The organism is Bdellovibrio bacteriovorus (assembly GCF_001592735.1).
GTDB classification, from domain to species: Bacteria; Bdellovibrionota; Bdellovibrionia; order Bdellovibrionales; family Bdellovibrionaceae; genus Bdellovibrio; species Bdellovibrio bacteriovorus_D.
The window spans coordinates 1-57,671 of sequence record NZ_LUKE01000001.1; the positions used below are offsets into that span (position 1 = coordinate 1).

53 protein-coding genes (1 of these 53 running past the window's edge) are annotated in these 57,671 nt (G+C 46.0%); 29 read left to right on the forward strand and 24 right to left on the reverse strand.

All coding sequences use genetic code 11. The annotated features are described in order from the left end of the window. Positions 1-158: 158 nt before the first annotated feature. A complete protein-coding gene (locus tag AZI86_RS00005) occupies positions 159-1,625 on the reverse strand; it encodes a di-heme oxidoredictase family protein (protein ID WP_061833043.1) in 1,467 nt (488 codons plus the stop codon). Positions 1,626-1,628: 3 nt separating this feature from the next. Next, complete coding sequence (locus AZI86_RS00010) at positions 1,629-2,711, reverse strand: imelysin family protein (protein ID WP_061833044.1); 1,083 nt, start codon at positions 2,709-2,711, stop codon at positions 1,629-1,631. 313 nt (positions 2,712-3,024) lie between these two features. On the opposite strand from AZI86_RS00010, the gene AZI86_RS00015 reads away from it, so the two are divergent. Beyond that, positions 3,025-3,276: a hypothetical protein gene (locus AZI86_RS00015; protein ID WP_061833045.1), complete on the forward strand. Its 252-nt coding sequence runs from the start codon at positions 3,025-3,027 to the stop codon at positions 3,274-3,276. Here the strand turns inward: AZI86_RS00015 and pdxH are convergent. The 3 genes from pdxH to AZI86_RS00030 form a co-directional block, all read right to left on the reverse strand. After that, positions 3,273-3,860: a pyridoxamine 5'-phosphate oxidase gene (gene pdxH / locus AZI86_RS00020; protein ID WP_061833046.1), complete on the reverse strand. Its 588-nt coding sequence runs from the start codon at positions 3,858-3,860 to the stop codon at positions 3,273-3,275. The genes AZI86_RS00015 and pdxH overlap by 4 nt on opposite strands. Further along, positions 3,860-4,555: an FKBP-type peptidyl-prolyl cis-trans isomerase gene (locus AZI86_RS00025; protein WP_061833047.1), complete on the reverse strand. Its 696-nt coding sequence runs from the start codon at positions 4,553-4,555 to the stop codon at positions 3,860-3,862. Before AZI86_RS00025 ends, pdxH begins: the two co-directional genes overlap by 1 nt. 215 nt (positions 4,556-4,770) lie before the next feature. Continuing rightward, positions 4,771-5,016 (reverse strand): twin-arginine translocase TatA/TatE family subunit, encoded by a 246-nt coding sequence (locus AZI86_RS00030; protein WP_061833048.1) that lies wholly within the window; start codon positions 5,014-5,016, stop codon positions 4,771-4,773. Positions 5,017-5,112: 96 nt separating this feature from the next. On the opposite strand from AZI86_RS00030, the gene AZI86_RS00035 reads away from it, so the two are divergent. The 4 genes from AZI86_RS00035 to AZI86_RS00050 all read left to right on the forward strand — a co-directional run bounded on the left by AZI86_RS00035 (position 5,113) and on the right by AZI86_RS00050 (position 8,042). After that, positions 5,113-5,592, forward strand: a complete 480-nt coding sequence (locus tag AZI86_RS00035; RefSeq protein ID WP_061833049.1) for a hypothetical protein — start codon at positions 5,113-5,115, stop codon at positions 5,590-5,592. A gap of 44 nt (positions 5,593-5,636) precedes the next feature. Beyond that, on the forward strand, positions 5,637-6,323 hold the full coding sequence (locus AZI86_RS00040) for a response regulator transcription factor (RefSeq protein WP_061833050.1): 687 nt from the start codon (positions 5,637-5,639) through the stop codon (positions 6,321-6,323). Next, a complete protein-coding gene (locus tag AZI86_RS00045) occupies positions 6,301-7,758 on the forward strand; it encodes a sensor histidine kinase (protein WP_061833051.1) in 1,458 nt (485 codons plus the stop codon). The genes AZI86_RS00040 and AZI86_RS00045 overlap by 23 nt, the downstream gene beginning before the upstream one ends. An 86-nt stretch (positions 7,759-7,844) precedes the next feature. Further along, complete coding sequence (locus AZI86_RS00050) at positions 7,845-8,042, forward strand: hypothetical protein (protein ID WP_061833052.1); 198 nt, start codon at positions 7,845-7,847, stop codon at positions 8,040-8,042. A gap of 88 nt (positions 8,043-8,130) precedes the next feature. On the opposite strand, the gene AZI86_RS00055 is transcribed toward AZI86_RS00050, so the two are convergent. The 4 genes from AZI86_RS00055 to AZI86_RS00070 form a co-directional block, all read right to left on the reverse strand. Further along, on the reverse strand, positions 8,131-8,523 hold the full coding sequence (locus AZI86_RS00055) for a hypothetical protein (protein ID WP_061833053.1): 393 nt from the start codon (positions 8,521-8,523) through the stop codon (positions 8,131-8,133). Beyond that, the gene (locus tag AZI86_RS00060; RefSeq protein WP_157684576.1) at positions 8,520-9,563 is read right to left on the reverse strand and encodes a hypothetical protein; all 1,044 of its coding nucleotides are present in this window, start codon (positions 9,561-9,563) and stop codon (positions 8,520-8,522) included. The genes AZI86_RS00055 and AZI86_RS00060 overlap by 4 nt, the downstream gene beginning before the upstream one ends. Before the next feature lie 60 nt (positions 9,564-9,623). After that, the gene (locus tag AZI86_RS00065) at positions 9,624-10,160 is read right to left on the reverse strand and encodes an NADPH-dependent FMN reductase (RefSeq protein WP_061833055.1); all 537 of its coding nucleotides are present in this window, start codon (positions 10,158-10,160) and stop codon (positions 9,624-9,626) included. 611 nt (positions 10,161-10,771) lie between these two features. Further along, a complete protein-coding gene (locus tag AZI86_RS00070; RefSeq protein WP_061833056.1) occupies positions 10,772-11,416 on the reverse strand; it encodes a hypothetical protein in 645 nt (214 codons plus the stop codon). A 244-nt stretch (positions 11,417-11,660) separates the two neighbouring features. On the opposite strand from AZI86_RS00070, the gene AZI86_RS19125 reads away from it, so the two are divergent. From AZI86_RS19125 to AZI86_RS00075, 3 genes are all read left to right on the forward strand, one after another. Beyond that, on the forward strand, positions 11,661-11,822 hold the full coding sequence (locus tag AZI86_RS19125; protein ID WP_157684577.1) for a hypothetical protein: 162 nt from the start codon (positions 11,661-11,663) through the stop codon (positions 11,820-11,822). Between the two features lie 191 nt (positions 11,823-12,013). Continuing rightward, the gene (locus AZI86_RS19475; RefSeq protein WP_081111724.1) at positions 12,014-12,166 is read left to right on the forward strand and encodes a BrnT family toxin; all 153 of its coding nucleotides are present in this window, start codon (positions 12,014-12,016) and stop codon (positions 12,164-12,166) included. Between the two features lie 18 nt (positions 12,167-12,184). Next, on the forward strand, positions 12,185-12,445 hold the full coding sequence (locus tag AZI86_RS00075; RefSeq protein WP_081111725.1) for a BrnA antitoxin family protein: 261 nt from the start codon (positions 12,185-12,187) through the stop codon (positions 12,443-12,445). A 33-nt stretch (positions 12,446-12,478) separates the two neighbouring features. Here AZI86_RS00075 and AZI86_RS00080 read toward each other — a convergent pair whose 3' ends face one another. The 4 genes from AZI86_RS00080 to AZI86_RS00095 all read right to left on the reverse strand — a co-directional run bounded on the left by AZI86_RS00080 (position 12,479) and on the right by AZI86_RS00095 (position 20,385). Then, entirely contained in the window at positions 12,479-16,165 is a 3,687-nt protein-coding gene (locus AZI86_RS00080; RefSeq protein WP_061833057.1) for an ABC transporter transmembrane domain-containing protein, read from the reverse strand. Between the two features lie 228 nt (positions 16,166-16,393). Beyond that, complete coding sequence (locus AZI86_RS00085; protein ID WP_081111726.1) at positions 16,394-18,211, reverse strand: PAS domain-containing hybrid sensor histidine kinase/response regulator; 1,818 nt, start codon at positions 18,209-18,211, stop codon at positions 16,394-16,396. 46 nt (positions 18,212-18,257) lie between these two features. Next, positions 18,258-19,541 (reverse strand): putative Na+/H+ antiporter, encoded by a 1,284-nt coding sequence (locus AZI86_RS00090; RefSeq protein ID WP_061833059.1) that lies wholly within the window; start codon positions 19,539-19,541, stop codon positions 18,258-18,260. Between the two features lie 10 nt (positions 19,542-19,551). After that, positions 19,552-20,385, reverse strand: a complete 834-nt coding sequence (locus AZI86_RS00095; protein ID WP_061833060.1) for an HNH endonuclease family protein — start codon at positions 20,383-20,385, stop codon at positions 19,552-19,554. Positions 20,386-20,646: 261 nt separating this feature from the next. On the opposite strand from AZI86_RS00095, the gene AZI86_RS00100 reads away from it, so the two are divergent. The 5 genes from AZI86_RS00100 (at position 20,647) to gltS (ending at position 25,049) form a co-directional block, all read left to right on the forward strand. Then, positions 20,647-21,996 carry an OmpA family protein gene (locus tag AZI86_RS00100; RefSeq protein WP_061833061.1) on the forward strand — a complete coding sequence of 450 codons (1,350 nt, stop codon included), beginning with the start codon at positions 20,647-20,649 and terminating at the stop codon, positions 21,994-21,996. 9 nt (positions 21,997-22,005) lie between these two features. Further along, the gene (locus AZI86_RS00105; protein ID WP_061833062.1) at positions 22,006-22,329 is read left to right on the forward strand and encodes a hypothetical protein; all 324 of its coding nucleotides are present in this window, start codon (positions 22,006-22,008) and stop codon (positions 22,327-22,329) included. A 209-nt stretch (positions 22,330-22,538) separates the two neighbouring features. Next, the gene (locus tag AZI86_RS00110) at positions 22,539-23,051 is read left to right on the forward strand and encodes a Dps family protein (protein WP_061833063.1); all 513 of its coding nucleotides are present in this window, start codon (positions 22,539-22,541) and stop codon (positions 23,049-23,051) included. 33 nt (positions 23,052-23,084) lie between these two features. Further along, positions 23,085-23,828, forward strand: coding sequence for a ZIP family metal transporter (locus AZI86_RS00115; protein ID WP_061833064.1), 744 nt, complete (start codon positions 23,085-23,087; stop codon positions 23,826-23,828). A 39-nt stretch (positions 23,829-23,867) separates the two neighbouring features. Then, positions 23,868-25,049, forward strand: coding sequence for a sodium/glutamate symporter (gene gltS / locus AZI86_RS00120; protein WP_061833065.1), 1,182 nt, complete (start codon positions 23,868-23,870; stop codon positions 25,047-25,049). Positions 25,050-25,091: 42 nt separating this feature from the next. On the opposite strand, the gene AZI86_RS00125 is transcribed toward gltS, so the two are convergent. Next, positions 25,092-25,427, reverse strand: a complete 336-nt coding sequence (locus AZI86_RS00125; protein ID WP_253715486.1) for a KH domain-containing protein — start codon at positions 25,425-25,427, stop codon at positions 25,092-25,094. A 54-nt stretch (positions 25,428-25,481) separates the two neighbouring features. Between AZI86_RS00125 and AZI86_RS00130 the strand changes: the two genes are divergently transcribed. Beyond that, a complete protein-coding gene (locus AZI86_RS00130) occupies positions 25,482-26,285 on the forward strand; it encodes a protein-glutamine glutaminase family protein (protein WP_061833066.1) in 804 nt (267 codons plus the stop codon). A 113-nt stretch (positions 26,286-26,398) separates the two neighbouring features. Next, the gene (locus tag AZI86_RS00135) at positions 26,399-28,933 is read left to right on the forward strand and encodes an ATP-binding protein (protein ID WP_061833067.1); all 2,535 of its coding nucleotides are present in this window, start codon (positions 26,399-26,401) and stop codon (positions 28,931-28,933) included. A gap of 1 nt (position 28,934) precedes the next feature. Here the strand turns inward: AZI86_RS00135 and AZI86_RS00140 are convergent, their stop codons facing one another. Both AZI86_RS00140 and AZI86_RS00145 read right to left on the reverse strand, forming a co-directional pair. After that, complete coding sequence (locus tag AZI86_RS00140; protein WP_061833068.1) at positions 28,935-29,327, reverse strand: group II truncated hemoglobin; 393 nt, start codon at positions 29,325-29,327, stop codon at positions 28,935-28,937. Between the two features lie 26 nt (positions 29,328-29,353). Beyond that, positions 29,354-29,602: a cysteine rich repeat-containing protein gene (locus AZI86_RS00145; RefSeq protein WP_061833069.1), complete on the reverse strand. Its 249-nt coding sequence runs from the start codon at positions 29,600-29,602 to the stop codon at positions 29,354-29,356. 144 nt (positions 29,603-29,746) lie between these two features. On the opposite strand from AZI86_RS00145, the gene AZI86_RS00150 reads away from it, so the two are divergent. From AZI86_RS00150 to AZI86_RS00190, 9 genes are all read left to right on the forward strand, one after another. Then, positions 29,747-31,450, forward strand: a complete 1,704-nt coding sequence (locus tag AZI86_RS00150) for an ABC transporter ATP-binding protein (RefSeq protein WP_061833070.1) — start codon at positions 29,747-29,749, stop codon at positions 31,448-31,450. A 153-nt stretch (positions 31,451-31,603) separates the two neighbouring features. Then, positions 31,604-34,417, forward strand: coding sequence for a hypothetical protein (locus tag AZI86_RS00155; protein WP_061833071.1), 2,814 nt, complete (start codon positions 31,604-31,606; stop codon positions 34,415-34,417). 177 nt (positions 34,418-34,594) lie between these two features. Further along, entirely contained in the window at positions 34,595-35,323 is a 729-nt protein-coding gene (locus AZI86_RS00160) for an outer membrane beta-barrel domain-containing protein (protein ID WP_172797986.1), read from the forward strand. A gap of 21 nt (positions 35,324-35,344) precedes the next feature. Then, a complete protein-coding gene (locus tag AZI86_RS00165; protein WP_061833073.1) occupies positions 35,345-36,835 on the forward strand; it encodes a hypothetical protein in 1,491 nt (496 codons plus the stop codon). Continuing rightward, a complete protein-coding gene (locus AZI86_RS00170; protein ID WP_061833074.1) occupies positions 36,825-37,130 on the forward strand; it encodes a hypothetical protein in 306 nt (101 codons plus the stop codon). The genes AZI86_RS00165 and AZI86_RS00170 overlap by 11 nt, the downstream gene beginning before the upstream one ends. Continuing rightward, on the forward strand, positions 37,111-37,818 hold the full coding sequence (locus AZI86_RS00175; protein ID WP_061833075.1) for a hypothetical protein: 708 nt from the start codon (positions 37,111-37,113) through the stop codon (positions 37,816-37,818). Before AZI86_RS00170 ends, AZI86_RS00175 begins: the two co-directional genes overlap by 20 nt. 73 nt (positions 37,819-37,891) lie before the next feature. Next, a complete protein-coding gene (locus AZI86_RS00180; protein ID WP_061833076.1) occupies positions 37,892-39,226 on the forward strand; it encodes an OmpA family protein in 1,335 nt (444 codons plus the stop codon). A gap of 139 nt (positions 39,227-39,365) precedes the next feature. Next, a complete protein-coding gene (locus AZI86_RS00185) occupies positions 39,366-39,950 on the forward strand; it encodes a hypothetical protein (protein ID WP_061833077.1) in 585 nt (194 codons plus the stop codon). A 12-nt stretch (positions 39,951-39,962) separates the two neighbouring features. Further along, positions 39,963-42,968, forward strand: a complete 3,006-nt coding sequence (locus AZI86_RS00190) for a beta strand repeat-containing protein (protein WP_061833078.1) — start codon at positions 39,963-39,965, stop codon at positions 42,966-42,968. On the opposite strand, the gene AZI86_RS00195 is transcribed toward AZI86_RS00190, so the two are convergent. Further along, complete coding sequence (locus AZI86_RS00195) at positions 42,940-43,707, reverse strand: response regulator transcription factor (protein WP_061833079.1); 768 nt, start codon at positions 43,705-43,707, stop codon at positions 42,940-42,942. The genes AZI86_RS00190 and AZI86_RS00195 overlap by 29 nt on opposite strands. A gap of 122 nt (positions 43,708-43,829) precedes the next feature. Between AZI86_RS00195 and AZI86_RS00200 the strand changes: the two genes are divergently transcribed. The 4 genes from AZI86_RS00200 to AZI86_RS00215 all read left to right on the forward strand — a co-directional run bounded on the left by AZI86_RS00200 (position 43,830) and on the right by AZI86_RS00215 (position 49,415). Then, positions 43,830-46,040 (forward strand): ATP-binding protein, encoded by a 2,211-nt coding sequence (locus AZI86_RS00200; RefSeq protein WP_061833080.1) that lies wholly within the window; start codon positions 43,830-43,832, stop codon positions 46,038-46,040. Continuing rightward, positions 46,037-47,107: a flavodoxin family protein gene (locus AZI86_RS00205; RefSeq protein WP_061833081.1), complete on the forward strand. Its 1,071-nt coding sequence runs from the start codon at positions 46,037-46,039 to the stop codon at positions 47,105-47,107. The genes AZI86_RS00200 and AZI86_RS00205 overlap by 4 nt, the downstream gene beginning before the upstream one ends. Positions 47,108-47,175: 68 nt before the next feature. Continuing rightward, on the forward strand, positions 47,176-48,291 hold the full coding sequence (locus tag AZI86_RS00210; protein ID WP_061833082.1) for a hypothetical protein: 1,116 nt from the start codon (positions 47,176-47,178) through the stop codon (positions 48,289-48,291). Positions 48,292-48,380: 89 nt separating this feature from the next. Then, positions 48,381-49,415, forward strand: coding sequence for an LLM class flavin-dependent oxidoreductase (locus AZI86_RS00215; RefSeq protein WP_061833083.1), 1,035 nt, complete (start codon positions 48,381-48,383; stop codon positions 49,413-49,415). On the opposite strand, the gene AZI86_RS00220 is transcribed toward AZI86_RS00215, so the two are convergent. The 5 genes from AZI86_RS00220 to AZI86_RS00240 all read right to left on the reverse strand — a co-directional run bounded on the left by AZI86_RS00220 (position 49,408) and on the right by AZI86_RS00240 (position 54,172). After that, positions 49,408-49,899, reverse strand: a complete 492-nt coding sequence (locus AZI86_RS00220) for a hypothetical protein (protein WP_061833084.1) — start codon at positions 49,897-49,899, stop codon at positions 49,408-49,410. The two genes, AZI86_RS00215 and AZI86_RS00220, sit on opposite strands and share 8 nt — an antisense overlap. 3 nt (positions 49,900-49,902) lie before the next feature. Beyond that, positions 49,903-50,409, reverse strand: coding sequence for a hypothetical protein (locus AZI86_RS00225; protein WP_061833085.1), 507 nt, complete (start codon positions 50,407-50,409; stop codon positions 49,903-49,905). Positions 50,410-50,513: 104 nt separating this feature from the next. Further along, a complete protein-coding gene (locus AZI86_RS00230) occupies positions 50,514-51,635 on the reverse strand; it encodes a sensor histidine kinase (RefSeq protein WP_061833086.1) in 1,122 nt (373 codons plus the stop codon). A gap of 145 nt (positions 51,636-51,780) precedes the next feature. Further along, positions 51,781-52,467, reverse strand: a complete 687-nt coding sequence (locus tag AZI86_RS00235) for a hypothetical protein (protein WP_061833087.1) — start codon at positions 52,465-52,467, stop codon at positions 51,781-51,783. Positions 52,468-52,801: 334 nt separating this feature from the next. Then, positions 52,802-54,172, reverse strand: a complete 1,371-nt coding sequence (locus AZI86_RS00240; RefSeq protein ID WP_061833088.1) for a PP2C family protein-serine/threonine phosphatase — start codon at positions 54,170-54,172, stop codon at positions 52,802-52,804. Between the two features lie 271 nt (positions 54,173-54,443). On the opposite strand from AZI86_RS00240, the gene AZI86_RS00245 reads away from it, so the two are divergent. Continuing rightward, complete coding sequence (locus AZI86_RS00245) at positions 54,444-55,937, forward strand: sensor histidine kinase (protein WP_061833089.1); 1,494 nt, start codon at positions 54,444-54,446, stop codon at positions 55,935-55,937. A gap of 19 nt (positions 55,938-55,956) precedes the next feature. Here the strand turns inward: AZI86_RS00245 and AZI86_RS00250 are convergent, their stop codons facing one another. Both AZI86_RS00250 and AZI86_RS00255 read right to left on the reverse strand, forming a co-directional pair. Next, a complete protein-coding gene (locus AZI86_RS00250) occupies positions 55,957-56,379 on the reverse strand; it encodes an Hpt domain-containing protein (protein WP_061833090.1) in 423 nt (140 codons plus the stop codon). An 8-nt stretch (positions 56,380-56,387) separates the two neighbouring features. Then, positions 56,388-57,671: the 3' portion of a glycosyltransferase family 2 protein gene (locus tag AZI86_RS00255; protein ID WP_061833091.1), read on the reverse strand. 117 nt of this gene lie beyond the right edge of the window; only the last 1,284 of its 1,401 coding nucleotides appear in the window; its start codon lies off the right edge, out of view; its stop codon occupies positions 56,388-56,390.

The window sequence follows — 57,671 nt, forward strand, 5'->3', positions numbered from 1 at the left end:
GTTTGGGATTTTCAAAGGCCCTCTGTGGGCCCTTGAAATACGATATAAAAGAACGAAATCCAGGTCAAAGGATTATGTAAATTATGTGTAAATTTATAATAAAAGGTCTAGGCGTTTAGTCGCAACGCCCCGGATGTCCCACCGACACCAGGAGTTTTTTATAGGGATCTTAAAAACTTAATCAAAGCTTCACGATCCGCCAACGGCAACTGCGTGAATTTTGTTTTTGAATAACGAGCTTCCCCGTCATGCCACAAAATAGCTTCTTCCAAGGTGCGCGCGCGTCCATCATGTAAAAAGCCCGCGCGAGGATTGATGGTTTGAGTGTGACCAAGGCCCCATAAAGGACGGGTCTTCCACTGCCTGCCATTGGCTTCAAAGTCTTGACGACCATCGGCTAAGCCGTCACCCATGTCATGCAAAAGCATATCGGTGAACGGATAAATCTTTTGATTTGAAAAGGCCGGGTTCTTTGCTACACCGGTGGTGAAACTGGGTTGATGACAGCTGGTGCAGTTGACTTGATGAAAAACTTCAGCGCCTTTAATCACAATAGGATCATCAATATGACGACGTTCCGGCACGCCCAAAGTTTCTGAATAAAAAACCAAATCATCGGCGACTTGATCTTTTGCTTCGACCGCCGCGGGCGCTTTATCTAGCCCCAAAGATTCATATAAAGCCGTGCCAAAAATACTTTCAATCGGGAAGGCATAGTTCGTAACTCCAAGATCCCCGTTTAAAGCCCCCAAGGATTGGTGAAAGACCGACGGCGTATTGGCCTTTAAACCAAATCGCCCCAAGGACACCGGATAAGCATCCCCCCGCATTTTCTTTTGCACATCAAAAACGTAATTCGGTTTTCCGTGAACGCCTTCTTCAGAAAGATCCCGAGCCGCTAAAGCTAAAATATCTTCTTCGCGAATCGCTTCAAGTAAGCCTAGACCAATCATGGGAGTTCCCATGCGCGGGCTTGTTTTTACGTCGCTAGAATAAATTCTTGGATCATAGGCATCGGTGATTTTAAAAATCGGTTTTCTTAAAACAACTTTCTTGCCATCAGGATAAGTGAATTCAGAAAACTCATGCTTCATCCAAACACGGGCTTGCCCCACACCGGGAAAATCTTTGCGCACGCCAAAACTGCCCAGATGAAACAACTGGGTTGAAAATCCCGGAACCGCGATCGGCCCCCCCCACCCGTGCGGTTCATCGCGGGGTGTTTTTGTTCCATCTTCCACACTGATACGCAAGAAAATGGATTCGTTTTGACGAAGCATCACCCATTCCTGCCCCGGAGGAACCAGCGGCAAAGCACCGCGCCCATCGCGAGCATGACAAGCCGTACAGCTGTTATTATTAAACACCGGCCCCAGCCCCGTCAGATCACTGTCAGGGCCTGAGGAAAATCCACGACCAAAAAGGATGTCGCCTTTAAGATGTCGAGCGATCTCACTTTCAGTGAGTGCGGGTGACGGCTGTTGAAAAGCAAGCGCGGACTCTCCGGGCACTGATGTTGTAGAGTCACCCCCACTGCGGGTGGCGTAAACATAGTCCATGGAAACAGGTGCGCCCCATGACTGAGGCGCGGTGAAAACTAAAATAAGCCCGGCAATAAATTTCATAAATTACAGAAGCGGATTTACTTGGTTTGTAAACATGTCTTCTAATTTTTTAAGCTCGGCAATCGCCGCAAAAATTCTTACGCGACCGTCTGGAGTTTTAATCGCACGCCCAAAAGAAATCCCTTGAGGACCGGCGATGTCGGCAATTTTTTGACGGCACAAAAGAATTTGAACTTCAACTTGTTCTGCAAGCACCGGATTTTGTTGCGCGACTAAAGCTTTTAAACCTGGACCGTTACCAATGCCACCGAAAGTTCCCGTGTAAACATTGTAGATAGAATCCACGTTGCTCATGTAATCATTTAAAGAATTCCATGAAAACGGGGATTCTTCTAAACGAGCATTCGCATCTTCAGGTGTTTCACCGGTGGCGTCCGGAAGTTTGGCACCGCTCGCTTCAGCCAAGATACCGACAATGCCGTTACCAAATTCCGCCATCACCGCTTCTTCGCTGGTGTAGAAAGGATTGCTCGCACCGGGCTGGCTGATAAGATAATAGTACCCCACAGAGCTTGTGTCTTCTGGATCATGGTGAGTGGTCCAAGAGTAAATCAAAAGAGCTACTTGTTCGTTTAATAGTTCCGTTGCGGCTTGAAGGTAAGCAAATTCACGAGGCTTGATCGTCCCCACACTGCGAGTGTTGGAAGTGATTCCTTCACCAAAAAGGAAGTATTCAATCGCGTGGAAACCTTGAACTTCAGAAGGCAAACCACGCACGAATTCAGTGTTGATTTCATAATTAGAAGAAAGAATTTTTTTAAGATCCGTTAAAGCCAAAGGCCAAGTATCGATCATCGGATCAATACCCAAGCTGTCCATCGGACCAAACAAAAAGCCTTCTGAAACTTCGTAAGAATAGCGAGCCGCTCTCCACGCGCTTTGGGCGGCCTCAAGATTTTTTTGCGTGGGCTGCGCGATCAGCGTATCGACAGAGGCTTTCAGCTCTTGAGATTTTTGTTGGAAATCCGCATAGGTTTTTAAGATCACGTTGTAAGAAACGTTCTGGATAACTTCCGCACGAGTCACGGCCTGCGCCGACACGGCAAAACCCAGCACCGCAAATAAACTGACAAAAAGGCTTTTCATAGATCCTCCGAATGAGAGTCTATGTAGTTGAGAACCAATTTCAGGTCAAAATCCTTGGTCAATTGAAAGCTAGTTGAAGAGCCGAATCCCGAATCAAGTTCCGGCCTCAAAACCCAAACGCCACGCTCATCTTAACTTTCTCCTGGCTAACCCATTGAAACTAAGAGGTTTTCACCGATCTTGACAAAGTATATACAACAGCATACACTAAGGAAGTCGACTTGGACTTTGATAGTCATCTTTTGCGAGCGCACGCCAAATAAAATTCGAATCATAGGCGCTAGACGAGTTACAAATAATGAAAGGGTACAATATGAAGAAGGAATATGATTTAAAAAAATTAACAAAAAGACCCAATCCCGTGAAGGCCGACAAAGAAGCAGCAAAGACCCCGATCAGCATACGTATTGATGGCGGAGAGCTTGCAGAAATCCGGACAGAAGCAGAACGCATGGGCATTCCCTATCAAACACTGATTAGTAGCATTCTTCATAGGTATGTTTCCGGAGAGCTCATAGACAGGTCAGCGCCGGAATTAAAGAAAATTTTTAAAGGAGTTTCTTAAGGACTGCGCTGGAAGGTCTTCCAGGACTTTCCTTCACGTTTATAGATGTAGCGCTCATGCAAACGGCCATTGAGGCCAAACCAGAATTCAATTTCTTCAGGGATCACGCGCCATCCCCCCCAATTCTGGGGACGCGGAACAGGCTGCCCTTCAAACTGTTTTTCATACTCTTGCACCCGACGCGAAAGCCATTCTTGATCCGGGATTTCAGAACTTTGTTTACTGGCCCAAGCACCTAATTGGCTTAACCGAGCGCGCGTGGCAAAGTACTTATCACTTTCTTCCGCGGAAATTTTAGAAGCTTTTCCCGTGATGCGGATTTGGTGCCACAGAACAGGCCAATGAAAATTCAAACACACTTGTGGGTTGGCGTCGATGTCTTTGCCTTTATGACTTTCATAGTTGCCATAAAAAACAAAACCTTCCTGTGAGACCTCTTTAAGATAGACGATTCTCACGGAAGGAGTTCCCTTTTCATCCACGGTGGCCAGCGACATCGCGTTTGCTTCCGGGACTTGTTTTGCGATCGCCTCTTTTAAGAGGCGATCAAACTGCACAAAAGGGTCAATGCTTGTATCGAACATTATTTCTTAGCTTTTGGTGGAGCTTTAACGATCTCGATCAACTCAACATCGAAAACTAGAACTGAGTTCGGTGGGATGCCTGGACGACCAGAAGGACCGTAAGCAAGTTCTGGTGGGATGAAAAGTTTAGCTTTGCCGCCCACTTTCATCAATTGAAGAGCTTCTGTCCAACCTGGGATCACGCCGCCCACGGGGAATTCAGCAGGTTGACCACGATCGTAAGAAGAATCGAATTGTTCGCCGTTCGTCAAAGTTCCTTTGTAGTGAACTTTTACGACGTCTTCTTTTTTAGGAGTGGCACCAGTGCCTTCTTTTTCCATGATGTATTGCAAGCCAGAAGCTGTTGATTTAACACCCGCCGCTGATTTGTTTTTTTCTAGGAATTCTTTACCCGCTTTAGCATTTGAATCCGCAACTTCAGATTGCTTTTTCATCGCCATTTCTTGAAGTTTCATCATCGCGGCTTGCATGTCTTCTTTAGACATTTCGTTTTTACCAGCCATAGCATCTTTCAACGCCATTGCCAGAGCATCCGTATCGATGTCGATATTTTGTTGTTTCAAGTTACCACCGATTTGTTGACCGATAGCATAGCTCGCTTTTCTTACGTCTGTGTCGAGCTTTACTTTCTTTTGGCACGCAGTTGTTACAGTCAAAGCTGCTACAACGAGGGCTCCAAGTACTAACTTATTCATTGCTGTCTCCCCTTCAAGGATGTTTTAAAATCAAACAAAGTTATTCCGGCACGTCCGGAGTGCAAGCACCTATCCTCCGACGTTTTGTCGGTTTTTCAAATAGATAACGCGCAGAGAAAAAAGCGATTTAAAAGTGCGGACAAACACATCGCAAAAAACAAAAAGGGACTCCATCTCCGGAATCCCTTTTAAGCCTCATCTTAAAAATCCTGATTTTAAGATTTTTTATTTACGTCTCGCTCTTCTTGTTTAACTTCCGATGGGTTCATCGGCGCTTGGTTATTGCGAGTCAGTTGCTCGCGATTCACTTCGCTTTCCTCTTTAGGATCTTCGTTAAGAGCTTTTTTAAATCCGCGAATAGACTCCCCCAAAGAACGTCCCAAACCGGGAAGTTTACTTGGCCCAAATAGAAGCAAAGCAATACCGCCAATCAATAGAATTTCCGTCCATCCAAGGTTCATAGGCTCTCCTCTCAAGTAACTATAAGCTACTATAAGGACCTATTGCGTGGCAACAAAAGCCCGTGCATTATATTGATATACGCATACGGAGGAACCATGCTGCTAGCCATCACTGCATTATTATTCATTGGTCCCTTATCAGTTCAGGCTCAACAGCCGGGTGAACAACCAGCCCCGACCGTCAAAGTTCCAGTCGAATCCCCGGCGACTCCTGCCCAAAAAAAAGGCTTAACTACGGATCTTTTTGAAAAAGACGAGGACTATAAAGAAGCCAAAGACGAAAACGACGGCCTGAAAAGTCTGACCGCCAAAGTCAAAGTCGTTCGCGAAGAATCCGATGGTGTGGAAGTCTTCTTTGAAGGAGATAAAAACACCGGCACATTCTTTCTTCATCGCGCAATACCGCACTATGCTAAAATCTTAAAAGACCTAGAGAAAAGTAAAAAACCGCAAGGCCCACCGGTGAGCATTTCATACACCGAAGATAAAAAGATTAAGAAGGTCGAACTAAAAACCGAAGACACCGGCAAAGTCGCCCCTAAAAACCCAAATGAAAAATGGGATTTGAGCCTTTAGTTATCCGCTTGATTCAGTGAAGGGGAAGTGAGAGGCTTCCCGTTATGCGTATTCTTGTCGTTGAAGACCAAGTCAAAATGGCTAACTTTTTAAAAAAAGGCCTCAATGAGGTGGGCTATGCCGTAGATATCGCCGAGTGCGGAGCGGCGGCGGAATCTTATATGGCTCAAGGTGAATACGATTTGGTGATCTTAGATGTCATGCTGCCCGATCAAAGTGGCATTGATACAGCCCGACACATTCGCACGGACGGATACGATGGACCGATCCTTATGCTCACGGCCCTTGCGACCACCAAAGACAAAGTTCATGGCTTAGATGCCGGTGCCGATGATTATCTTACCAAACCTTATTCTTTTGATGAACTTCATGCCCGGGTGCGCGCTTTACTTCGCCGAAAAACTCCATTGCCCAATGGAGCTAAATCCAACACACTGAAATATTCAGAGTTGGAACTTGATTTGATCCAACGTCGTGCGCGTCGCGACGGTCAGGAAATTTCACTGACCACCAAGGAGTTTGCGTTATTAGAATATTTCATGCGCAACCCCGAGCGTCCTTTAGGTCGCGTTTCGATTGCCGAACACGTTTGGGATATTCATTTTGATTCTGAAAGCAACGTCATCGACGTGTACATCAATTTATTGCGTAAAAAAATCGATGCGCCATTTTCTAAGAAACTGATCCATACGGTTGTTGGAACAGGCTATGTTCTTAAAGAAAATCTTTAGTCCTTTATCAAGTCTTAGTATTCGCCTTCGTCTCGCTATCATCTTTGTCTTTATCTTTGGGGCGACGACCATCGTTTTTAATATGTTTTTATTTAAAGCGATGATCGATACGCTTCAGCAGGATTTCGATGATGCGCTTTTTAATTATTCCGTCGACGTATCGGAAGGGATTGAAATCGGCATCAAAGGCGATCTTAGCTTCCCGCCTTTGCGTTTAGATCACGGTAAGATCTTGCCCTTTCCGTTAGGAACCGCCTTGATTCAAGTGCGCCACAGTTCGGGTGCCGTGCTTGCACGGGTCGGAAATTTCGGTGATTTTAATCCGCCTTATAAAAAAGATTTCGAACGCATTTGGAAGGGCGAAGAAGCCACCTATCGCACCATCAACAAGGTCAGCAACATTCCGTCAGCCGAAGCGGATTCTTATCGTTTGATTTCTTTTCCGTTAGATAATGCCGCCAAACCGCAGTTGTTGTTACAAATCGCCGTGCCCATGACTTTGCTTGAAACCCAAGTGCGCCAGCGCTTGACGTTGTTGCAAATCGGAATTCCCTTAGTTCTTATTATCGCGACCTTTGGGGGCATGTTCTTTTCTACGCGGGCGCTAAAGCCCTTAAAGAACATGATCCAAACGGCCAAAGAAATTAAAGCGACAGAACTTTCTAAACGCGTTCCGGTTCCGAATGCCAAAGATGAAATTCGCGAGCTGACATTAACCATGAACGATATGCTTGATCGCATCGAACAGTCTTTTCAAAGTCAGGAACGATTTGTCGCCGATGCTTCGCACCAACTGCTGACGCCCCTGACGATCATGCGCGGTGAATTAGAGCTTTTGCAAAAGACCGAAAAAAAAGACATCGATGGTTTTATTAAAAGCTCTTTGCAAGAGGTTGATAATTTAGCCGACATTGTCCAAGAGATGCTTTTATTGTCCCGCGTGGACGCAGGGATTGGAGCCTTAAATCTTCAAGACCTTGCGCTAGATGAAGTTGTTTTTGAGACGCTCCCCCGGGCTGAACGCCTGGCGAACTCCAAAGGCATCAAATTAAAATTTGATATCAATAATGAGTCCGGCGGCGATCGCAAAATGATCCGCGGGGACAATGATCTGCTGCAAAATCTGATTTTTAATATCATCGAAAATGCGATTAAGTATTCGCCCAATAATGAGATCGTGACCATCACTTTAAACTGGAAAGCTGAATCGTCAGAGCTAGTTATCCAGGATAACGGACCTGGAATTAATGAGGACCAGCTGCCTTATATCTTTGATCGTTTCTCTCGCGGCTCTAAAATTGAGACTCGCGTTAAAGGCTTTGGTCTGGGCTTAGCCATCGCCCAAAAGATCGCCATTCTTCACAACACAAAAATCAAAGCTGAGAATCGTCCAGGTCACGGCGCACAATTTAGTATTGAAATTAAAAACATTTAATACCCTTTTAATTGGGCATTTAACCTCGTCTGTTAGTCTTTTTCTTGTCGAGTTAACGACATTCTAACAAAACCAATGGAGGTTTTATGAAAATCGCTTCTATCATCATGTCTCTAGTATTCGCAGGTGTTATCGCTCAAGCTAACGAACCAGCTCACGGCACTGCAGCTCCAGCTGCTCCAGCTACTACTGAAACTAAAGTAGAGAAAAAAGAAATGAAGAAAAAAGGCCACGCGAAAACAGAAACTAAAACTGAAGAGAAAAAAGAAGAAGTAAAACACTAGTTTTACTTTCGAGTAGTTTGCTCTACTAGTTGAAACCCACAATCTTTGGATTGTGGGTTTTTTGTTTTTATTATCGTTATCGTTTAATTTAGAATGCGCGGATAAAGCTTATTTTCTTGCCGTCAATAGAACCTATAAATGCGGTATGGTCTCCTCCTAAACCGTCTTTAAAGTTCATGCACATTAAGATCTTCCCGGGGCCCGGATCTCTTGGGGCAAAAGATTTTTCTTTACTATCGCAAGGTCTTACTTTTTTTCTGGCCGCAGTCAGCGCGACAAAAGCCGTCGATGTACGCACTTGATTTTCCCGATCAACAGTATCGCTAAATACATTTTTTGCACAATGTAAATACTGATCAAAATCTCGGTTGAATTCTTTGTGGCAGGAAAAGATCTTTGCCATGCTCTTTTCTAATCGATCTGCATTCTCGGCCACGCTCATGCTTGGAAGAAAGAGCAGGATCAAGACTATTTTTTTCATCGGGCACCTCCAGCGGACTTGCTCCCTTCATCGTTCGATCCGGCCGCCGTGGGCTCCTGCAGGCCCAACTCTTGACACCGGGGCCCAATCACATCTTTTAGCGCACCAGGATAACGTTTTACTAAGGCCCTGCATTTCTGAGGCTCTATGGGGCAGGATTTTGCCGGCCATCCCTTTTTGCGTAAAACCTCACCTGAAGCCGCCATCACCGTCATTTTCATTTTACTACTCACATATTCGTTGCAGTTAATGCTTTCATCCCAAGCATCCGAGATATATTCATCCCAAGAAAATTTTCGTGCTTGCTTCCACCGACTGTGTTCGCAGACAAAATAGGGATTATCTCCAGACGTAAGATCGCTCCAAAAGCGATATCCCTCGTAATTGGCTGCGATATCCGCATAAGAATAAACACCCGTCCCCATTTTTCCCCATAAATTATTTTCTTGATATTGACTGGCCTCCAGCACCGCTGTAGCACCCTGGCCTCGAGTTTTGAGCTTCCAAGTTTTGGCGTCCTGTTCAATCAGCGCTTTGTTGGCGGAAAAACTAAAATCGGTCGGAGGTGCTTCGGGAGCGCGCTTTTCATCAAGGAAAGGGCGATCATTGGCGACGACGTACATTTCAAAACCGGTATGCAAAAAATGACCTAATTTATCAGCACTAAATACGCGCCCTTTGTAAGTGGCCAGGGGCGCGCAACAGGCCAAGGCCGCCATGGGAGCCTCGGCCATCGTGCCTTGATATATGGATTTTTTAAATTTTATTCCGGTGGCTTTGGCTTCTTTATTATCATCAAGCCAACTTTCAATCTGCGCAATCCCGAAACCGCCCATTGATTTAATCAGTTCGGTTCGTAATGCCTCAACACTGCAGTTTTTCACCTTGCCGGCCGCAGCGTTAAGCTCCTCATTCATTTTCTTGTCTAGCATGGCGGAAACTTCGGGGGCGTCCTCACGTCTAGTGAAATAATCCGCTTCGGCCGCCAGAAGGGGGGTTGACAACAATATCATCGCACTAAAAATACAAATGTGTCTCATGCTCTCAGTTTAAGACATTTCAAAAGCAAAACGATAGAATTGTCTAGACTAGTCCAGGTGCTACTTTAAAAATTCTTGGAAAGCATTCCAATATTTTTTGATAAATTCCTTCGTGCGCTCTTCGGTGAGCTTTCCATTTTCATCAAAGGCCTTATTGCCATTAAAATAAAATTCAGGCTGACACAGCATCTGCACATTTAAATGCGCCATCACCTGTCGCAAGTGCTGTTGGGCCCCGAACGTCCCGATACTGCCCGACGAAGCCCCCGTGATTGCACCCTTCTTACCTTCCCAAGAATTATCGGGATGAGGGCGCGAGCCCCAGTCAATGGCATTTTTTAAAACCCCGGGCATGGATCGGTTGTATTCAGGCGTGATGATCAGAACGGCATCGCAGTCTTTAATTCGTTGCTTAAAATCTTTTACAATTTTTGGCGCGTCTTTTTCGATGTCTTGGCTGAAATGAGGCAACAGCGAAATATCAAATGTATCGACCTCAAATCCACTGGGCGCATTTTCTTTTAAGGCGTTATAAAATTTTTTATTTAAAGAGTCTTTCGAGATCCCACCCACAAGGGCTAAAACTTTTTTTGCCATGCCGGCTCCTTTCGGAAATCATGGGTAGTTTAGCGGGGCCGGGCAGGTGTCGCTTTTTATTGATGGGGGTTTTGTGGAAAAACATCGATTTAACCTCATACCGGTCACCGGAAGTTCCACTCAGACAGGGACTAAGCATGATAATAGGGACTTGAGAATCCACATATAAACTAATCGAAAAAAAGTTCTCGTACTTTTGGCTTAAGCTTTTATCATTATTGGAGATGAAATTTTCAGATACAGTAAGCTTGCAAAAGTTAAAGCGCTCTAGGTCATTATCACAAAAAATAGAATCCTGGCGTTTTTCTTTAGAAAACTGAACATTCAATCCTAAATGATCTGACAATGTCCCATTTTGCAGGCAGATACAGTAACATCATTTAAGCTATAGCAAACAAAATCTATATCGTGGTTCATATCAACCTCGGTCTTGATTTCTACTAACCCATTTGAGTCTGTCTTCCTTGTAGATACTCAGCCCAAGCAGAACACCTTAACGAGACTACATAGTATCATATTTTACCGAACAATTTGTGGCACGATCCGGTATATGTTGGGGGGGGGGGCGGATAAGAATCTTTAGCACTACTACGACGCCCCAAGACTCGCTATCAATAAGACTCCACCCTAGAGGCAGAAAGGTGTGAAACCTTACCTGCAACAAAATGAATCTCAAAACTTGAACTAACATCCGCTCCCCCCTTAGGGCGCTGTTCAGCCACCTGATATTGATAAAGAAGTAGCTTCGATTGTTCTTTACTAGGTGAACCTAGTATTTTTTTAACAAGATCTTTCGACATTCCAACTCGAACCTCACCAATATTTAAGCCAAGGTTCACTTTCGAAGACTTAGTACAAATCTTCTTCAGCCGATACTGAGCTTCCGCTCCAAACAAACCAGCGGACGAGATCACATGCTCACTGCCACCCATTTCGCCGGATTCAAAAGTTATGACAGAACCGTCCATTCCGGCATAGCACAAAACGTATAAGCTATTTCCAGCATCTCCTTCGTGATAAACTTCACCACCGCCGAAAACGCCCTTAACATCGGACAGTTTTGATCGACCAACTGTTAAGCCTAGAATAGAGAGCTCAACATCCTGTTGTTTTCTCTGAATGACCTTGACCTTAGAAACACGGCTACCGTCACTAAGCTCTACAGAAATAGTCGTTGATTTTGCTGTCGCTACGTCCAATAGTAGCAATGTGCTTACTATCAAGATGAAAAATCTTTTCAAGTTATGGTCCAACATTAACTATCTCCCCCGCAGGAATAAGTACTCTATTACGTGGCAAAATCATACAACCATGGGATGCATCGTTAGATGAATTATTCCCATGTATCCTAAAGCTATTTGGGTCTCTACCCATCATAGTGATGGCAAAGCTTGTTGCCAAATCAGGATTGAGAGAAATGGTATTCGGGCCAGTTGACCTGAACCCCTTAACTTAATCCACCCAATAAGGTAATATTGAGGGGTAAATAGAGGTTTGTCTATGGCAAGAAAAAAATATACACCAGAACAGGTCGACCAGATCTTGGGTCACTGGCTTTTAGCCAACGGCTATGAAGAAATCAGTTTACAGTGCGAAAACAAATCGGCCTGCTATCAATGGCAGGGCACTTGGGTTGGCCGTTATCCTACTGGCAAAAAGTAGGAAAAAAATTTCGCCATTTATCTTCGTCCGGCGGACGTATAACAATTCGAAAGATGCATCTTAGGTCCATAGTGGTCGCTACCAATGAATCTCTAAAGTTGCAATGCGTCCCCTAAGTTAGTGTATTTATTAATGTAAATACATTATACATACGTCATATTTACAATTTTTAAAATTTGAGTATACTACAAATGAATTTCACTTGGGATTCACGTAAAGCTAGGGCTAATTTATCAAAGCATAGAATTCCATTTGAAGAAGCAATAACGGTCTTTTTTGACCCCTTAGCCAAAGCAGTTCACGATCCGGATCACTCAGCAGAAAAAAGAAACCCACGACTTTGAAGATCTTTAGGAGAAAATATGCGTAAGGAATATGATTTAAAGAAGATGAAGGCCGTCGATAATCCTTACATCGATAAGCTTAAACAAACGATCACAATTCGCTTGGACAGCGATGTCATTGAATACTTTAAGGATCTGAGTAAAAGAACTCATGTTCCCTATCAAACCCTTGTGAATGATTTTTTACGCAACTGTAAAGATCAAAAATTAGCTCCCAAGACTATTTGGCGAAGTACTGCAGAAACAGGCAACAAATCTCGCTCTAAAAAAGCTATTTAACTAAAAAGGCCCCTCGCGGGGCCTTCTTTTTTATCAGGTCAAACTTTCTTCAAGTTCTTCCGTACTAAATTCATCTGGTGTTCGAATGGATTTAATCTCCCCGGCCGAAATTTCAACCACCTTGTCACAATCCGCAATTGTTCCTAAGCGATGGGCAATAATCAACATGGTGACACCCGCAAAAGATTTACGAATCACGGCTTGCAACAATGCATCCGTCTGAACATCGACACTGGCCGTGGCTTCGTCCATCACGATGACTTTGGCTTTTGTTAACAAAGCGCGTGCTAAGCACAGAAGCTGTCTTTGACCTTGGCTTAAGTTTAAACCACCTTCGGTGACGGGTGATTGAAGCCCCCGTGGAAGAGAGTTTACATAATTCCACATCGAGGCTTGCTGTAAGGCTTCTTGAACTTGTTCATCCGAATACTCTTCGTAACGGTCTAGATTGTTACGAATCGTTCCCAGGAACAAGGTCGGATCTTGCGGAATGATCGCAAGATTGCGACGCAATCTTTCTAAGTGAACAGAGGCAATGTCTACGCCGTCAATCACAATGCTGCCTTCTTCAGCTTCAATAAAGCGGAAAAGACTTTGAAAGAAAGTACTTTTACCTGAACCCGTCCGCCCGATAATTCCCACACGGGTTCCCGGTTCAACAGCAAAAGACAAACCTTTTAATACCAATGGCAAGTGGCTTGCGTAACGCACTTTAAGTCCGCGCACTTCAATACCCCCTTTTTCTGGCCACGTTTCGCGTACAGGAGTTTCGGCGGGTTTTAATACCGAAACCTCTGAAGGCAGTTGCGCGAAAAATTTAAGACGTTCAATCGAAGTCATGCGCGATTCAATATCCGCAAAGACACGCACGCCCCAATTTAAATATCCCCAAAACGAAAGCGAGTACAAAGTCACCAAACCGGCAACACCCGCATTCATCACGCCGTAATAAGCCGAAATTGTGACCGCCACCGCGGTGGTTAACGAAATCACGCCGCCAATAAGTGGAATGCGCGCAGAAAACCAACGGTTCACCATGTAATGCGCGTAAAACATGCGTTGGCTGTGCGCCAGCTTGTCATAAAACTGACGCATAAACCACGACGTCTTGTCAAAACCACGAATGACCGCCAAACCTTGCAGGGATTCTTTAAAGTGCGCATATCTTGGCGAGCGGCCCACACTGTCAAAGCGTTTTACTTCCCGCGCTGGACGTCGATAGTCGCGTTGCAAGATGTAATACAAGGTCATCACCGGCGCGATCACAAAAATCATCAAGGGCATTAAACCTAAGATCAAAGCAATCGCCACGATGACTTGCATCCCGCAGTGAACCGCAGAATCAAAGCTCCATTGCAAATGCACGTCGACGGATTCAATATCGCGCGAAAACCTTTGCAAGATCCTTCCCACAGGTGTGGAGTCAAAGAAACGCACCGGCGCACCTAAAACACTTTTCAGCATTTTATCATGCATGCTTTTACCTGCAGCAATCCCACGTTCTAACCAGAACAGGTGATTTAACATGGATCCGACTAAAACCAAAATCCCGATCAAGCCGTAAATGCCGATGGCTTGTAAGGCGGTCCACTCTGCCACGTGCGCCGTGTAATAAGAAAGCCAGGCTTTCTGTAAAAGGGGCAATCCAATCATCGCCAGCGAGCCACCAAAAAGCAGAATCAAGATCAGAGGTTTTAATTTACTGTCTCCACCTAATGAACTGATATAATCCCAGTACACGCGACTTTTAACCGCACCCACTTCGCGGTCTTCATCTTCGGTGACGCGAGTTTTCTTTTCTTCAATCTCGACCGTCGCGACGTCTTGGGCCGCTTCTGCAGGTAATTGTTCTGCTTCCCCTTCACCTTGAACTTTTTTATGTTCACCATAAAACTTCGCAAAAGGTTCACAAATTTTTAAAAGCTCTGTCAAAGTTCCCACACCGTGAGCGCGACCGTCTTCTAAGTAAAGAATCTGATCAAAAGATCCCAAGTGTTCTAAACGATGAGTCACCACGATTCTGGTGACGTCTTTCCAGGCGCCAAAAATCAGACGTTCACAGAGTAAGTTTTCGGTTTCTGTATCTACGGCTGATAAGGGATCATCCAGTAAAACCACTTGCGGATGACGTAAATAAGCACGCGCTAAAGACACGCGCTGTTTTTGACCGCCAGAAAGGTTCACACCTTTTTCGCCAATTTCAGTGCGCAAGCCCCCAGCCCATTCTTTTAAGTCGCGAGTAAGACAGCTGGCGTGCACCGCGCGGCGCACGTCTTCGCTTGTGAGCTTTTCACCAAAGGTCATATTTTCTAACAACGAATCATTCACGATGTAAGCTTCTTGTGGCACGTAAGCAAGGCGCGGAAGATTTGCCAACGGCACATCCCCGTACTGCACTTTTCCTTGTGCCAAAGGCGCTTCACCTAAAAGCGCATAAAGCAAAGTACTTTTCCCCGCCCCAACCGGCCCCACAATGGCCAGTGAAGAGCCTGCGGGCACTTTCACTTCGATATTTTTTAAAGCCTCTTGATGACTGCCCGGATAAGTGACCGAAATATCCACGAGGTTGACGGCCACTGATTTTTCTGCGCGCGTGCCATCCACGGGACGAATTTCTTGCGATTCTTCTTTTAAGAATTTCAAAATACGATCCGCACCGACCTTCGCTGCCGTGTAACGGGAAATCAAACGCGACATATCCCCGAAAGGACCTTCTAAGAGTCCAAATAAAGAAATACAGGTGAAAATCAAAGCCGCGTCTAAAACTTCCCCGCGCCACGCATGCACCGCCAAAGCGACAAACAAGACCACGGTTGAAACGGCTAAGTATCCAAGGCTTGAAATCACTTCAGCACGTGCCAATTTTTTACGGCTGCGCAGTTCTTCCCCACGCACGGCCAGCACTTCTTTAGAAACGCTTCGCTCCCACGCAAAGTATTTCACCACCCGAATGGCATTCAGGACTTGCGTCATCATCGTCACGCGGTGATCGCGATGTTTCATCATTTCTTCATCAAGTGCGGTGAATCGTTTCGCGACAAAGCTTGTTAAAGGCGCCAAGGTGAATAAGACCGCTAACGCCGCAATCGCCGACACACCAATATAATAGAAAAGCATGGCCACAACGGCGGTCGCCATAAACATAGAATAGCAGATATCACCCACCACGACCGGAAAATCCGCAATGGATTCACTGTCCGAACTCATGTGGTTCACGATATCGCCGATCTGATTTTTTTGTCGCGCAGCTTGAGTTAAACGCAAGCTGTGACGAAAGATCTTTTCATTTAAGATATTGGTGATGATCTGATAAGACTGCAGCGTATTATAAAAATAATGTTGCAGACTTAAGCCCGCTAAAAATCCACACACACCTAACAACGACCCATAGGTCAACGCCCAAGAAATGTTCTGGGAAGTGATGCCCGCGGAAATTAATCCGACAAATCGATTCACCAACACCGGTGAAGCTAATGACATCAACGCCGAAAAGAAAAACCAGGCATAAGCATTACGGGTGAACGGCGTTAAAACACGGATCAACGAAAATAAAAAAACTTTCGATGACGACCAGTTGATCTTTTCCACGGCGACTTTGCCATGTTCAGGATGCAAGTGTTCCGGGAGTGCCGGTAAATCGGATTCTTCGATATGCTTTTTTTTAGAAAGCTTCACCAAAGAACTCATATGTGAAAACAACAAACGAGCGAAAATATTCATAAATATTCCAAAGCTATGTGCGACAGACTAAATAAACATAAGTCCGCGCTTTAATTTAATTTTTTTAGAATCAGAGAGTCAGGAGTGGTGAAAAGAACGCCGACTTAATTTTGATTCTGAGAGTAAGACATCATCGACTGCAGCATGGAATCGGTCACGATTCTTGATACTGAAATAATCATAGTTGCCTCCTCTCATTCTGTGAGATTTTTCAAAGATAAACAAAAACTAAGAGCAAGGCAAGCAGAAATAAAATTCGGACCCTTGTCCCAACTGACTTTCAACACCAATGACCCCACCCATGCGCACGACAAGCTCTTGGCTGATACTTAATCCCAGCCCCGTCCCGCCAAAACGACGAGTGATTGATGAATCCGCCTGGGCAAAGCGCGCAAAAATTGTTTTTTTATTGTCAGGGTCAAGCCCAATGCCCGTATCGCGGATCGAAAAGCGGACCGCTTTCCCAATCGAGGTTTGTTCCAGCGAAACCACAACCTTAACGCCCCCAAAACTGGTGAACTTAAGTCCATTAGCAATCAAGTTGATCAAAACTTGCTGCACCTTCATAAAATCACCGGTCATTTTTTCAGGAACATCCGGCATGACTTCGTATTCAAGGCTTAATTTCTTTTCAACGGCTTTCACCATCAATAACTCTGTGGCGCGCTTAACCACTTCACGCACCGTGAAGGGCACGTGTTCAAAGTTCATGACGCCGGCTTCAATTTTTGAAAGATCCAAGATGTCGTTAATAATTTGCATCAAGGACTCTGCCGCCCGTCCCATGATTTGCACGACCTTGATTTGTTCTGTATCCAAATTTGAATCTAAAAGAATTTCGGCCATGCCGATGATGGAATTCATCGGCGTGCGAATTTCGTGACTCATATTGGTTAAAAACTCAGACTTTGCGCGCGTGCCGGCTTCGGCCAGTTCTTTGGCTTTGACCAGCTCTTGTTGATATTTATGCAACTCGCTGATGTCGGTGGAAACACCCGCAATCGCCACGACTTTGCCGTTTTCGTCTAAAAGCGGAAATTTTTCAGATAAAAAATGCAGTTCCAATCCGCTATCTAATAAAATTTCATCCGGCGCCTTCAAGGTTTCTTTTTTCTCAATAATTTTATGATCCGAGCGCAGGTGGCGAAGAGCATCCCGTTTTTCAAAAAGATCAAAATCAGATTTACCTAAAAGCTGTCCCCGTGGACGCCCCAAAAGTTCTTCAAAACGACGATTTACTAAAATATATCGCCCCTCTAAATCCTTCACATAAAAAATGGATGGCGACGCATCCAGCAGACCATTTAAAAGATACTGTTGATAGCGTAAAGCACGATCTCCTTCTTTGACGTAAGAGATGTCTTGCATCACGCCGAAGGCGCGCGTGACCACGCCGTTTTCTTTTAATCCAGACCCCACAATTCGCACAGGGACTTTGCTGCCGGTTTTAGAAATCACCGTGGCTTCGATATCGTAACCAGTGCCATCGCTTAAGAGCTTATTGAAACTTTCTTTGATCAGGGCATTATCGGCTTCGCCAAAATACTCGCTACATCCATACAGAGTTAAAACGTCTTTTTTGGGATCAAGCCCGAACATATCGTAAATTTCTGGTGACCAATATCCACTTTGAGTCTGCACGCCGATATTCCAGACGCCCACGCGCGCGGATTTATTGGTCTGCTTTAAGATCTCTTCATACATAGCTTGGCGCGTGACATCGCGAACTATCGCAACGATCTTTTTATCTGAACTTTTGGCAATGAAGTTCCAACTTAAATATTTATAAGGGCCTTCTTTGGTCAGATAGCGCAAAGTCACGCAACAGGGCTTGTCTAAGTCTTCAGGGCCTTTAAATTTTTCGGTGACGTAAGAAATATCATCGGGATGAACCAGATCTTTAAAGCACATGCCGTAAAGTTCTTCTAAGCTCCACCCCAGGTGCTGTTCCCAAATACTATTTAGTTTAATGGGCCGCCAGTCAAAGCCCATAATCCCAACCATGTCCCCAGATAGCTCAAAAAATGCCTGACTAAGACTGTCCATCCGATCATGGTAGTTTTAAGACGGCGTAAAATCTAGAGGATTTAACTTACAGGACCCATAAACAGAAAAAAGCAACCGCGGTCGGAGCTATCGCTGACAAAAGTAAACTCAAAGGACTCAAGCCCGATTTAAAGCGATGACTTAAAATCGAATACCCTGCGGCATTAGGGGCATTGGCAATCACCGTTAAGCCCCCACCCACTATGGCACCCGCCACCAGGGAGTACTTGCTGGCATCACTCAAGTTTGTCACTTGAGAGCCTAAATAAGTTAAGGCCGCGTTGTCCGTGACGGCCGTCAAGGAGACGGCACCGACGAACAATGAAAATTCATTTAAACTGCTCAGCAATGGGGACAGCCACCATTCTTGAAAAGCCCCGAACTGAATAATACCGCCAAGGAATAAACTCACGAGCAAGCTTTCTTTTAAACGCAAAGAGTCTTGATAACTTTGAGTGACACTCGCCACCCCTAAGAATAATAAAAATATTCCTAAGAAAGCATTTTGATAATGCGAAGTTAAAACAACCCCCACAAGGAACACCACATGCAAAAGTGTTACCCCTAAAGGAATCGCTGCTTGCGCGCCCGCCATTCTGGTTTCAACTTCTTTTAACGAAACGCCTTTTTGCAAAGACGATTTAAAAATTAAAATCAAACCCAAAGTGTTTACAAAAATGGCGACGGCACTTTTCCAACCCAAATTAAAAAATACATAATTAAAGTCCCAATTCCACTTTTGCGCCACCATCAAAATGGGCGGAGCAGCAAAGGGAGTCAGTGCCCCACCGATCGAAACATTCACAAATAAAACCGCCAACGCGGCATAAAGTAACTTATCAGACTCTTTTTCTAAGATCGCATTTAACATGAACGCCGTCACCGTCATGGCCGCGGGTTCCGTAATTAAGCTGCCGCTTAAGGGACCTAACGTGAGCACTACGAAAACATCCGTCGCGATCGCAGGAGTGCGCAATATTTTTTGCAAACCCGAACTCATAGCCAAAATAAGCTGGCGCGCGCCCGTGAGGATCGGCCTGGTGGAACATATCACCATGATCGCAAAAATAAAAAATGGCTCCGTGAAGTTTAAAGACTTCTGATAAGCGATCGCTTTATCCCAGCCCTCAATTCCAATGAACAAACCCATAAGGATCGCGGCCCACACGGCAAAAACGACTTCGATTTCCCCCATAAGATGGAAAAAGCCATGCAAGAAAGAATGTTTGGGAAAGCGGTGGGAAATCTTGGTAAAGAAGCCCACGAGGAATGTGTGTAAAACAGCGACGCCAAAAAGGACTGTTCCAAGAATCTGTAAAGCAGTGATCATTTAAGAATTGTTACTGACACAAGTCCTTATTGTCAGCAATAAAGCGCCTCTGTTTTGCCAAATCACTTTGCGTATAGGCCAGCTCCGTGGCCGTGCAATGATTGTCTTGCACGAGCTCTTCGATCGCCGCTTTTTCTGGCGGCGTTAAACCTAAAGACCAAATAACTTTCACTTTTAACCACTGGGCCAGATATTGGCACTGGTAAGCTCGATTTGGCGGCACATACCCGTCGGGCCCGCGATCGCTTTTTCGCATATTTTCGGTACCCTCCACCGCGAGCAAGTGGAACTTGTTTCCGAGGTAGTTTGCATACAAACAGCGTTTTTTCTTATTCCATTTATCCGCACCACTGATATAGGCGTTTTTTAAGGGAACAAAGTGATCAATCTGTAAATCACGAGCATCCGTGAAACGACCGCCCGTGTACGGATCTTCCCAAGTGCCACGAGACACCGTGCAACCACTTGGCGACATAGTTACATTCGTTGAAGAATCACGGCGCAAAACCGCCGCACGCGTGTTTCCGCAACGACCTTGCGGATCATTCGCGGCTATCCAAGTGCCAAAGTGTTTCATTCGATTGTAAGGTTCAAGAACATTTCCAAAAGTAGCTTGGTGATGATCAAAACTTAAAAGAGAGTAAACCCGAGAACCCCATTCAACGGCCTCATCAACTTGATCCCAAAAAAGATCAATGGGGGTCGATGTCGTTTCTTGCGTGGCCACGTTTGCCGTGGGCTCTTTGACGGTGTAAAACTCATCAAAGTTGATGCGCTGCTGAGCATGCGCCCGCCCTGAAGACAAAACCCCTACAAGTAACAGTACAAGCAACGAGGTCTTCATGAGTTCTCCAATCCATAGAGTAACTAGTGTTGTTTGTTACTTCATTGAAATTCCAGACTAGCCTTTTGGCAACGACTATTTTGTTAGAAGTCTGTGAGGATCTTGCTGAACAACAATTATGTTACGGTTTTTCCAGTGTGAATGATCAAACGAAGTTTGTTTATCGTGTGAGCGGACAAGGCCTCTCCTTTTTCTTATGTCTTTGATTTCCCAAGGAATAACCTGGGACGGGACCATAAACCTTAATGAAGGAGATGCTTTATGTTTTCAAATACCAAGTTCTTAATCGCGTTGGCAGCGACGGCCCTCTTGGCGGCCTGCGCCAGCAAGCCGGTGAACATGCCCGCCATTTCGGAAAACGCCAGCGCCAGTGCGGAAATCCAAAAAACCGAGCAAATGATTAATGAAGCTCGTCAACAGCAAGTCGATGTTCTTTCACCGAAGAACTTCACCCAAGCTGAAAAACATTTAGCAAAAGCCAAAGTGATGCAAGAAAAAGAAAAACCCAATGCGAAAATCATCGAAGAGCTTTCTTACGCTCAAGGTTTTTTAGCGGATGCCAAGGGTAAATCAGAGATCTCAGCCCTTTCAATGAAAGACATCACCACCGCGCGCGAGGGCGCCTTGCAAGCTCGCGCCTCAGAAATCCTGCCGAAAGAATGGCGAGGTGCGGAAAAAGACTTAGAATCGGTGACTAAAAAAATCGAAAAAGGAAACCTTTCAAAAGCCGACAAAGAGGGTTCCGAGATTATCGCTAAATACCGCGAACTAGAAATCAAATCGGTAGAAAAAGCCCATCTGGGGGTTGCCGCCGCCAATATTGAAAAAGCCAAAAAAGACAAAGCGGATAAAAAAGCGCCAAAAACTTGGGGCCTGGCCGTCATGAAATATGACAATGCCACTAAAATTATCGCTTCCAATCCGAAAAATACCGAGGCCATTCGTGCCGCGGCCACCGACGCCACGAAAGAATCGGTGCGACTCAATGATATTTTAGGCAAAGTGAATGCGGGCAACTCTGAAGATTTGGTGCTGACAGCAGAACGTCAACAACGTCAGATCGGCACTCTTCGTAAAGGGGCTTCACAAACCGCGAGCGAACTTGCAATGACCGAGGAAGAACTTGCCTCCGCGGCAAGACAAAACCAAGCTCTCGCCGCAAAACAAAGTGAGCTGCAAAAATCACAAGATGCGCTAAAAACGGCCGCCACTTTGCGTGAGCAATTAAAGCCGACGGAAGCCGAAGTTTTCGTGGATCAAAACAAAGTGAAAGTGCGTTTGAAGGCTTTAAGATTTCCTTCCAATCAATCCGCCCTGGGACCTAAAAATCAAGCGTTCTTAAACAAGGTTGAATCCGCCCTGCAAGGAATTAATGTCAGCCGTGTGACCGTAGAAGGCCACACGGATGCGACCGGGGATGCCGACAAAAACGCGGTGCTTTCAGAAAAACGCGCGCAATCCGTTGAACAATACTTAACCGCGAAAGGTGGTTTAAAGTCAGACCAAGTCCAGGCGGTGGGCCTAGGTTCAGAACAACCCATTAGTGACAACAACACGGCGCGGGGGCGTGCAGAAAACCGTCGTATTGATTTAGTTATTGAAACCGAATAGGAGGTCGTTATGGCATTGATTCCTGGTGAAAAATGGACGGAGTTAAAAAAGGATCTTGCCGAACGCTGGCATGAATTAACTGAAAGTGATCTAGAGAACACCAAAGGTGAATCGCGTTCGGTGATTGATTTGCTAGAAAATAAATTGGGTTTGGCTTTTGACGAAGCCAGCCAAAAGTTTTCAGAAATGGCATCTCACTATCAACTTTACGATGAGCCGGAAGAAACCCCGGAAGATATCATCGAAGAAAAAAAAGAACGTGTCTTAGAGCTCAGTCCCAAAGCTCCGGCGAATAAGGACCGAAAACCTAAGAATCCTTTGACCAATCAATAGACTTTTGGACCCTTTGAGCTTGCCCCCTCGCGGGCAAGCTCAAAGACAAGTCCCCCTCGACCCCAACTGGCTTGCGTCTTATTTTCATATAGTTTTCATCTATTGCAATTTGGCACACATAGAAAATATCTATATGTCTCATAGAAAAAGAGAACTGGTTTAATCCTCCCAATCCGCCGTAATATTAAACATGGCAAGGGAGGTTTCTTATGAGATCATCTACATCACTGAAAGACAGTCAAAAATTGACAGCCGCACGCTCCGAATCAACGGCCACGTCGGCGGTTGTCGAAACCGCGAAAAAAACATTGGCTGACGAATATATTTTGCAGTTAAAAACCCAAAATGCGCATTGGAACGTCGAAGGCCCGATGTTCTTTTCATTGCATAAACTTTTTGAAGAGCAATACGAAAAGCTCTCTGAGTACGTGGACCGCACCGCCGAAGTCGTTCGCGCTTTAAAATCCCCTGCTCCAGGTTCTTTTGAGGCTTTTAAAGACCTTTCGGCACTGCAAGAGTTCTCGGATGGAAAAATTTCTGCCGAAAGCTACGTCGGTGCCTTGTCACAAGACCATACAAACATGGCTATTGCTTTGAAATCTCGTTTAGAGCTTGCCGAAGACGCAGAGGAAACTAGCTGTGTCGTACTTTATGAGGATCTGATCAGTTTCCATGAAAAGGCAGCGTGGATGATTCGCAGCCACAACGCCGGAACTCGATAGTCAGAATTTTTCGCAAGACGAAGGACGTAAGTTATGAGTGGTTTAATTGCAGGTGTTGTCGCAGGTGGGATCACAGGGTTATCAACGATCGTGGGAGCCTTGCCTGTGCTCAAAAAAGAAACTCGCACATGGAATCCATGGCGCAGTCTGAATTTAGACTTTGCCATCGGTATGATGTTAGCGGCCGCCGCCTTTAATCTGATTGGTCCTGCTTATAAAAGTTCACCGAACAGCACGTTTGGGGTGTCCCTGGCCTTAGCCCTGGGCGTGGTTTCGATTTACACTTTAAGTCACCTTATTCACAAGGTATCACCGACAGAATGGTCGTCGCATCGGCGCGCGTGGTTGTTTGTTACGGCCATGATGCTGCACAATCTTCCGGAAGGTTTAGCTTCTGGCGCGGCGTTAAGTGCTGATTCTATTTCTGCAAGCAATGGATGGACCGTGGTGGGGGCTATCGTATTTCAAAATTTCCCTGAAGGACTGGCTACGGCCGCGGCCTTCTTATCCATCGGTTTTTCACGTAAAGCGGCCTTTATTGGCGCCGCGATGACAGGCGTGATGGAAATTCTGGGTGGAACCATCGGGGGGATTTTTGCTAGCATCACGTCGGCCTCGTTGCCATTTATCTTGGCCTTTGCCGGCGGCGCGATGATCAGTGTCACCTTAGAAGAAATTTTTGCCAAAGCCCGCGCGACAAAAATGATGTATCTCTTAGAGCGCCAGTTTTTAGCTGGGGCCTTAGCTGTCGTTTTAATGAATTGGATCATCACGTAAAGATAGACAATCCTCCAAAAGGTTTTTAACCTTGAGGGCATGACATTTACATCTTTGCAAACACTCGCCATCGCCGCCTTGGTTGTCTATTTTGGACACTTTCTAAAAAAACGTATTCACTTCATTGATAAATACAATTTGCCCTCGCCCGTTATTGGCGGGTTTATTCTCGCGGCCGTTTTAGCTATTTTAAAAAGTTATGATATTTTTCAAATCCACTTCACCAAAGCTTACGAAGAAAGCTTGATGATCATCTTTTTTGCTTCCGTCGGATATTCGGCTTCCTTAAATTTATTAAAAGCGGGCGGCAAAACCGTGGTGTTTTTTTTATTGCTCACCGTCGGGGGACTTTTAGTGCAGATCTTAGCCGGACTTGGGGCGGCGCAAGTGATGGGCGTTCATCCACTGATGGGAGTTTTAACAGGCGCTGTGGCATTGACCGGCGGCCCGGGAACGGCGTTGGCATTTGGCCCTTCCTTTGAGGCCGCGGGGGTTGAAGGTGCATCGGCCATTGGTTTAACTTCCGCAATGGGGGGAATTCTTTTAGGCGGGCTTATCGGCACTCCCCTTGCCACTTACTTGATTCATAAAAGAAGATTGAAAGAGCACAATCCTTCACTGCAACTTCAATACGACGAAAATCAACTTTTAAAATCACGCGCGGGTAAAGATCTGCTTTATCATGCCTTGGGCATCGCCCTTATCATGGGCGTCGGTACAACCTTGGGTGGTTGGATTGCCGGGCTTGGCATCACCCTGCCCGTATACATTGGGGCGATGATCGTCGCGGCGGTCATTCGCAATATTGAAGACACCAAAGTGGTCTTTAAATTAAATCCGGATTGGATTGAAGAAATTGGTTCTGTCGCTTTAACACTTTTTATTGCGACCGCGATTATGAGCTTAAGATTGGATGAACTTAAAAATGCCGCTTTACCGATTTTGATTTTTTTGGGCCTGCAATCAATCTTAGTTATCGTCACCGCCCTGGGCCCCGCATTCTGGGTGGCGGGCAAGGATTACGAAGGCGCGATCATCAGTGCCGGGTATGTCGGCTTTATGATGGGAACCACCGCGAATGCGATGGCCAACATGTCTTCGCTTTCGCAAAAGTACGGCCCGGCCCCAAAGGCCTTTTTAGTTGTGCCTTTAGTGGGGTCTTGTTTTATTGATTTTATCAATGCGGCTTTAATTACCTTGTGCTTAAACTTCCTTATTTAGAGCCGCGTTCGGCCTCTGCCGAACCGTCGCTCCGACTTACCTTTAAGCCACAAGTTCGATAACGGCACGAAAGCCGTGGTTTCCCGCCATGGCCCCGATGATTCCACGAAGTGCGGTGATATTTCTTCCTTGAGCACCGATCAGTTTTCCCCGAAAACCTTCTGGCACCGTGATATGATAGACGGTGGTTTTTTCGCCGGACTGGAACGTGACTTCAACCTCTCCCGGGCATGAGGTCATTTCCTGTACAATATTTTTCAGCAACTGCGCTAAGCGCATACGGTCGTCCACAAAGCCTCCGCTTTCCATTACAACAACAAAAGCTGCAGTCTCTTTTTCGGCGTTCTGCGGACTAGACTTGATAAACGGAGGGGCCATTGCGGGGCTTTTTTTTGAGTTTAGGGTCAAAGATTTTTTGCCGATAAAAATGTAATGAAATCCCTTTGTTTCCTTTCGGTATTTCTCGTTTTTTTGTCGAACTCTTGGGCAGCGGAGCCCTCCCTGACATCATTTTGTGAACACCTTGATAAGACCCTTCGCAAAGTCAACTCTTCCGCTCCGACGGCCTCATGTCATTCCGAAAAACAAAAGGCCCTGTACACCCGTCCGACAACCTATCAAGGGAAAACGACCAGCCTGCTGACCCCGGATGAAGCCCAATCGCTATTCAAAGAAATGGCCGCCCAAGATCACATCGCTTTTAAGTTCCCCGTTGATGGTTGTTTTGACCGCGCTAACGAGATGACTCGTCTGATGCTTTTAAAAGGCATTAAGCCATTAAAAGGTTTTTTGTCCGTGAGGGAAGAAAAAGGCGGTGGATACAAGCACTACCTGCAACTTGCGGATAAAGCTAAGCCGGACGATCCTTGGCGTTGGACCGATCACGTGGCGCCCGTGGTGATGGTGCAAGATAAAGGCAAGATGGTTCCTTACGTGATTGACCCTTCGGCCGAAACCAAGGCCGTGACTTTTGAGCAGTGGAAAAAAAATCTTAGCAAGCACGATAAGAAAATTAAATTAGATACCGAGATTGGCCGCACAGGACAATACGTTATTGGCAGCCCTTTAGATATGGACTTTCAAGACCCGGCGCAAGTAGAACGCTTAAAAACACAAATCGCTAAATATAAATCCTATGAACAAAGCAAAACCGGCTTGAATGATTATATTGGTGACGAGCTTTGGGACCGAGATGACACTGAAGGAAAATTGGATGCGATGTCCGGTGGCAAATAGCAGATTTGCTTCTCTCCCTATGTGTAACAGCAACTAGCCCTCGAAATATTTATCCCTCGTAAACAAAAAAATACATAATAAAGCGAATTGAGTTTTTAGCTTATGAGGGATTCATGAAGAAGACCTACTTCTCTCGACACCAAGGGCCATTCATTTACTTCTTAGGACCGTCACTGATTGTCGTGACAATTCTTCTCATGTTCTTTTTACGCAATACTGCGTTCTATCTTCCCAATCCGATCGCGCCGCTGACGCTTATTATTATTTTTACTGCCACGCTCGGCGGATACAAACCTGGATTACTCACCGCCGCCTTTGCGGCGATTTGCTTGGCCTATAATCTGTCTATTCCGGGCCAACATTTTGCCTACCACCCGATGGAGTTACGACGTCTTATTGCATGGTGTATTTCCTATCCTATCATCGCTTTGGTGGTGGGTCTTTTAAAAAACCGTTCCGAGTTTCTTTTAGAGCAAGAATTAGAAAGACGTATTCAACAAGAAGAGGATTTACGCGCTAGTGAAGTAAGAATGCGCGCCATCATCGACTCCGCCTATGACGCCTTTGTCGCCATCGACAAAAACAGCAAAATCCAAGAATGGAATCCGCAAGCAGAAAGAACCTTTGGCTGGACTCGTGAGGAAGCTCTGGGGCGCGCGTTGATTGACCTTATCGTCCCGGAAAAATTTCACCAGGCTCATCACGTGGGTCTTACGCGCTATTTAGCAACCGGCGAAGGCGCCATCCTCAACCGCCGCATTGAAGTCCCCGCTCGCCATAAAAATGGAACGATCTTAGCCATGGAGCTCACCGTTTATCCTATCCAACAAAAAGACAGTTTGTGGTTCGGCGCTTTCTTGCATGATATTTCAGAAAGAAAACGCATCGAACAGCTTTCCGTAATTCAACTCACCTCCTCGCAAATCATGAGCGAAAATGCTTCCCTGAACGAAGTCGGTCCTTTATTGCTAAAAGAACTTTGCCAAGGCAGTGGATGGATTTTGGCCGAGCTTTGGCTTTTTGAACCAACAAGCCAAAGCTTTTATTGCCCCTATGTCTGGTCAAAAAATAAAGAAACCCAAAGTCTTTTTGAAAGTCAGAATCCCAAATATCTCTCTAGCCGCCAAGGTTGGGCCGGGGCTGCTTTAACAAGCGATTCTCCGCAATGGATGATTGATATCGATAAAATGACTTTACCGCGGTCCGAGATATTGCGAAGCGCAGGTTTTAAAACGATGCTTTATTCTCCGATTTACGACCGTGACGAGCTGATTGGCGTCTTGGCGATGTATCACAGCGAAGCCCTAAAACAAGATGCGCGACTGATGAGTGTAATAGACGATTTCTGCAAACGACTGGGACTTTACATCACCCGCATCCGCTCTGAAGAAGGCCTTAAAAACCTGTCCCACGATTTAGAAAGAAAAATCCAAGAACGCACCGAAGAGTTAAAGATCGTCAATCAACAGCTTAAAAACGAAGCCGTCGAAAAAGAAATCCTTTACGAGCAAGCCCGCACCGCCAATCGCCTGAAAGATGAATTTTTAGCGACGATTTCCCATGAGCTTAGAACGCCCATGAACGTGATCTTGGGTCATAGTGAACTTTTACACGAAGAAAACCTGTCCCCCCAAGATCAGAAAAGATCTATCGAGGCCATTTATCGCAATACCAAAGCACAAGTGCATATCGTCAGTGATATTTTAGATGTCTCTAAATTTATCACCGGCAAAGTGCAAATGAATATGGAGGTCGTGGATCTGGCAGAGCTCATTCCGCTGGCGGTAGAATCTATTTCTCAAGCTGCTTCGGCTAAAGACATTGAAATCACTGATAGCATTTCCACGGATGTCGGACTGATCACGGGAGATCCCACCCGCTTACAACAGGTTTTCTGGAATTTACTTTCAAATGCGGTGAAGTTCACTCCCCGTCATGGAAAAATTCATATCTCTTTAACGGCGGCAGAATCCAATGTGGTTATCACCGTCAAAGATAATGGCAAAGGCATTGATCCCACTTTTTTACCTTACGTGTTTGAACGATTTCGCCAAGAAGACTCTGCCACCACCAGAAAATTTGGTGGTTTGGGCCTGGGACTTGCAATCACTAAAAATATTGTTGAAGCCCACGGCGGCAACATTCAAGTGACCAGCGAGGGAAAGGGCCTGGGATCCACTTTCAGTGTGATCTTACCCCTCACGTCGTTACGTTCACATCCAACCACAGACGACACTTTGGAAGATGTCTCTCATCTTTTAGACGGTGTACATATCTTAGTCGTCGATGATCAGGCCGATGCGTTATCCTTAGTGGCCACCGTGTTAAAGCGCGCGGGAGCCCGTGTGGATAAAGCCTCATCAGCCACCGAGGCCTTTAAAAAAGTCGTGCGCGTAAGACCAGATGTTTTAATTAGCGATATCGGGATGCCCGAAAAAGATGGTTACGATTTAATTGGCATGGTTCGAAAATTACCCCAGGACATGGGGGGAGAAACACTGGCCATAGCGTTGACCGCGTATGCCCAAGAAGAAGATCAGAAGAAAACTTTGCAGATGGGTTTTCAAGCTCACCTCGCAAAACCCGTTGAAGGCAAACAACTTGTCAGAGCCGTGGCGAAGCTTGTAGGCAAATACGCCGCTCACTGATCTAGTCTTCGGGTTGATTGCGCATATGATCGGCCAAATTTAAAAGCGAATATAAAAGATCCGAGCGGATCGGGTCTTGAATTTTTAAATCGTCAAAAGCCTGCACCATGCAAAGCATCCACTGATCCCGTTCGGACTTCGAAATTTTAAAAGGCATGTGTCGCGCGCGCATTCGCGGATGGCCAAATTTTTCAACAAACAGCGAAGGTCCGCCCAGCCAGCCTGATAAAAACATAAATAATTTTTCTTCAGAAGACGTCAGTGGCGTGGGATGCATTTGGCGAATGCCTTGCGCTTCGGGCAGAGTGTCCATCACTTCGTAAAATCTTTTCACCAAGGCTCGTAAAACCGGTTCACCGCCAAGGAGTTCGTACATACTTTTCTGAGAATCCATGGCGGCGAAACTAGCACACAAAAATCTTAGAGTTTATCCATTTTTTCTTTGCACGCGGGAGCTAAACCGTCCCGGTGGGCCTTCAGGCAATCCACGATACGGCCTTCGCCTTTTTGCACATCTTTGCAGTGCTTTTTCACGTCGTCTTTGCAGGCCTTACCCCACTCATGCATTCTTTCTTTCATAGGCTCTTTTTTTTCGTGGTGATCGGCGCTCGCGACAGAGCCTAAAAATAAACTTAGAACCATCGTGGTTGCCCATAACATCGGTTTCATAAAATCCTTCCTTTTGGAGTTTAAGTTTTTTTATGAATAGGATGCTATCAGATTGAACCCCAGGCAAGATCCTGCTAAGGTGCCAATCTCGGGAAAAACCCGGCATTTCTCGGGCCCAGCCCGGATAAAATGGGGACTAAATAGATGGCCACAAACATTGTCGAAGTACGTAATTTAGCAGTCGATTTTACAACAGAAGATGGCATCGTCCACGCTGTAAAAAACATCTCCTTTAACATTCCAAAAGGCAAAACCGTGGGCCTCGTGGGCGAGTCTGGATCTGGAAAAAGTATTACGTCCCTGGCTTTGATGAGATTAATTGCTGCGCCGGGTAAAATTACTTCGGGCGAGATCCTTTTTGAAGGCCAAGACCTGCTGAAGGTCTCTGACGCAAAGATGAGAGAAATTCGTGGAGCTAAAATCTCCATGATCTTCCAAGAACCGATGACGTCCTTAAACCCGGTTTTGACTATCGCCGACCAAATCACAGAAACTTTGCGCCTGCACCAAGGTATGAACCAAGAACAAGCTCTGAAACGGGCTTTGGAACTTTTGGTTTTGGTGGGCATTCCGCATCCGGAAGAACGCCTTTACTTCCATCCTCACAAATTTTCCGGCGGTCAACGTCAACGTATCATGATCGCGATGGCAATTGCTTGTAATCCAGATCTTTTGATCTGTGACGAGCCGACGACGGCTTTGGATGTCACCATCCAAAAACAAATTTTAGATCTTTTAGCGGACATCCAAAAAAGAACCGGCATGAGTTTATTATTCATTACTCATGATTTGGGAGTGATTGCCGACATCGCGGATGAAGTGATGGTCATGAATAAAGGCCACATTGTTGAGCGCAATGTCTCTCGCGAAATCTTTGCCAATCCTCAACATCCTTACACCAAAGGATTGCTGGCGTGCCGTCCTTCCATGGATCGCAATCCCGCGCGTTTGCCTGTTTTGAGCGACTTTATGGGACCTAATGGGGAAGAGTTAAAATACACGCCGCGCGTGGAAGTAGGCGTTTCTCATCAATTAACGGGCACCGAAAAAGTTTTGCTTGAAGTTAAGAATTTAAAAACCCACTTCCCTCACCACGGGGGAATTTTCGGCAGCGTACAAAGCTATACCAAAGCCGTTGATGACGTGAGCTTTAATGTTCGTAAAGGGCATACTTTGGGTCTGGTGGGCGAATCAGGCTGCGGTAAAACAACCTTGGGCCGCTCTATCCTAAGACTGGTGGAGCCAACCTCTGGTGGCATTGTTTATGACGGTCAAGACATCGCCGGCGCTTCCCGCCAACAGATGCAAGACATCCGTAAAAAAATGCAAATCGTTTTCCAAGATCCTTACGCCTCTTTAAATCCACGTATGACAATCGGTGCGATTTTGATGGAGCCGATGGAAATCCACGATTTGGGTTCTTCAAAAAAAGAACGTCAAGATATCGCCGCGGACATGATCAAAAAAGTAGGTTTAACACCCGCGATGCTCAACCGTTACCCGCATGAGTTTTCGGGCGGTCAACGTCAGCGTATCAGTATCGCTCGCGCGCTGATGGTTCGTCCTGAGTTTATCGTCTGCGACGAATCCGTATCGGCCCTCGACGTTTCAATCCAAGCCCAAATTTTGAACCTTCTTTTGGATCTTCAAGATGAGTTCAATTTGACTTACATCTTTATTTCTCATGACTTGTCCGTCGTAAAATTCATTTCTGACGAAGTGGCTGTTATGTATGGCGGTAAGATTGTTGAGATGAATACGGCCCAAAACATCTATGACAATCCTCAACACGACTATACGAAAAAACTTTTAAGTGCGATCCCAAAGGGTCAGCCTAAAATGATCTAAACGGGTTCTAAAAACGAAATTCCAAATTGAGACAAGCCCTAACTCTAGTTAGGGCTTTTTTTTGTAATTCTTGTGCCATTCCAGCGCTTTAGCAGAGCCCTTAATTTACCGATATTTTAGGAGTACTAATAACTCGCATGTGTCGGAGTTTTCATGAAGCAAATGATGTGGCTCACATTAGCAATGTTCAGCTTTGCATTCAACCTTGGTTGCGAACGAAATGCTTCCAACAAAAGTCGCATCACTTTAGCCCTTCCTTCCGAACTTCAAGAACGCATTGAAAAAAGTCAGGTCTCTACTTACACCGCATTGAAACTTCATCACGTGGCCTTGCAAATCACGGCTCCGGATATCGTAAATCCCATTCGCGTGATTCTAGATTCCCAGGGTGATAACGTGGCCTTGCCATCAACAATTGAAGTCGAAATTCCTCCCGGCGATAACCGTCTCGTTCAGCTTATCGCCGCTTACGCCGCTGATGAAAGCGACTCCCCGTGGATTTATTATGGCGATGTCACCCAAAGTTTAAAAAAATCTATCGAGAACATCACCTTGCCCGTCTACAAACTGGGCGGTGCCGGTGTTACCACCATGAGCCGCATCACCGGTCGCTTTTTAACTTCGACAAATGCCGGTCCCACGGGCGTGCTTGAAATGGTTTATCGCCCCGCAGGCAAACCTTCGATGCCGGTTGATAAAAAACCGATTTATGCTGGTTGGTTTGAAACCTCAAGCTTTGCCGACGTCCCGGTTGATTACATCATCACCGCCAACAACGGCAGCACTTATACTTTAGGATCGCAGCTGACGAGCAGTTCTTTTGCGACCTCAGAACGCGTCGTCCGTTTTTCAACTCCGAATGCGTTTGAATCTTTTTGGAGCTACACCTCGGGCGCTATGGGTTTTAAATATCGTGAACGCGAAGATTTTATCGTGGGATTTTTTGCCAACGATCCGGCTCTGATCGCTTCCAAATACATTTGCGTGACTTCACAAACAGACCTCAATGGCGGGACCCTGCATTCAGAACGCGCTTTAAACTCTGCCTTTTTTTATTCGGCTCGTCCGTTTAAACACTTTTATCACGGCACGACCCCGACTTATTCCCCCACAGAAGTGACCATTGTGGGAGGAAAACGAATTGCGTCTTGCGGGACTTTAAATTACGCCCAAGAGTTTATTGATTATTTGTGGTTCTTACCGGGAGTGTATTCTGGACAATCGACCCGCGAGGACTTTCAAGAGTCGCTGGGAATGAATGAAGGCTTTATTTCAAGCCTGGGGCTAGAGCCTTCCCAAGGGACTACCAATCGCTACCCCGGTCGAGATGTCTATTTAAACGGAGAAATGTATAAGACCTTTAATGTCTTGCCCGGTTTAGAAAACGTGGTCGATAAAGTGATGGTGTACAAAAATCCGGCCGGGACCTATATGGGCGGTGAAGATCGCTGTGATCATATCGACACTTCTTTCTGGCAACCGGTCGGAACCTTCCCCGCAGAGTTTTCCGGGAACAAGCTGCTATTTAAGATGTCCCAGTTCCCAGTCGTTAATCAATCTTATGCGATCTGCCTGACGTCGATGGGTAAACCTTTAGGGCGTTTAATGTTTGCTTATCCGATGTCTACGGTATGGGCGCCACCAGAAACGGTCTCTCTTGCTTATCCCGGCGTGATTCCGCCCCAGCCTGGTCAGTGCGTGCGCATGGTCGCCTACGCCTCTCGCACCAGCGGTTCCGCCATGATGTATCCCCTTTCGACTCCGATCAGTGTTTCAATTGCCGCCTCAATAAGTGGAACGCCGACCGCGAAATTATATCCTGATGCCACATGCTCAGGAACCCCGCAAACCTCGCAGACCGTGGTGATTCCCGCTGGCGAAGTCAATGCCGCGTTTTTTTATAAAGTCACTTCATCCACCACCTTGACTCTGGGGATCACTGGTAACTCTGCCTCTCTGACTAACGGTTCTGATATCGATGTGGCAGTGAGTGATTTTCCAACAGAAACTCCAACAGGTTTTATTATCGAAACCAATTCCAATGATCGACAACCTTTTACCAATGCCCAGATCTTTGAGTATGGATGTTTTCCGTTTCGCGCCCGCGCCATGAACAGCTCTAACACCAACGTCAGTTTTACGGGCGAAGTGACTATGTCATTTGAAAATCTTGCTGGAAATACGGCAAGTTTGCCGACGGGTTTTAACTTTTATGATACGTGCGCGTCTCCGACACCGTTATCTAGCCTTAGCTTCTCCTCTCAATCCGCTAAAAGTTTTGTGATCAAGGCAGCCGGCAACGTTCCGGTGAATAAAAAACTCAAACTCACATATGGCGGAGCCTCGGGAATCATCAACATCAACCAGACCCCGATAGCCCATTCGCTCGCATTTAGTCCCGCATCGTCCGCGGGCCATTTTGATATTTTGACCTATCAATGTACGGCCGTGACAGTGAAAATTCGCGATATTAATGGGGCTGATCAAGTGGCCACGGAAAATATTCCCGTCAACTTATACACAAGCCATTCAGACATTGAGTTTTTCGCCAGTTCTTCCTGCGCATCGGCTCCCATTTCTTCCACCCAGATTGCCTCGGGGACCACAAGCAGCTCCGTATTTGTGCGGACGTTTTTCACCGGAGCGGGACAAAATCTTCACGCAAGTTCCCCGCTTGTTTCCAATCAGGGTTTTATTAACCTGAATCCTCTTGCATCTAACATGACGGTCACACCTTCGATAACCACCACGGCGCCAAACTCTTCGTTGCTAGTTCAAATCACCGGCGGAAGTGCCCCCTACACCACCACGATACTTTCTAACGTGTCTTCAGCGGACACTCCCATGCGCGGGGGGAACACCTTCCAATTTAATATGACGGTCGGTGCGACGACCGGCCCGGCGACGGTATCGGTGACGGATTCTTCCGGCCAAACGCAAGTAGTCACCGTGACCGTAACCCCCTAGGCAAAGGTCTGAAAATCGGCTTCAGCCCAAAGGCTATGAGTTATCATTATCAGCTTGCCCGACTGTCTGTTGGCGCGATCTAATTTGAACATGAGAAACAATCTATTCTTTCTGGGTCTTCTTCTAGTTCCGGCATTCGCTCTTGGCCAAACTGCTACGCCAAAAGAAAATCAAAATATGGATCTCAACTATAAGGAAATCGATAAGATCGAACAGGTCTTAGAGACAAACTTTCCCCAAGTTGAAGCGCCGACAGAAAGCAAGCAGCCTTCGCCTCGCCCCCCCGTTCGCGGTGGACAAAAAGCAGACTTTAGCGACGTAGGATCGTCGACATTGTATTCAGATCTTGCGGTCATTCAAAAAAACTACATGCCGAAGTCAGGCCGCTTTCAGCTGACCGCGGGCTTAGTCACCGTTCCGACAGACGTGTTTTATCTGACTGGTGGTCTTTCCTTGCGCGCCCTTTATCACTTTAATGAAGCTTGGGGTGCTGAACTTTTTTATAATTATCTTTCTTCCAGTGCCCGTCCAGAAATTGATAATATCAGCAATAACAACAACGTGTCCGTGCAGAATTTGGTTTCACTAAAGTCTTTCATGGGGGCGAACGTTTATTACAATTTCATGTACGGTAAAGTTTCAATGAGCGACACAAAAGTTTTGCCTTTTGAGCTTTACAATACGATCGGTGGCGGGAACATGACAAACTCCCAAAACTATTCGAGCTCTTCCGTCCAAGTCGGCATGGGGGGCCTTTTATCTCTGACTCGCTCAACAGCATTGCGACTGGATCTTACTTGGGCCTTTTATTCGACAAAAAATATTGTCGGCCAAGATTCTAACGAGAACTCTACTTTCTTAAATCTGGGCTATAGCTGGTTCTTCCCTGAACCAGATTACCGCTAGAAACACTCGAAGGAGAAAGTTTTGAAAACACGTATCGCCCTCATTTTAGCATCGATGACTTTACCCCTTGCGGGACATGCCGCTGGCTCTGCCGCCCTTGAAAAAGGACGCGCTCTTTTCAACAAAGGCAGCTTTGCCAATGCTTCTTTTGAGTTCTTTAAAGAAAACTCCCCCAGTGAACTGACCAAAGGACGCTACGGCTTTGGACTTTCACTGTACCGACTAAAACTGCCCCATCTAGCTTCTATTCCAATGATGACTGTGGCCACCCAAGCTGAAGGCAAGTTGCAGAAAAAAGCTTTAGACACTTTGGTGAAGATTTCTTATGAAACCAATGACAACACCCTTTTGCATTACGCCATCAATAAATTAAGTGTTGAAGACCTCGAAGAAACATCTCAAGAAGTCTTTTTCAACCGTCTGGCTGATTATAACCAAGAAAACGGCAAATACGACGAGGCTCTTCGCAACGTCGATGCGGTTTTAAAGAAAAATCCCGACAACGAAAAGGCCATTTTCACCGGCGGCTTGGTTTACTTAAAAAAAGACAATCCTATAAAAGCCCAAGAGTTCTTTAAACACCTGGCTTCTTCTTTTGAACAAAAAGCTCCGAATGATGAAATGCGTGGCCTTGCTTTAGCAAATTATGCGCGCGCCCTTTATCAAGGCCGCAATATGGCGGAAGCCGAAAACATCTATCGCCAAATCCCCAAGGACCACTCAGCTTATCGCAAAGTGCAAATGGAACTGGCGTGGACTCTATTCCGCGGTGGGAAGATTCGTTCGGCCTTAAGTTCTTTACAGACGCTGCACACCCCGTTTTATGAAAACTTTTATGACCCTGAAAGCTTCATCTTGCGCGCGATCATCTTGATTTTCGCTTGCCAAGGGGATGAGGCGATGAAAGCCGTTAAAGCCTTCCAAAAAAACTTTGCGGGCCTTGATGACAGTTTAACGGCCTGGCTTAAAAATTCTGCAACTCAAGCCAGTGTGATCGCGGAACTGCAAGCAGCTCAAGCAAATATCAAAGATCCTCGTGCTAAAAAGAAATCTCAGCTGCCGTTCTTTGTGGTGCGCACCTTGATGGATGAACAGCCCTTACGTGGTCTTTTAAAGGTGAAAGCGGATATCTTAACTGAACAACAGACGTTCTTAAGATTGTTTAAAACGGCCAAAAATCCGGGCTTTCAAAATTACGCTAAAAAAGCTTACCAAGCTAAACTTCGCAGCTTAGATAAAAACATCGCCCGCGTTTTTAAAGCCCGCATTGAAAATTTTCAAAAAGAATATCGTGATCTAGATGCGCAAGTCGAGTTCCTGCAATACGAAATCTTAGAAGAAAAGAAACGGGCCTCTAAGGCGAAACTGACCGGGCCATTGACAGTGGATGCCAATGAAAAACGTTCTTTCTATGTTCAAAATGGATTCCGTTACTGGCCCTTTACGGGCGAATACTGGATTGATGAAATCGGCAACTATCAATACCTGGGAGTAAATCGCTGTGAAGACTAATTTTACGATCATCGTTTTGATAAGCCTGTTATTAGGTGCGGCTCAAGCTCAAGAGGCCGCGGCCCCGGGCCCCGCAGCGCCCACGGCGGCTTCAACTCCGAAAATAATGCGTCCGGTGAAAAAGGGCAAAGTTTCTGTCACATTTGATGATGAGCTTGTTAAAGGGGACACCATGCTTCCGGAAGGCGACGTGATCTCTAGCCGCCTAGATAATCGCTTTAAAAGATTTATTAAAGTTCGCAAAGACTTTATCCAAGATGTGGAGAATACCAAAGATGAATTCGGTCATAAGTAAAATCACCGCTCTGCTTTTGTGTAGCAGTCTGGCCTACGGCGCCAACATCACTTTGCCCGAAAACGAACTTCCCAGCGAAACGGTCATCCCTAAAACGGACACCAAGATGGTGGTTCTCAATCGCACCGTGCAAAAAGCCAAACGCGCCTCTATTGGGGTGGCCGCGGGCGTCCTTATGGATGAAATTTTTTATAACGCCCAAGTATTAACAATCGATGCGCGTTATAACTTTGATGAAGGCGGTGCTTGGGGCTTCCGTTGGGATCAATGGATGGGGAACGCCACTTCTTACAGCGATACCTTTGCGAACCATTCGGCCAAGATGAATTTTTCCGCCGCTCCTCCCAGAAAATCAGGGGCGTTTGTTTTACGCAGCTGGGACTCTTATTACGGTAAAGTCAGTATGGGAAAAGAAGTCATCACTCCCATGAGCTTTAGTTGGTTGGCCCTGGTGGGTGCTCAAAACTGGGAAACCACATGGCTTCCGGCGGTTCAAGCTGGCGCCCAGTTGAAACTTTATTTTACTAAGAAAACGTCGGTGGATTTAGGCTATCTGTTTTCTTTATATCAAAAAATGGATCCTTCTTCCGTAAGAGTGCGTGATAACGCCACTCCCAGTGCCGATTCGTTTGAAAAGAAATTGAACTTTGGTCAAACCGTGCAGCTCGGCATTACTCAAGTTTTTTAAGTCACTTGTTTTTGGTCAAATAAAGTAAGTGATGTTTACTTTTGTCCTCAGAGTTTTTATTCTGGGGACCTCCATGAAAACGAATTTATTTAGCCGTTTGCTCCTCGTAGTTATTTTTCTTGGACTTCATCAAGAAGCTTTTGCCAACTTTGTTGGTAATGACACGTCTAATTTTAATCCCGTTCCTAGTGGCCTTGACTTTGTCACAGTGCACAGCAGCCGCACGCTTTCTTCTGGCTATCTCAATATGGGGCTTTATTTTAATCAAGCCACCAACTCACTCCCGGACACTCGCACCAACAATGGCCAGATTATCGGCGCTGATGACCGCATGATTTTTGCGGATCTGGGTATCGCCTTGGGTATCACCGACAGGCTGGAAGCCGCCTTGGGACTTTCTTACCTGGTAGACCAACAAGTCGATCGCAACGAGCCTGGGGCCCAGTTTGCCGGAACAGGGCTTAACGAAATTAAATTCTTAGCTAAGTACGCTTTCTTTCGTGGTGAATCTTGGGGAAGTGCGGTTTTGATTTCCGTCAACGTCAATGAAACCAGAAACAATCCCTTCGTGGGAGATGATGGCGGCCCCAGCACCAATTTTGAGGCCGTGGTGGACTATCGCCGCGGAGGATTTGTCACCGCCCTTAATGCCGGTTATCGGGTGCGCAATGAGGGCCCGGCCCTCACCTCCTCGGTTTATGACCCGATGGGAGATCAAATCATTGCGTCGCTGGCGGCCAGTTATTATTTCACCAGTCTTGATACAAAAATCATCGCCGAAATTTGGGCGAACAAGCTCATAGATTCGACAAAATACTTTTCCCGCGACAATGTGTCTTCAGAGGCCTTGCTGGGCGCTAAATACGATTACAACACTTACACGGCTTTACATGCCGGTGGTGGCACCAGGATTTCGGAAGGGTTCTTTACGCCGGACTGGCGTATGTACGTGGGCCTTTCGTTAAGTTGGGATGCTATTACGCCACCGGCCGCCACGGTGCCTACAGAAGAAACGCTGATTCCCGTGGCCCAAGAAAAACCCAAGGAGTCTGTTGAAATCGTTCGGATTGAAAATTTAGATTTTGATTTTGGCTCTTCCAAAATTCAAGCACGGCATCACTCCATGCTCAACCACTTGATCGATTTCTTGGCATCAAAACCCAACGTCAAAAAAATCACCGTGGAAGGACACACGGATTCAATTGGTTCAGCCGAAAGAAATCGGCTGCGCAGTCAGGAACGCGCGGATAATGTAAAAAAATATTTTGTTGCGTCGGGAAAATTAAAACATCTGGAAATTGATGCCATCGGATACGGAGCCGAGCGTCCCATTGCGGATAACGGTAACTTTCAAGGTCGCACGCTGAACCGTCGCGTAGAGGTGCGAATTGTACGGGACCTAGACTAAATTCAAAACTGTGTAAATCTTGATTTTTTAATTAATATCACTTTTTCAACCACTTATGATTTCTTAAACTTTCTTGATGACCTTTATTCACTTTCTTTGCCGATGATCAAAAACGACACAAAAGAAAGGAATAAAAGTCATGTCTCAGGTCCTTGTTTCCGTGATGCTGATGACCCTGGTCACTCTATCCATACTTGGTTGCAGCAATTCTTCTTTTGATGCATTTATTGCGCCCGAGGTGCCCGAGACGATCAACGCGGAAGCTCCTTCCGCAGACATGACGGAAATCAACATTTCCAATGACAATGTCGCCGATGGAATCACTCCCGCTTTAGTCAACTTGCGCATTCGTTCGGCCACCGGCAATCCCGTCGAAGGTGTTACCATGGGTATTTCGGTTTCGGGACCTGATAACGTCGTGGTTCCTTGCACCACCTCCAACAAACAAGGTCAATCACGTTGCATGATCTACACCACCCGTGCCGGTTTAAAAAGCCTTAAGCTCACCGGAGCCTTCTCATTAGTGTCTTCCGTGATGTTCATCGCACCAAAGCCTTTACGCAGTAATTTTGCCTTTGTGAGCACCGCGGTGGATATGCGCCTGCCTTCAGGCCGGCGCGTGATTGCTACATCGGGTATTACAGAATCAGATTTTATTCAAAAAGATTCCCAAGGCACACTTCGTCTTCGTTCTTCTGTCTTAAGTTCCATTATCAATGACTAATAAAGGTTTTTCATGATGAAAACATTCGCCGCGATGTCGATTTTATTATTCAGCTCGTTACTTTTTGCCAGTGAACCACCGGCAAGTTTCACATATCAAGGAAAGATCTATAAGGCCAATGGTCTTGATCCGGTTGAAGCTTCCTCGGTCACTTTCAAATTGCAAATTCGCTCTCCAGATGGGCTTTGCCTTTTATTCGAAGAAACTCATCACCGCGACATGACGGGCTCTGCCGGAAATTTCGTTTTAAATGTGGGGGAAGGTTCTAATACGAACGCATCCTCTTTAACCCTCAATGAGGTCTTTAACAACTTAGGCACCAAAACCGGAGCTGCGGGTTGTACTTATTCGCCTGTCTCAGGCGACATGCGTCGTTTGCGTTTTTCTTATGATGATGGAACTGAAGTCGTTTCTTTACCGACAGATCAAACAGTGCGCAGCGTGCCTTATGCATTCAATACACGCACTCTTGAGGGTTTAGGCAAAGACAAATTCATCCAAGTGAATGTTCATACCACGCAAGCTCGCGTGGATGCGATTTCTCATATTGCCACAGACCTTGTGGCCATCGCCAATGGGTCCTCAAATCTTTATGCTAAATCTTCGGATTTACCAATGTCAGGCGGCGTATTAAATCTCACTTCGGGTGGTGTGAAAGTCCCGGATTCCCCAATGTCTAATGATGCCGCCGTTAACAAAAACTATGCAGACTCTGTCGTGGGGGGCAAAGTCTTAGACCTCGCAGGATTAAGTAACGGTCAAAGCCTGGTATGGAATTCGGCGCAAAATAAATGGGCGGTCACAACTCCGACGAACGGAACTTTGACTTCTATCACAGCCGGCACAGGCCTTACTGGCGGGACAATCACCGCTTCAGGAACGATTGCCTTAGCTCCAGTGGGTACGGCAGGTTCTTACACGAAAGTGACCACCGACGCCTATGGCCGAGTGACTGCGGGTTCAAACCTGACTGATGCGGATATGCCGGTGATCACAAGTCCAGGACGAGTTTCGGGTTCAGCAATCACCTCTGGAACTATTTCTGGAACAACGGCTCTTTCCGTCAGTGGAAATATTTCGACTTCAGGAAATATGTCAGCATCTCAAATGAATGCGACAACAACTGGAACTCAAGGCTTAAGACTTTTTACCAATACAAATGCCAATAAAGTAACCGTGAGTGTTCCAAACAGCATGTCATCGGATTACGCATTAACTTTACCGCAAACAGCGGGTTCTTCGGGTCAAATTTTAACGACCGACGGACATGGGGTCCTTTCTTGGAGCACGCCTTCAAGCCTAGCGGTCACTTCGATTTCCGGAACTGCTCCTATTACAATTGCTGGAACCACACTAGCCCCGATTGTTACGGTGGCCGCAGCCACGACTGGCACCACGGGTGTCGTGCAATTAGCCACGGACGGCGGCACCAGCGTTGGAACTGTTGTTCAAGCCACGGATGCGCGCTTAAATAACTCTCGGGCGCCGTCAGGAAATGCGGGAGGGGATCTTTCAGGCACATTCCCCAACCCCACCGTTAGCAAAGTTCAGGGTTTAAGTTTTTCAACCCTTACCCCCCTTGTTGGTCAAATTCATCGTTACAGCGGAAGCACTCTCGTTCCGGCATTTCTGAATGTCACGGATTTAAAAACTTCGGGTGGACTGACGCAATTACCAACGAATTGTTCGGCGGGACAAACGATGGTGTATAGCTCGGGCACCGATACTTTTGCGTGCGCTAATATTTCCGTAAGTCTTTCAAACCTTCCGGGCCTGGGTTCGGGTGCTGAAAAAAATATCGCCGCCAGCGGGGATGCGGCTAGCACTGAACTGGTTATGGGTAATGATTCACGCCTTACAAATTCGCGGGCACCTAATGGGGCTGCTGGTGGTGACTTAACGGGAACTTACCCAAACCCGACGCTGACAACCACGGGGGTTTCAGCAGGCACATACACAAAATTAGGTGTTGATACCAAAGGTCGCGTGACCAGTGGTGGCGTCTTAACGGTAGGTGATGTTCCGGCATTGCCATGGTCAAAAATAACAAGCGGTATTCCTTCAACCGTCGGTGGTTATGGAATTACGGATGCTGTCGTCAATGATGGCGATACACCCAGTTTTAAATCAGGTCTAGATACCGCAAAACCCGCGGCCGGAACAACGGGCCGAATTTATTTTGCCACCGATACAAATAAAATTTATCGCGACAATGGTTCTTCATGGGCACTATTAGCAAGTGCTGAAGGCAGTGGCGGTACTGTAAAATCGGTGACGGCCGGCACCGGTCTTGTCAATGGAACGATCACGTCAACCGGCACCGTGAATGTGGACGTCGGAACGACGGCAAATAAAATTGTGCAACTTGATAGTTCCGGAAAACTGCCCGCGGTTGATGGCTCTCAGCTTACGAACGTGGCACCCATGGCTAACATGGTGGTCTTTGATGCCACGGCCAACTGGACACCGCCCGCTGGAGTCACTCGAGTTCATGTGCAGATTTGGGGGGCCGGTGGTGGCGGTGCCGGTGGTACGTCAGGATTATTAGTCATAGGTGGTGCGGGCGGAGCTGGCGGTGGTGCTGGTGGTTACGCGTCAGGTATTTACACTTTAGCAAATTCATCCGCCGTGACAGTGACGGTAGGAACTGGGGGCGCCAAAGGAAACGCCGGCACCTCAGGTTCAAATGGCACGGATTCAAGATTCGGAACTTACGCCAGTGCCACAGGCGGTGCGGGAGGTTCTCCGGGAGCAAGTTCGATTTCCATCACAGCGGGTGGTTCAGCGACCGCGACCTTAACAATTCCAGGGGGCTTGGGCCTGCCAAGCAATGGCTACTATGGCGGTAATGGAGGAAGTTCTTACGGGGGATCAGCAACCCCAGGGTCTTATCAATACAATGTGAACGGATCCAACGCCACCATGCCGGGTTGTGGCGGCGGGGGTGGTTTTGGTAACGGCAGCTCTGCCACGGCCGGTGGCAACGGCGCTAATGGGCGAGTGGTTGTTTGGTACTAGGGGTTTCTTCTTTCGTGGGAGCTGTTTTCTTAGTGGAACTCGAGCTGCGGGTGAACGAATAACCTTTTTTAAAAATAGACTTAATCGCGGTCCCATCAGCCCCCATTTTTTTTCTTAACGAAGAAATATGGGTGTCGACCGTGTTTCTAGAAACATAGACGTCGTCTCCCCAGAATAAACGCAACAGCTCTTGTCGCGGGAAAACTTTTCCTTCATTTCTTAAAAACAGGCTTAATAAACGAAACTCCAGCGGCGTTAATGGTAAATATTCGTCTTCACCAGAAGCCTGACGTTGAAAAATTTTATGTTGAACTAAATCCACACGGTAACCATCGACTTGAAAAATCTCCTGACTTTGGTTTTGGCCCTGCCCCTTGCGTCCAAGCCGAGCCATTACGCGGGCTGCAAGCTCTTCAGGATCAAAAGGTTTAGTGACGTAGTCATCCGCGCCGGAATTAAAACCCGCCACTTTGCTCGCCGTTTCATCTTTGCCGGTTAAAAAGAATATAGGCAGCTCAGCAAATTCTTCTTCGCTGCGCAAACGCTTACAAAAATCAAAACCATTTGCATCCGGTAAAGTCACATCTAACAACATTAAAGCGTAATCGCTTTGATGGAGTTCTTTGTTGGCTTGGTCCACCGTTTCTACACATTTCAAATGAACCAGATCACCAAGGGCCGTGCGAACTAGAAGTTGTATGTCTCGTGCGTCTTCAACTAAAAGTACATTCTTTTTCATATTCATCCCCTCTCCCAATATTTTCTATCGGATCCCGTTTTAGGTCCACAAATTTAAGTTTGTTATTTAGAAGGTCCTAGTTGTAAGCTTGGCATGCAAAAGGGGTTTAGGTAAATTAAATTATGTTCATACGAAAAATTACCGAAAAAATTGAAGACGTGCCTAAATTGATTTCTCGATTGGGCTTGATTGTCCTGGTTTTAATTGCGGGTCTGACCTTTTGGTCAGCCCGAGAATATGTCAAATCAGTGCGCTGGCGCACGCATTCTCATCAAGTCATCGCCCAAATCCGTTCCCTGAATCTTGCTTTTCATGAAGCCTTGGCGCATCAGCGGGGCTATTTTATTTCCCCCGACCGCCAGTCGGAAAAGCGCTACTATCAAGCCAAAGACGCGGTTCGCAGCGGAATTTATAATCTAGGCTTATTAATCGCTGACAACCCGGAACAAATGACTCGATTAGACAAAGCGTCGAGAAATATTTTGTCGCGCATGTCCTCTCTAGACTCGGCCATGGGATCGTTACAAAAGAACGACAAAAACATAGCTTTCCTAAATATCAATGAGGATCTCCGTCAGGCCCATGATAATGAAACTTCCCAATTTCTCTCTCAACTTGAAGAAGAAGAACAACGCCTTCTGGGTGCGCGGGAAGAAAAATCCAGAACCGGATTTATTCGTATTTCGATTTTGGTCCTAGGTGGTTTGATTACGGCATTCATCCTGTTTTTCTCTTCCACTTTCTTATGGCAACGCGAGATGATGCTACGTTTTAAAGCAGAGCACGATTTAAAAGAGACAAATCGTAAAATCAAAAAGGCTTCAGACTTAAAAACGAGTTTTCTCACGAACATGAGTCACGAAATCCGCACGCCCTTAAATGGTATTACGGGCATGGTGAAGCTCCTTGAGCACACAACCTTAAGCACTCAACAGTTAGATTACGTCGAGACAATCAAGACTTCTTCATCAGCGTTGTTATCTTTGATCAACGACATCTTGGATCTTTCAAAGATCGAGTCGGGAAAATTCCAGTTAGAAGAAATCAATTTCGAGATGGCTTCGTTAATGAAGAGCACACTTTCCATTGTCGATTTTGCAGCTAAATCTAAGCAGTTAAATTTGAAGGTGGAAATCGATCCCGATCTGCCTGACTTCTTTTTGGGGGATCCGCTGCGTCTGCGCCAAGTCCTGCTAAACCTTCTTAACAACGCGATTAAGTTTTCCGACCAAGGTGACGTGACGCTACGAGTGACCCATAAAACCTTACCGGATCAAACCGTAAAAGTTTATTTTGAAGTTCGCGATCAGGGCATCGGCTTTGATAACGAAACCAAGGCCCGTCTGTTTCAAAATTTTTCCCAGGGTGATGAGTCCACTAGCAGAAAGTATGGTGGTTCAGGATTAGGCCTTTCGATTTCAAAACAAATTGTGGACATGATGAAAGGGCACATCGACGCAGAAAGTATTAAAGGCATTGGCTCAAAGTTTTTCTTTGAGGTGCCTTTAAAAGTAGCCTCTTACGATAACAAGGCGGAAACTGTCGCTTCCATCCGTGATCTCAACAATCACTTGCACGGATATGTCCTCATTGCCGAAGACAACCGAATAAACCAAAAAGTCATGACCGAGATGGTGGGGCTGTTAGGTTGTCGCTGTTATGTCGTCGCCAATGGCCAAGAAGTTTTAAATGCTCTGGGGAACGACACGTTTGATGTCATCCTTATGGATGGTCAAATGCCCGTCATGGACGGTTACGAAGCCACCCGCCTGATCCGCGAAGGAAAGGCCGGTGAAAGAAATAAACTGATTCCGATCTTGGCCACCAGTGCCAATGCCATCAAGGGGGATATCGAACGAAGTTTAGAGGCCGGCATGAATGATTATATTAGCAAACCGATCGCTTATAACGATCTTTCCGTCAAATTAGAAAAATGGCTGCGCCACGGGACGAGCGTCATTGATGAAAGTCATATCGACAAGCTGCGCCGCCAAGAAAGTCTGTCCGGAAAAATCCTGGTGCCAGAGCTTGTGAATATCTTTATGCAAGACACCCCGCAAGGTCTTAAGCAAATGCAGCATGATCTTTCACAAAACAACTTTAAATCTGTCAGAAATGTGGCACATAATCTTAAGACATCGGCCGCGATTTTGGGGGCTATTCGCTTTAAAGAAATTGCCGAGCGAATCGAACGGGCCCCGGAGGATATCACGGAAGAGCAGATGGCCAACCTTATTTCTTCCTTAGAAAGAGAAATGAGCTTTGCCATCGAATCTTTAAAGTCGCTGAAACTTGGACCGATCACTAACAATGAACCGGAGAATAATGCGTGACAAAAAAGCGAACAGGCCAGCCGTCCACGAAACTGGATCGTGAAAATTTCATGCAGGTCTTTCGCCAAAACTTTTTTGATCCCACCTTTGACTCGGTCGCCGCAGAAATTTCTGCCGTGGCCGAAATCGCCTGGCAAAATTATCAAGACAAGCACAAAGCGCCGATAACACGCAAAGCCGGGACTGGTTTTAAAGATCCTAACTATGATCTTTCGGTGGAATGGATTGCAACTTCTGAAAAATTAAAACAAGCCGCTCTTGAACAAAGAACTTCTAAAGATCGAATTTTGGTAATTAATGCGTCACCTCGTAACGAGCACACCTGCCCGAGCGAAGTCCCCAAATCATTTCGTCTGACGGAACGAGCTTTGCAAACTTTAAAGGCGCAAACAAATATCGAAGTCGATTTTTTAGACCTAAGCCTTTTGACAGCGGAATACGGGAAGAAGATTTATCCTTGCAAGGCCTGCGTTTCAACCTCGATGCCATTATGCCACTGGCCGTGTTCGTGTTATCCCAATAACAGCCTGAATCAGGTCAACGACTGGATGGCTGAAATTTACGAGCGCTGGGTGCGCGCGCACGGTGTGATGATCGTGACCCCTGTTCACTGGTATCAAGCACCGAGTGGTTTAAAGCTGATGATGGATCGCCTGGTGTGTGCTGACGGGGGAAACCCTGATCCGACTTCCACCCACGGTAAAAAAGCGGACGAAGCACGTAAGATGGAACTTGAGGGTTGGGATTATCCTAAGCATTTAAAGAATCGCGCCTTTGGACTTTATGTGCATGGCGATTATGCTGGGGCCGAAACCCTTCGGCGCAACCTCGCTGATTGGTTAGAAGACATGGGACTTATCGCCGCCCAAGGCCAAGGCATCAAAGATCGTTATATCGGTTACATGCAGCCCTATGCCACCAATCATGAAGACCTGGATAAAGACCAAGATGTTTTTAAGGAGATTGATAACGTCGTTTTTTCGCTCCTAGAAAAAGTTTCGGAAATCCGCAATCATCCAGAGTTTATTACCAAGCACGAAGCCATCCAAGACCCTCGGCCGAAATAGCATTCTCAAGAGCCTTTCAATTGTACCGCAAGGCTTGCCTCTGCCCGGTTTTAGGGTAAACCCGGGGCATGCGCATATTATTGTTCTTTGTTATTTTATTCGGCGGAGCGCCTTTGGTCCATGCGAAGACTTCATTAGGGCTGAATGATGTCTCCGTTCTTCTTCCGCTTCCCAAAGTCGAAAATGATATGGATCTGCTTTTAAGACCGCAAGAGGGGTTCATCCCGAAGGAAGTTTTAGCCCAGCTTGATCCTTTGATTATTGATGATCAAACGCAAGACCGTATTCGCTCCCTTAAGCTGATTGCTTTCCGTATTGATCCTTGTTTTGTGGAAAGTATCGGGCCTGCGGCTTGCCGCCGCCAGCTGCGCATGGTTTTTCAGCCAGTATCTTTTTATCAAAACAGTGCCTTAGTTTTTGATGCTGCCGTTCATGCGTTTTTTGAATTTGATGATGCCTCTTGGAATGTCCTGCTCAAAGATTGGGCCTCGACGCTGACGGATTCCGCGGGCGATAAACCCTTGCAAGTTCATCCGGTGATAAAAGCGCAAGGACTTAAAGGTGATCTGTGGAAAACCTATCGCCAAGTATTACAAAAAAACTGCAAGCCTAATAAGCTTGTGCGTATCACCCAAAGCACCGTCGATCGTTTTGGCATGTCGTGGGATTTTTCGGGATTTGATATTGATGCCACCGGAAAATTTATGAAGTTAAACATCCCACGTATCAACGTCACTAAACAGACCTTCTTTTCAAATCCCGGCGATTTAAAAGAATTCAGTGCCGAGATTACGCCCGTTCCTGAAGGTGAAAATACCTTAGCGGACTTCTTTCACGCTTCCAACCGACAAGCACCTCAAGATCAGTGGGACGTGGTTAAAAAATCTTTTGAATTTGAAAACCCCACCCGCTTTAACACCGCCAATCTTGATTGCGTGAGCTGTCATATGGCGCAAAGTTTACGCCTTTGGGGTGAAGTGCATTTTAATGATGTAGCGGGAAGCAAAGATATTAAGCGTTTAAAATTTTCAAGCCCTCGCAGCTTAGATATGTCAGTGAAACCTTTTGCGATCACAAATCGCGTGCGGGCGTTTGGTTACTTTTTTGATGAGGCGAATATTTCACCTCGCGTGATTAATGAATCCGCCTTGGCCGCGGATTCCCTTGAAAAATTACTTCCGTGAAATAGTGATCACATCCCCGAACTTGAACGTACAGATCGCACTTTAACCGTGGTAGTCTTAGAAACACACTTCGAACGAGGATTACAGCCATGAGTTCAAAATTAGAAATGGGCTTAGACACCTTTGGTGACGTCACCTATGGCACTCACAACAAGGCCCTGCCCCATCATGAAGTCTTACGCAACATCGTTAAAGAAGCCGTATTAGCGGATCAATTGGGTTTAAACTTTTTCGGAGTGGGTGAACATCATCGCGAAGACTTTGCCGTTTCGGCCCCGGAAGTGGTGCTGGCCGCGATTGCCGCGCAAACAAAAAATATCCACTTGGGATCTGCCGTCACGGTTTTAAGTTCCGATGATCCGATCCGTGTTTATCAAAGATTTTCCACCTTAGACGCCCTTTCTAACGGCCGGGCCGAAGTTATTTTAGGACGTGGATCGTTTGTCGAATCCTTTCCACTTTTTGGTTTTGACTTAGAACAGTACGAAGAGCTCTTTGAAGAAAAGCTCGATTTGTATGCGCAAGTTCTTAAAGAATCCCCGATCCACTGGGAGGGAAAATTAAGAAGCCCCATCAACGGGCTCAAAGTTTACCCCCCGACGGAAAATGGCCATCTTAAAACTTGGATGGGTGTGGGCGGAACTCCGCAGTCCGTGGTGCGTGCCGCACACTATGGCTTTCCGATGATGTTAGCCATCATTGGGGGTGATCCGAAGGGATTTAAACCTTTTGTGCAGGCTTATCATAAGGCGCTGGCGCATTTTAACCAAAAAACTCAACCCGTAGGAGTGCATTCGCCCGGCTATGTGGGGGAAACAGATGAAATTGCCAAAGAGACCATCTGGCCTCACTACCAAGCGATGAGCAATCGCATTGGAAAAGATCGTGGCTGGCCCCCGATCACCAAAGCTCAGTTTGAGCATATGGCAGGCCCCGACGGATCACTCTTTGTCGGCTCGCCCCAAACGGTGGCTAAGAAAATTGCCACCGTGGTGAAAGACTTAGGACTGTCGCGTTTTGATTTAAAGTACAGCTTGGGAACATTGCCGCATGAAAACTTAATGAGTTGTATTGAGCTTTACGGCAAAAAAGTCGCGCCGCTGGTGCACGACATGCTTACTTAAAACGTTTGCCTTCATTCAGCATAGCGGCTTGAGCCAAGCCGCTATAAATGGTCCGTTGACGAGAGCTTTCACGAACTTTTTTGGATGAAATTTCCACTTCGATAATCGCATTAAAACCACTGCGCACTGCCTGAAAAGCCAGACGCAATAAGGTTTCTTCACGATCCGGACATTCTCGAACCGAATAGGTTTCGTTAAAGCGTTTAAAGTTGCGGGTTTCCTTGGCTTGAGCCTTATCAAACACCGCAATGTTCCGCGCTTTTTCAATATCTTCATTGTACTTTTGCAGTTCAGCCGCCACGTTATTATCAAAACAGTTCGGGCAATAAGTCGTATGCGAAATCACGTCTGGCTTTTTCTTAATAAACGCAAAACTGCTTTCATCCAAAAATTGCGCGCAAGACTTGCACACCGACTCTTCACAAAGGCCACAAGCTAATGGGGCCTTGGGACTTAAACATGAACAACAAGAAGTATTTTTCATGAACTAGATTTCGTATTTATAGTTACATTTTAAATTAATAACCGGACTGGCCCCACCGGTGCGTGGATCAAGACCTTGAACCGTTGCCGATAAAGTTCCACGTTGTCCGTTCGCGGTGCGCTTCATTTTAATAGTGCCAGGAATTGATTGCAACACCAGAAAAGCCTGATCGCCCTCCACCGACTCCACCCCCACCAACAGGCTGGGATTTGCTTTAGCGCTTAAGTTATCTTGGGAAACAATGCGTGTTAATTTAGCGTGAGCGTACTCTTCATAAATACGGCCGTTATTCATTTCGCGGGCGTCCACTAAGTCTTGATCCGCGTAAGCATTCGACACGCCTTCAATTGAAAAAATCAGACCGGATTCGGTAAAATCACCCGGAAATAATGACGAAACTTTTGTTTTACCGCTGGCAGACACACACTCTAAATACGCATTCGTGGCACCGGCCAAAGCCCCTTGAGACAACAATATTACCGCGGCTGTCATTAGCAACGAACGTTTCATGAGAACTCCTATGTATTAATAATTGACAGAAGTGCCGCTTCCTAGTCCCAAAAGCTCTTCGCGTGACGTTCCGTCTTTATATATTCAATTTGAAATCAATCGTCTTAGGGCTTTGCTAGATTTAGGCCAATAATAGGGTCGTCCGTTTTGGTCGCGGCTTTAGATCTAAGTTCCAGATGAAAATCCCGAGGGATCGTAAAATGCATGGTGGTGCCCGAGCCAGGAACGCTTTCAGCCCAGATCTCCCCATGATGGCCGATGACAATACCCTTGGCAATAGCAAGCCCCAGACCGACTCCCTGATGAGCCGTTTCTTTTGCCTGCCAATAGCGATCAAAAAGATGGGGCATGTTTTCGGGGGCGATACCCGGTCCTTCATCATGAACCGAAAAATGATAGCAGTCTTTCTGATCACAGACTTTAAGGCGCACAAATCCACCGGGCCGAGAAAACTTAATGGCATTTCCTAAAATGTTTGAAAGCACCTCTAACAGACGATCATGATCACAGAGGATGACATCACTTTGGGTCTTGATATCAACGCGAATGTGGATGCGTTTTTTTATCGCACTATGCAAGACGGCGTGTTGGGCATCTAAAAGCAGTTTTCTTAAAGAAAATCTTTGCATTTCGATGGTAAAGTTTCCAGACTGGATCTTTGCAAAACTTAATAAGTCACCAATAAGACGTTTCATATGACGGACGGAGCGCTCAATAATTTTAAACATTTTAACACGCTCTAAAGTCTCTTCTCCGCGTAAGGATTCTTTTAAAATATCCAGACTCATTTCAATTGACCCTAAAGGGTTTTTTAGATCATGAGAAACAATAGCTAAAATGTCTTCGCGAATACCTATGGCGGCCTTCAGCTGTTCATTTGTTTTTTGATATTCAGTGACATCAGTGACGCGATGAAGGATGTATTTTAATTCCTTCCCTTCAAATATCGGAATACTGACCGCACTCCAATATTTTTCTGACGGGCTTGCGATGAGCATTTTCTGTGTCTGCTTTTGTTCCACCACGCGAGTTAAAAAAAGACGAGCTTCTTCGTTATCGGGAAAAACTTCAAACAGGCTACGATCAATGAGATCTTTTTTTACGGTGTGAGTCTGACGGGCAAATTCTTCAGTCGCCGCGAGAATAGTAAATCGCGGGCAATCTGGAAGGAGAATAACATAAAGGTCCGGAGCGGACTCAAATATACTCCTATAATCAAGACTCATGGGGCACTTCCTTACACTTTGTTTTATCCCTAAAAGGATTGAAGCAAAAGAGACCGACGACCTAATCTTGATTACAAAAAAACAAACTCGCGATGAATCGCGAGTTTGTTCGTAATTAAATTTACAAATACAGTATTTTTGAAATCTATTTCTTACAGAAGCTCAATGCATTCGTGCTGGCTTTGATTTCCTTGAGTTTAGAATACTTGCCGTTGATTTTAAGAACCGCCCAGTACACCCCAGAAGATAAAGCGATGTTGCCTTTCTTCGCCACCTGACGGTCGAGGATTTGGATCCCACAAGTCAGATTCTTCTTAGGGTCAAAGATAGATTTGCGTGCATCATTATCTGCGTACTTCTTATCTACGGACCAATCAAATTCACAATAAGGCGCCCATTGAACGTCTTGATAAGAAAGCTGCAACAACCCCTCGCTCGCCACTTGGCGACCGGTATAAGGATCTGTGCCCATTGTTGTTTCAATCATGCGCGATGTGGGACTCCAACCCGATTCATAACGAGCCACGCTTGAAAAGAACTCCGCCCAAAAATTCAAGCGATCTTGGGTTCCCAGACGATCATACATCGGACAGAAATCGGAAACGTCCCCCGGCCCACGAAGAAGGGCTGGGGATTTCGTATTAACGACGTCGCGCACGATCTGGGTCCAAGCCGAGCGACTCGACACACTCTTTTCCCAACTTGCTTTAAACGTTGTTGGTTGCGTGGGCTGCTCCGGTTGCGTCGGAGGTTTCTGCCCCATTGCGTGAGAAAATGAGGAAATTGATAATAATGCGCCGACAAGGATGATTGATTTGATTTTGTTTTTCATGGCTTCTTACTAAAGCAAGCCCTAGGCCTATATCAGTTCGCTACAGGACCTTCGTTCAGGCGACTTAATTGTTTGAAATAATTTATGAAAGCCATAAGTTCTAGCAGATCTCAGTCAGAGAATGTTTTGCAAACTGTAAACACTCTGGACCTTGATCGGATTGCAGACAAAAAATAACACTTTGTAAATATGAAACCTCATTTCAACTGCTTGAAGTTCAACGACAAAATTTTAAAAAGTGCGCAACGCTTTTACAAAGCGGAAAAAAAGTTCTAGCCCCGCGGTGTGATTTTCATGCGCGGAACAGATTGTTTTTAAAAGAATGTCGAACTTCTTATGAAGAAAAGCTCATGCGCAAGATGGTCAGATCATCAGGGAAATAATCTTCGGCATTTTCAGCTTGCAGGCTTTGAGTTAAGCTCTCGGGCCATTTTTCATTGTGACTATTCGCCACCGCTTTTAAAAGACGACGTTGCCCAAAGGCATTGCCCGTTTTCTGTACAAACTCAAAAGCCCCGTCAGAATAGATATAAACGAAGCTGTCGGGATCCAAGGTCACTTGACCGACGTTGGCTTTTTTTGTTCGATCATAATTGACGGCCGAAATCAAAGGACTGACGGGAAATTCAAGGATCGTACCTTCCCCTTTGGCATCGACCATGATGGGATCAGGGGCGTTGGAGCGGATGAATTCCATGACTCTGGTTTTGGTATTAAAACGTGCTAACTGTAAACCCAGATCATATTTCAAACCGTGCGCCACATACTGTTCCCGCACTAAATCAAAAAGTTCGGAAAGTTCCATATCTCTGTTTAAGGCCGTCTGAAATATACTTTTCACCAGATAGGTCACTTGAGCCGCAGGCAAGCCGTGTCCTGTCACGTCGGCTAAGTACACATAGACGTAGCCGTTCACCGTTAAGGTGTCAAAGAAGTCTCCGGAAAGCTCTTCACTGGGCTCATAGATGGCACCTACATTGATGCCATTCAGACTTTGCTGCATCGGTGGTAAGAGCGTTCTTTGGATTTGCTTTGCTTGATCCAGTTGTTTTTTAATGATGTCATTTTGGGTTTTCAAACTTTCATGAGCTTTTTCAATTTCTAAGCGCCATGAAAGTTCGGTCATTCGCCCCACTTCATTACTCATGCTTGAAAAATAAGCCAAGGCCATCACGACGCAAATAAAAGTCACCGGAATAATCATGGGAAGTGTGAACGGATGAAAAAGACCGTTGATGGCCACATAACCAAAAAGAACGGCTAAGCAGTACATCAAAGTCACCCGGGGGCGCCACGGGATGAACATGGTGACACCCATCATCACGGTGATATTTCCCACAAAGTACAAACTTGTCCACCCTCCAATTTGTGATGACATCAGAGATATGGACCAGTCGCCTAAAAGCGCGTTAAAAAAAACGATCGTTAAAATATGCCGCTGTCCCCACTCGGAGCGACTGATCATAAGGCAGATCACCGTGATGCCCGCAAAGAGGGCGCGCAAGCCAAGAAAAAAGGCCGCTTGGTCGGGATAGAGCAGATAATCCAGGATAAAACACGCCGCAAATAAAACAATCCCAAGCCACATTAACACGCGCACGCGGCTTAATGCTCTGCGGTTGTTTTCATTTCGATAATATTCGCGAAAACCGGGAATCGCGTAAAAGCGCTTTCGGTACTGCAGATAGTCTTTGATTTTATTCACTCTGATATTCTGCCCACTCTTGGCCTCAATGTGGATGCACAAATGAAGAGCCTTGACCTTAGGTCGTGAATATTACGAATTCTTAGGATTTCGGCACGAGGCTAAAGTAATAGTCATGCCGCCAAGTGTCTGTATTTTTGAAGAAATTAGTCCCCACTTGAGGTGACGTATTTCGCCGCGATTCAAAAAAAATTCCATGCGAAACCGCTTTCATTTTGTTCTGACAATATTAGGGTTGCTTAATGTCCGAATCGCTTGTTAATGAAATAATATGGACACAAACAACGACAAAACAGACATCAAAATAGAAGAGAATAAAAAACCAAATAAATCTGCTTTAGAAAAAAGATCTTTGATCATTCTAACAGCCGTATTTGCCTTCGTTTTATTAGGTGCTTGGGGGTTTGCATTAAAACTTCAACAAACCGTTGCCGCCAATAACTCGGCGACCCATGCGGATCCAGGCGCAGTGATCGAAATTGAGCGCCTTCGTAATTTAGCCGATTCACAAATTGATAATGCTCGCGCGTTTTTCTTATTGGGCTCTCAGTCTCTCTATGAAAAACAAAAAGAAGGCCGCACCGAACTTCTATCGGCCTTAACTAAGTTTGAACAGGAACACAATCTTGAGGGGGTTCCGGCACAGCTCAAACGCATCCGTGACCAAGTTCAAAAATCCCAAGAGTTCTTTGAACAGGGCATGGACTTCCGTGAAAAGAAAACGGAATCCAAAATCGTGGGCCAATTCTTTCAATCAAAAACAAATCCTATCCGCACCGAGATCAACCAAGCCCTTGATGAAGTCGTAAGCATTCATCAAGCTCAGCTCGATCGTTCTCGCAGTGAGGCTCGTGAGGCGGCATTGGGTGCTGAAAGCCAAATTCCCAAAGGAATGACCTGGTTGACCGCGTCCATGGCGGCGATCTTCTTAGCTTTAGCGTTCTTAGTGTTGCGCTTGGTGCGTAAGCAAGCATTTGTGATTTCACAACAAAATCGCCTTTATGCCGAAGCAAAAAAGGCCGTTCAAGATCGTGATGAAGCGCTATTTGCTATTTCTCACGACCTTAAAGATTCATTGGCCTTAATTGCTAACACCGCCGATCGCATCAAAATGACCTCTAAAGATCAAGAACTTGCTGACAGTGGTGAGCTTGTGAGAAACACCGTTGTCACCATCGAGGGCCTGATCCAAGATATCCGCGATAAAAAATCCGTGGAGATGGAAGGTCTGACTTTGCGTATGGATCAATTGCCGATTGATTCCGTTTTAGAAAACGCAAAACTTCTCATGCAGCCCTTAGCAAAACAACACGATATTCGCCTGCAAATAGATAAAGTAAATCCTCCGGTTCTTGCCTTTTACGACAACGACCGGGTTTTACGTGTACTTTCAAACCTGATTAGCAACGCGATTAAGTTCAGTCCTAAGGGTGAAAAAGTCGTGGTGAAAGTTCGCAGTGACCAAAAATTTGTCAATGTGTCGGTCATTGATAGCGGTGCGGGCATCCCGGCAAGTCAGTTAGAAGGCATCTTTGATAACTTCTGGCAGGCAAGAAAGACCGCAGATCAAGGCGCGGGTGTGGGACTTTCCATTGTAAAAACAATTGTTGAGGCTCATGGCGGCACGGTTGAAATTCAAAGCCAATCAGGTCGCGGCACGACGGTGACCTTCTCTTTACCTCGCCGTCGCCCGGTGGGAGCTTCGATGAATAAGCCCACGGTGAATGTTCGCCAACACGGCGCAACCCCGGACTGGCATCTTTAAAAAACCAAAGCGGCCTTTTTTAGGCCGCTTCTTGTTGAAGCTTATTAAAGCTTAAAACCAGTTGTTTTAGTTCCCCGGTAAACTCCCCCACTTGCTTTTTTAAAATCGCAAACTGGTTTTGGAATTTATCTTTCTCCCACACATTCGAATTCGCTTCCATCTCGCGAGCCGTTTCCGGTATTTTTAAACAATGAAAATTAGCGGCGGCTCCTTTAAAGCGATGGGCGGCAGCCCCGATCTTGCGGCGATCCATTTCAGCGATGGCCGACTCAATATCGGCAAGATAGTTTTCATGACCTTCTAAAAATAGCTCCACCGCCGCAAAGAAGATGTCGTATTCCCCTAAGAACCGCTCTTCCATCATTTCGGCAAGAGCCTTGGCATCAAACCCCGCCGCTACAAGCTCTGGACATTTTTGTCTAATTGAATTTTCTAAACTCATACATCTTCCTATTTCTTGGCAAAGCCTTTGCGTTTCATATCGCCCCAGGAATGATTCCCTTTCAGGTGATCAACCAGGGCACGGATGCGCCAAAATGAATTCATCTGTCTATAACCAAAATTTTCTAACACGGTGGAAAACACTAGCAGAGCGATATCACGCACCCTAGTGTACCGGTGATAATAAAGCTCTCCGATGACCACCGCTCCGACGGAAATAAGCATTCCGTAAAGCAAGCTTGCCACCACCAACGTCATAATATGTTGATAGTGCACGTAACCTAAAATCAGGCCCAAAGCGATAAAGACGTAAGCAGAAAACTCAATAAAAGGTCCCAGGATATCCACGATAAAATTATAGGGAAACGCAAACATCCCGATAACCCCGTAACGCGGATTGAGCATCATGTCGCGGTTATAATACAGACATTGCAAAAGCCCTACCTGCCAACGGCGGCGCTGTTTTTCTAGCGTCTTTATATCGGAAGGTGCTTCGGTCCAGCACACGGGATCTGGCAAAAATACAATCGAATACTTCTTTTTCATCTCGCGGTATTTGCGATGCATACGCACCACCAAATCCATATCTTCACCCAAACTATTGGTTTTGTAACCCTGCACAGCGATCACGGCCTCTTTACGGAAAATCCCGAAAGCTCCCGAAATGACCAGTGTCGCACTCATCATATCTAAACCCACTCGACCGCAGAAAAAACTGCGGATGTATTCCACGATTTGCACACGTTCTAGCCAACGCCCGGGCATTTGGTTATCCACCACGCGGCTGTTTTTAAAGGTCGAACCGTTCGCTAACTGAATTGTTCCACCCGAAGCAATCGTGCTGGGGTTTTCAATAAAGGGCATAGAGATCGATAACAGAGCATCATCATCTAAAACTGAATCTGAATCCACCGCACACACTAAATCATGAGAGCAATAGTCGATCCCGATATTCAGGCTATCGGCTTTTCCAGAATTGGCTTTATCAATTAAAATTAAGTTCGGATGGATCTGTGAACGATACACACCTCGCACGTTATTCTTAGAAAGATGTGACATTCGCACGACCTCATCCGGTAGCAGCAGACAGGCCTTTTTCATGACTTCCAAAGTGTTATCTTTAGATCCGTCATTGATCACCACGACCTCGATTTGACCATATTTTAAACGCAATAACGAATGCACAGAATCAACGATGGATTTTTCTTCGTTATAGGCCGGAACGATAATAGAAACCGGCGGCGAAAATCCGTAAGAATTCCCCTGCCCTAAAAGAGGCTTAATATTTGAACG

What these genes read in the sequence shown, in the direction of transcription:
- AZI86_RS00005 (WP_061833043.1), bottom strand. Translation starts at nt 1,625, where the DNA reads ATGAAATTTATTGCCGGGCTTATTTTAGTTTTCACCGCGCCTCAGTCA.
- AZI86_RS00010 (WP_061833044.1), bottom strand. Translation starts at nt 2,711, where the DNA reads ATGAAAAGCCTTTTTGTCAGTTTATTTGCGGTGCTGGGTTTTGCCGTG.
- AZI86_RS00015 (WP_061833045.1), top strand. Translation starts at nt 3,025, where the DNA reads ATGAAGAAGGAATATGATTTAAAAAAATTAACAAAAAGACCCAATCCC.
- pdxH (WP_061833046.1), bottom strand. Translation starts at nt 3,860, where the DNA reads ATGTTCGATACAAGCATTGACCCTTTTGTGCAGTTTGATCGCCTCTTA.
- AZI86_RS00025 (WP_061833047.1), bottom strand. Translation starts at nt 4,555, where the DNA reads ATGAATAAGTTAGTACTTGGAGCCCTCGTTGTAGCAGCTTTGACTGTA.
- AZI86_RS00030 (WP_061833048.1), bottom strand. Translation starts at nt 5,016, where the DNA reads ATGAACCTTGGATGGACGGAAATTCTATTGATTGGCGGTATTGCTTTG.
- AZI86_RS00035 (WP_061833049.1), top strand. Translation starts at nt 5,113, where the DNA reads ATGCTGCTAGCCATCACTGCATTATTATTCATTGGTCCCTTATCAGTT.
- AZI86_RS00040 (WP_061833050.1), top strand. Translation starts at nt 5,637, where the DNA reads ATGCGTATTCTTGTCGTTGAAGACCAAGTCAAAATGGCTAACTTTTTA.
- AZI86_RS00045 (WP_061833051.1), top strand. Translation starts at nt 6,301, where the DNA reads ATGTTCTTAAAGAAAATCTTTAGTCCTTTATCAAGTCTTAGTATTCGC.
- AZI86_RS00050 (WP_061833052.1), top strand. Translation starts at nt 7,845, where the DNA reads ATGAAAATCGCTTCTATCATCATGTCTCTAGTATTCGCAGGTGTTATC.
- AZI86_RS00055 (WP_061833053.1), bottom strand. Translation starts at nt 8,523, where the DNA reads ATGAAAAAAATAGTCTTGATCCTGCTCTTTCTTCCAAGCATGAGCGTG.
- AZI86_RS00060 (WP_157684576.1), bottom strand. Translation starts at nt 9,563, where the DNA reads ATGAGACACATTTGTATTTTTAGTGCGATGATATTGTTGTCAACCCCC.
- AZI86_RS00065 (WP_061833055.1), bottom strand. Translation starts at nt 10,160, where the DNA reads ATGGCAAAAAAAGTTTTAGCCCTTGTGGGTGGGATCTCGAAAGACTCT.
- AZI86_RS00070 (WP_061833056.1), bottom strand. Translation starts at nt 11,416, where the DNA reads ATGTTGGACCATAACTTGAAAAGATTTTTCATCTTGATAGTAAGCACA.
- AZI86_RS19125 (WP_157684577.1), top strand. Translation starts at nt 11,661, where the DNA reads ATGGCAAGAAAAAAATATACACCAGAACAGGTCGACCAGATCTTGGGT.
- AZI86_RS19475 (WP_081111724.1), top strand. Translation starts at nt 12,014, where the DNA reads ATGAATTTCACTTGGGATTCACGTAAAGCTAGGGCTAATTTATCAAAG.
- AZI86_RS00075 (WP_081111725.1), top strand. Translation starts at nt 12,185, where the DNA reads ATGCGTAAGGAATATGATTTAAAGAAGATGAAGGCCGTCGATAATCCT.
- AZI86_RS00080 (WP_061833057.1), bottom strand. Translation starts at nt 16,165, where the DNA reads ATGAATATTTTCGCTCGTTTGTTGTTTTCACATATGAGTTCTTTGGTG.
- AZI86_RS00085 (WP_081111726.1), bottom strand. Translation starts at nt 18,211, where the DNA reads ATGGACAGTCTTAGTCAGGCATTTTTTGAGCTATCTGGGGACATGGTT.
- AZI86_RS00090 (WP_061833059.1), bottom strand. Translation starts at nt 19,541, where the DNA reads ATGATCACTGCTTTACAGATTCTTGGAACAGTCCTTTTTGGCGTCGCT.
- AZI86_RS00095 (WP_061833060.1), bottom strand. Translation starts at nt 20,385, where the DNA reads ATGAAGACCTCGTTGCTTGTACTGTTACTTGTAGGGGTTTTGTCTTCA.
- AZI86_RS00100 (WP_061833061.1), top strand. Translation starts at nt 20,647, where the DNA reads ATGTTTTCAAATACCAAGTTCTTAATCGCGTTGGCAGCGACGGCCCTC.
- AZI86_RS00105 (WP_061833062.1), top strand. Translation starts at nt 22,006, where the DNA reads ATGGCATTGATTCCTGGTGAAAAATGGACGGAGTTAAAAAAGGATCTT.
- AZI86_RS00110 (WP_061833063.1), top strand. Translation starts at nt 22,539, where the DNA reads ATGAGATCATCTACATCACTGAAAGACAGTCAAAAATTGACAGCCGCA.
- AZI86_RS00115 (WP_061833064.1), top strand. Translation starts at nt 23,085, where the DNA reads ATGAGTGGTTTAATTGCAGGTGTTGTCGCAGGTGGGATCACAGGGTTA.
- gltS (WP_061833065.1), top strand. Translation starts at nt 23,868, where the DNA reads ATGACATTTACATCTTTGCAAACACTCGCCATCGCCGCCTTGGTTGTC.
- AZI86_RS00125 (WP_253715486.1), bottom strand. Translation starts at nt 25,427, where the DNA reads ATGGCCCCTCCGTTTATCAAGTCTAGTCCGCAGAACGCCGAAAAAGAG.
- AZI86_RS00130 (WP_061833066.1), top strand. Translation starts at nt 25,482, where the DNA reads ATGAAATCCCTTTGTTTCCTTTCGGTATTTCTCGTTTTTTTGTCGAAC.
- AZI86_RS00135 (WP_061833067.1), top strand. Translation starts at nt 26,399, where the DNA reads ATGAAGAAGACCTACTTCTCTCGACACCAAGGGCCATTCATTTACTTC.
- AZI86_RS00140 (WP_061833068.1), bottom strand. Translation starts at nt 29,327, where the DNA reads ATGGATTCTCAGAAAAGTATGTACGAACTCCTTGGCGGTGAACCGGTT.
- AZI86_RS00145 (WP_061833069.1), bottom strand. Translation starts at nt 29,602, where the DNA reads ATGAAACCGATGTTATGGGCAACCACGATGGTTCTAAGTTTATTTTTA.
- AZI86_RS00150 (WP_061833070.1), top strand. Translation starts at nt 29,747, where the DNA reads ATGGCCACAAACATTGTCGAAGTACGTAATTTAGCAGTCGATTTTACA.
- AZI86_RS00155 (WP_061833071.1), top strand. Translation starts at nt 31,604, where the DNA reads ATGAAGCAAATGATGTGGCTCACATTAGCAATGTTCAGCTTTGCATTC.
- AZI86_RS00160 (WP_172797986.1), top strand. Translation starts at nt 34,595, where the DNA reads ATGGATCTCAACTATAAGGAAATCGATAAGATCGAACAGGTCTTAGAG.
- AZI86_RS00175 (WP_061833075.1), top strand. Translation starts at nt 37,111, where the DNA reads ATGAATTCGGTCATAAGTAAAATCACCGCTCTGCTTTTGTGTAGCAGT.
- AZI86_RS00180 (WP_061833076.1), top strand. Translation starts at nt 37,892, where the DNA reads ATGAAAACGAATTTATTTAGCCGTTTGCTCCTCGTAGTTATTTTTCTT.
- AZI86_RS00185 (WP_061833077.1), top strand. Translation starts at nt 39,366, where the DNA reads ATGTCTCAGGTCCTTGTTTCCGTGATGCTGATGACCCTGGTCACTCTA.
- AZI86_RS00190 (WP_061833078.1), top strand. Translation starts at nt 39,963, where the DNA reads ATGATGAAAACATTCGCCGCGATGTCGATTTTATTATTCAGCTCGTTA.
- AZI86_RS00195 (WP_061833079.1), bottom strand. Translation starts at nt 43,707, where the DNA reads ATGAAAAAGAATGTACTTTTAGTTGAAGACGCACGAGACATACAACTT.
- AZI86_RS00200 (WP_061833080.1), top strand. Translation starts at nt 43,830, where the DNA reads ATGTTCATACGAAAAATTACCGAAAAAATTGAAGACGTGCCTAAATTG.
- AZI86_RS00210 (WP_061833082.1), top strand. Translation starts at nt 47,176, where the DNA reads ATGCGCATATTATTGTTCTTTGTTATTTTATTCGGCGGAGCGCCTTTG.
- AZI86_RS00215 (WP_061833083.1), top strand. Translation starts at nt 48,381, where the DNA reads ATGAGTTCAAAATTAGAAATGGGCTTAGACACCTTTGGTGACGTCACC.
- AZI86_RS00220 (WP_061833084.1), bottom strand. Translation starts at nt 49,899, where the DNA reads ATGAAAAATACTTCTTGTTGTTCATGTTTAAGTCCCAAGGCCCCATTA.
- AZI86_RS00225 (WP_061833085.1), bottom strand. Translation starts at nt 50,409, where the DNA reads ATGAAACGTTCGTTGCTAATGACAGCCGCGGTAATATTGTTGTCTCAA.
- AZI86_RS00230 (WP_061833086.1), bottom strand. Translation starts at nt 51,635, where the DNA reads ATGAGTCTTGATTATAGGAGTATATTTGAGTCCGCTCCGGACCTTTAT.
- AZI86_RS00235 (WP_061833087.1), bottom strand. Translation starts at nt 52,467, where the DNA reads ATGAAAAACAAAATCAAATCAATCATCCTTGTCGGCGCATTATTATCA.
- AZI86_RS00245 (WP_061833089.1), top strand. Translation starts at nt 54,444, where the DNA reads ATGGACACAAACAACGACAAAACAGACATCAAAATAGAAGAGAATAAA.
- AZI86_RS00250 (WP_061833090.1), bottom strand. Translation starts at nt 56,379, where the DNA reads ATGAGTTTAGAAAATTCAATTAGACAAAAATGTCCAGAGCTTGTAGCG.